Here is a 57671-nt window from a genome sequence, read left to right as displayed (position 1 = left end):
GAGCGGCTGAACCTGGCGATGCGGAAGATGATGCAGAGCGACTTCCCCGCGGCGATCCGGGACGTGGAGAAGCTGCTGGTGGATGAGCCGGGCCATCTGGATGGCCTGCTGACGCTGGGCAACCTCTACTCGCTCACCGGCCGCATCAATGATGCGCGCGACGCCTTCGCGCAGGCGTTGGCGCGGGAGCCACTCTGCGTGGAGGCGCGAGTCTTCGGCGGTGTGGCGGCGCTCCAGGCGGGGCAACTGGCCGAGGCGCGCTCCGAGCTGAGCAAGGCGCTCTTCCTGGAGCCCACGCTGGCCATCGGCCACTACCTGCTGGCGCAGGTGCAGGAGCGCACGAAGGATCGCGAGGGCGCGCGGCGCAGCTACCGCAACGCCATCGCTCAACTGCGTTTCCCCCAGCGGCCGCTGGCGGGGCACTACCCGGACATTCCGGACTCACCGGAGGCGATTGCCCGGGTGGCGCGCTACGCGCTCGCGGCGCTGGAGGAGAATGGACACTAGCTGTCCATCGTGCCCTTGATGTCGGCCAGGCTCTTGCTCGGGTCGAGCACGGAGCCGAACTTCTTCTGCAGGTAGGACTTGGCCTGGCCGCGCAGCAGCATGCCCGGGTCGGTGCCCTCGCCGGAGATGGCCTTGTCGGTGATGACGAAGCTGGCATCGAGGTTGATGCCCATCACCTTGCCGTTGAGCTTCGCACCATCGCCGGACCAGTCCGACTTCACGCCGTACTTGGTGCCCCAGTACTGAAGGAGTTGCTCGACGCGCTTCCTCGCCTCGTCCTTCGGCAGGGTGTGGGAGACCTCGAACTTCATCGTGCCCATACTGGCTCCTGAATCACGGTGTCTGTACCGCCGGTTTAGTGATGAAGAGGCGGGAAGGGAACCGCTGAGTTGCTTCCAGAAGCGCGGAAGTCAACAGCGCGGCTACTTTTTCGGATTCCGGCGGCGAGGGAGCTTCACCGGAGCATCCCCGGGCCGGGCCCATCGCGCCAGGTAGGGGCCCAGGTCGAACTTCTCGGCCGTCCGGAGCGAGCTCATCGGTCGCACCTTGCCCAGCACCTTGCGCTCCTGGAAGGGGCGATCGTGCAGTCCGAGCACCCACATGAAGTTGGCCACGCTGGCCGGATCCCGCCCGTCCAGGGCATAGCGATCGTTGAGGTGCGCCATGCGCTGGAGCGCCTCGGAGGGAGTGGGGCTCCACTCGAGGATCTTCTTGCCCCAGAGCATGCGCAGGTAGTTGTGGATGCGGCCTCGCTCGCGCAGCTCGCGCTGGGAGGCGTTCCAAAGCCCATCCCCCGTGCGAGCCGCGTCCAGATCCTCCAGGGAATAGAGGTGCTCGCGCTTGTCCTTGCGGTGCGTCTCCAGCGAGTCGCGGGCCCAGCGGGGCAGGGACGTCACGGAGAGTTGATGGGGCACTGTCGTGTGGAGGCAGTAGTTGAAGGCCAGCTCGCGCCGCACGAGCAGTTCCTCCAGGAAGGATTGCACGGCCGGGTTCTTCTCGCCTCCGGCCTTCAGCACGAGCCGCGCGGCCTCGCCGGGGAACAGGTGGCCCCAGTGGAAGTAGGGGGACAGGCCGGACTGCTGATCCTTGCCGGGATCGTTGCGCTCGGTGTCGTAGCCCTCCAGGCGCGTCTCGATGAACGCCTTGAGCGCCTTCAGCGCTGCCTTCCGTCCACCGCGAACCTCCGCGACGGGAGGCACCGAGTGGTCGATCGCGAACGTATCAAGCTTCTTGCGCAGGGTCTTGGCGTCCGAGAGGGCGAAGTCCGGAGAGAGCTTCTTCGCGGCGGTGGTGGCCTTCAGGGGGCGTACGCGGTACTCGCGGCCCAGGTACTCCGGCCACAGCTTCCGCAGCTTGGGGCGTAAGGTATACGCGCCGATCTGGGGCTCGGTGATGCGCTGCATGGGCACCACGCACGAGGCGTCCACGGCGAACAGCGGCACGTCCAGTGCCTTGGCAGCGCCGCGCAGGTGGCCGGGGATGATGAAGGCTGGGAAGAGATCCGAGACGATGGCCGCCGCTCGTCGGCCCAGCTCCGCCAGTCGGGGCTTGTGCTCCCGGGGGTTGCGAGGCAGCTCGAGCCAGTAGGGCAGGCCTCGCCGGGAGTATGCGGCAGGCAACTCCGCCATGCCCTCCAGGGCGAAGGCGTGCAGCCGGTCCGATGCATGCGGGTAGTCCGGACGCAGTGCCTGGTAGACGGCGACGGGCAGCTTCAAGTGATTGCCGAGGGCGATGGCCGCATCGAGCGCGGGGTTCTCGTCCACGCGATGGTTCACCATGCACCAATAGAGGATGAAGTCGCGCCCGGAGACGAGGGGTACGTCATTCACCACGAGGACCCGGGCGGAGTCGACGCCCAGCTCGGACCAGGAAAAGCCAGGAGGCATGTTGGCCCTCCGATGCGCGAGGGCTCCGTGCGTCGCGGCACCTCGGGCGCCTCGCATCCGGGCCGCCCTGGAAGTGCGAGCCCCTGACCTGGGGGGTGGGATGACTTCCTGCCGATTCCAGGGGGCTGATAGAGCAAAAAACGGTGCAAGCTTGCCTCGATTGCGTTCTTCTACACGGCCAAGAGGCCGGAGTTTGAGGAGTGCTTGCGTGCCACACCTGAGAACCTGGAGCTTTCTCGCCGTCGCTGTCATCGCCGTCCTGATGCCGGGGGCTGCCCGGGCGCAGTCAGAGCCGCCCCCGCCTCCGCCACCCGCCACCCAGTACTATCCACCTCCGGGGGAGCCCCAGACGGCTCCGCCTGCCCCCGCGCCCACGGATCCACAGCAGGCAGTGCCGCCTCCCTCTTCTTCGGGAACTTCCGCGGGGGCCCAGCAGCAGACCACGACGATCCAGGCCACGCCGGATTCTCAAATGCAGGAGCCGCCCCCGGCTCGCACCAATGATGCTCCGCTGGCGCCTCCCGATCCCGAGTCACTGCGCACGAGGGCTCAGCCGCCGCTGACAGAGGGGTATGTGCCCCAGGCCAATGCGGTGCCTCCGCCCCCACCGAATGATGGAACGATCCTGGATGGCCGGCCTCGGCAGGGTCCCTTCCTGTCAGGCCCGGGCAGCCTGACCTTCGTGCTCCACCACACGATCCTGGGCGCCATGGGAGGCCTGTTCACCCAAGGCTTCGCGCAGGAGTTCAAGATCGACCGGGACTCGCGTGAGGCCATGCTCGCCGGCACGCTCATCGGCGCGGGCCTGGGCTTCGGCGCTTCCGCGTGGTGGCAGTTCAACAACTGGGTGGATCGGCCGCTGAGCTACTTCGCCATCAGCAACTCCCTCGTCGGCGGCATGTTCCTGGGCGGTTTCATGGATCTGCTCGCGGATGACCGAGATGTGTTGGCCTGGTCCTCCTTCGTCGGAGCAGAGCTGGGCGCGTGGCTCACCGCGGTCGTTGGCGGCGGACAGTTGCCGATGAACCACGGTCTGCTCGTCTCCTCGGGAGCCGCGTGGGGGCTCGCCTCCAGCGCGCTGCTGCTGGCCATCATCCACTTCTCGGGGACCGAGATCCGCGGGAAGACCTGGGCCGATACCTTGCTGATAGCCCCCGGCATCGGCGCGGGAGCCCTGGCCATCGCCACGATGCGCTACAACCCGACGTCCGGGCAGATCCTCCGAGCCGATATCTTCGGCTCGGGCGTCGGCGCCGCCGTGCTGCTCCTGTCGGGCCTGGTGCTCGGGGGCTTCGATCAGCCCACGCCCTACGTGCTGTCCTTCCTGGCCTCGGCGGGAGCCATCACCACCGTGAGTCTGCTGTGGGAGGAGAGCGCGGATCGCACGGCCGTCCCATCGGGCGGTGGGAGCTACCGCTCGAAGAAGGCCTACAAGGGCTACTGGTAGGCGCTCGGCAGGAGAGCGGACGAGCGGCCGTGGTGGCAGGGAGGGAAGGGCGACCCCACCTTCTCCCTGTATGGCGCGAGTCCTCCCGTTTCCTGCTCTCCTATCCACCCTGGGGACCCATCTCGAAGCGGACGGGTCCTCCTCGCGAGGGGTTCCTCAACCCTTGCACGTCCGGCCGCTGCTCGAGGCCCCCAACCCGGATGCCGAGCTGGGACGGTGGCGGGCCTCTGGCGCTGTCCTGAGAGATCCCCGCCCCGCGCTCTATGTCGTGGAGCTGCATGGCCCCGCTGGGAAGTTGAGCGGGCCTCCGGTTCGTTTCCTCCTGTGCTCGCTGAGCCCGGACGCCGCGCTGCCGCTCGAGCATGATCCCTACCGCCCCCGATCCTGGTGCGCGGAGCCCGCGGTCACCCTGGCCGCGGACGATCACGGAGTGCTGAGGGGCTTGCTGGCCGAAGCGGCCGAGCGGGCGGCGGTTGTATGGCAGGGGGCGTTCCGGGGCTCGCGCGTGGTGCTGCGACGCGTCGAGCCTTCGGCGCTGTCCAAGCGGATCCAGGCTGTGCTGGATGAGGCGCCTATGCGTCCGCTGGCGGCGCTCGATGAGCAGCACCCGACACTGGCGGCGGTGGTTCCCCTCTCGGATCCGGGGCTCCAACTCGAGCCGATCCACCGGGCTCTCAAGGGCGTGGACACGTTCAAGGAGGACACGTTCCTGACCCTCGTGGCGGCGTACGCGCGCGTCTATGATGTCGACGAGCCGCTGACGACGCCTCGAGGCCTGGCCGCCGCGCGCGAGCGGCTGGCCACGCTCATCTCCGGACACCACGCGGTGCTGTTGGTGATGCCGCAGGGGCGCGGGAAGATCCTCCGTTTCCGGCAGGGGTTGGATCTGGCGCACTTGAAGGCGGCCCCGCGCAACCCCACGCTCCGGAGTTTGGATCTGGCGCTCCTGAACGCGCTGGTGCTGCGGACGGTGCTGGGCATCCAGGATCCGGAGGCTGCTGGGCATCCCCAGGTGTTCCCGGTGCGGGAGATGGAGGATCTGGTGCAGGGCGTCGAGTCGGGGCTCTACCAGGCAGGCTTTGCCCTCAACCCTCCGCCGGTCTGGGAGGTGCGGGCCGTGATGGAGGCGGCCGCGACCCTGCCATCGCGAACACTGCGAGTGGAGCCGCTGCCGCCCGCGGGCCTCCTGTTCCTGGATCCCGAGGCTTAGTTTTACAAGGTGCGGCTCCCGTCTTCTCGATCCCTGCTGGAATGGCCTCGGCACATTCAGCTGGAGCTGCGCCCTGGTGCGGGGGAGACGCTGGATGCCATCTGCGGCGGTGAGGTGCAGGTGCTGCAGCGGAGGCTGGGATACCGCTTCACATTGGATCCGATCCTGCTGGCGCACTTCGCGGTGTACGAGGGCGGAGCGCACCGGGGCCGGTTGATGGATCTGGGGACGGGCAGCGGCATCATCCCGTTGGTGCTCGCGAAGCGGCTGGGGCGCAAGGACATCACGGCGTTGGAGCTACAGCCGGGGCTGTACTCGCTGGCGGAGCGCAACGTGTACCTCAACCGGTGCGAGCAGCAGGTGACGCTGGTGCAGGGGGATCTGCGCCACGTGGGGCAACTGTTCCCCGCGGGGAGCTTCAGCCACGTGCTGTGCAATCCGCCGTACCGCGCGTGCACTTCAGGGCGGAGCAGCCTGACGGTGGAGAAGGCGATCGCGCGGCACGAGGTGGCGTGTTCGCTGCCGGACGTGGCTCGGGCGGCGAGGCATCTGCTGGCGCCTCGGGGAGGCCTGTGCGTGGTGTTCCCGGCGGCGAGGTTCGCGGAGCTGGCGGGGGTGCTCCGAGAGCATCGGCTGGAGCCCAAGACGGCGCGCATGGTGCATCCTCGGGCGGATCGTCCCGCGAAGCTGGTGCTGCTGCACGCGGTGAAAGGCGGGCGCGCGGATCTGACGGTGCTGCCGCCGCTGGTGCTGCACGCGGAAGACGAGCACGCGTTCACCGAAGAGGTGAGCGCGATGGTGGAGTGAGGGCGAGACTCACGGGAAGTGCCTGCGGTACTCCGCCTCCAGGAACTCGGGGGAGAGGGCAGGGGCCGCCAGTTCCTCGGAGGTGACGCACAGCGCTCCGACGATGCTGGCGAGCCGCAGGCATTGCTCCAGGGAGTAGTGCCGGGAGTGGCCGTAGAGGAAGCCCGCGAAGAAGGCGTCGCCCGCGCCATTGGTGTCTCGGATCGTGTAGCCGGGGACGATCGGAGTCTCGAACCAGCGGCCATCCGAGGAAAGGGCCGTGGATCCGTTCCGCCCGTGGGTGCAGACCACGAGCTTCTTCCCCTGTCTCACGAGGTGCTCCATGAACGGCCGATAGTCGCTCATGGAGTCGGAGCTCATGAAGACGCAGTCCGCGGCCTCGACGAAGTCACGGTGGTACTCGTTGCGGCCATCGAAGTCGTGGAGGTCACACCAGAGTTCCTTGCCGGCCCGCTTCACCGCGGGGATCAGCCGGCGCACGTAGTTGTTGATGTTGAGCACCACGTAGTCATGGGCGGGCACGAGCGCTTCGAGCCGGCCCAGATCGACCTGCGGCTCGAAGGTCGCGTAGGCCATGTAGATGGAGATGCGCCCGCCCTCGGAGTCCATGAGGTTCACGTGGCGCTCGGTGCCGCGCGGGTCGATGTCCCGGAGGAAGTGGATGCCCTCCTGATGGAGTCGCTCCTCGATGCGGCGCCCATACGGATCGTCGCCGACGAGGCCGTGCAGGGTGACGTCGAAGCCCAGCTTGCGAAGGTTCAGCGCCTTCCCGGCTCCGGTTGCTCCGATTGTCTCATGGTAGTCGCGGCTGAAGACGGTCTGCGAGCGCGGCTCGGGAAACCGGTCGAGCTGGATCATCGTGTTGAACGCTACTCCTCCGACAACCAGGACTCGCGCCATCTCCGTGCCTCCCGAGGGATCTACCCAGATTGGATGGGATCCTTTGACGCAATACAGTGGGGCCCATCACCTGTGAAGCCGAGATCCTCATGACTGAGAGCAAACACCCGCGCTTCCCCCTGGATGCGAACCTGACGGCCGCCGACCTTCCGAGGTCCGAGCCTGTTCACAGGCTCTTCGAGAAGCAAGCAGAGCGATCACCCCAGTCGATCGCGGTGGAGTCCTCGAAGGGGAGCGTGACCTACGAAGAGCTGTCGAAGCGGGCGCGCGAGCTGGCCGCCATGCTCCGGCGGCAGGGCGTCAGGCAGTTCAGCCGGGTTGGTATCCTCCTCGAGCCATCGATCGAGATGATCATCGCGCTCCTCGGCTGCCTCGAGGTGGGGGCGGCCTACGTCCCACTGGAGCCGCTGCGACCGCTCGACTACACGAAGTTCGTCATCGAGAACTCGGACGTTTCCATCGTCCTCACGTCTTCGTCGTTGGGCGAGCGCCTGCGTGGACTGCCCGTGCGGTGCTTCTCTCCCACGGACTTCGCGCCTGTCCCTTCGTATGAGCGGGAGCCGGAGGCCAGCCTCTCTCCGGATGACGCGGCCTACGTCATCTATACGTCGGGGACGACCGGGAATCCGAAGGGAGTGCTCGTTCCGCACCGGGCGCTGTCGACCTATGCGGCGTGGGCGCGGAAGCTCTACGCGGGGACCGAGGCCGCTGCGTTCCCGCTGTACTCGTCACTGGCGTTCGATCTGACCGTGACGTCGATCTTCGTGCCGCTGATCTCGGGTGGGAAGATTGTCGTGTACCCGGGGGCCTCGGCGGGAGCGGCGTTGATGGAGGCCATCGAGGACAACCGCACGGACATCGTGAAGCTCACGCCGAGCCACCTGTCGCTCCTCGTCACGCGCAAGCATCTAGGCAGCAAGCTCCGGAGGCTCATCGTCGGCGGCGAGAGCCTGGAGACCCGGCTGGCGCTCGAGGCGCTGGAGGCCTTCGGGCCGCAGTTGGAGATCTTCAACGAGTACGGCCCCACGGAGGCGACGGTGGGGTGCATCGCGCACAGGTTCGATCCCCGAGCCGATGTGCAGGACTTCGTCCCCATTGGCCGGCCCGCGGCGAATGCCCAGGCCTACGTGCTGGACGACTACCTGTCGCCCGTAGCCGAGGGCGTGACGGGGGAACTGCACCTGGGAGGAGACTGCCTGGCGCTGGGGTATCTCGGAGACCCAGAGGCCACTCAGGAGCGCTTCATCCCCAGCCCCTTCGTGAAGGGGGAGGTGGTGTACCGGACCGGCGATCTCGCGCGCTGGCTGCCCGGGAACATCCTGCGGTTCGAGGGACGGAATGACAGCCAGATCAAGTTCAACGGGCACCGCGTCGAGCTCGAGGGGATGAAGAGCCTCCTGAACCGGCACCCGGCGGTGCGGGACAGCGTGGTCCTGCTCGGCACCGAGGGAGACTCCAGCGCGCTGATTGCCTATTACGCGGCGGGGCACGCCATCGAGCCATCCGTGCTGCGCAGCTTCATGGGGAAGATGCTGAGCCAGGAGATCATCCCCCAGTATTTCGTCCACGTTCCACATTGGCCGCTTACCCCCAATGGGAAGGTCGACATCCAGGCTCTACCTCGGATTGCGGAGGTGAAAGGACGGATGCGGAGCGCTTCGGCTCCGCCACGGACTTCGACGGAGACGGAGCTCGCGGCGATCTGGCGCAAGTCGCTGGGGCTCGCGGAGATCGGGGTGGACGATGACTTCTTCGAGATCGGGGGCCATTCGCTGTTGGCCAACCAGATGATCCTGCGGATCCGCGAGGTCCTCGGGGTGGATCTGAACATGCGCAGCATCTTCGAGAACCGGACCCTCTCGGCGCTGGCTCGGAGCATCGAGCACACGAGGGCGGGCGCGGAGGTCCGCGTGGCCACGGGTACGAGCACCGAGGGCGAGTCCCTGCCTCGATTCATCTCCGGGAGCGAGACGCTCGGCGACGCGAAGCCCCGGCTCGGAGCGGGCTCGAAGAGGAGCGACGAGGAGAACCTCGTCCTGGCGGAGTCCATGACGACAGTGGACGAGAAGGTCGGCGAGTTCTACAGCCGGTTCCCCTGGCCGTGGAACTCGTCGAAGTTCGATACGCTGCACGATCCCGAGTTCGAGCGGATCATGGTGAGCCAGGAGGTGGGGGACTACGGCCACACGGCGGTGCCTCGGGATGCGTCCATCTGGGTCGCGGGCTGTGGAACCAACCAGGCCTTGCTCACGGCGCTGCTGTTCCCGAAGGCGCGGGTGCTCGGGACAGATCTGTCGACGAAGTCGATCGAGATCTGCGCCGCCAATGCCGCCGAGCTGGGAGTGAAGAACCTCGAGCTCAAGCTGGAGAGCATCAACGACGCGCCGTATGAGGGACAGTTCGACTTCGTCGTGTGTACGGGGGTGATCCACCACACGTACGAGCCGGCGCATGCGCTGGCTCGGTTGTCGCGAGCCCTCAAGCGGGACGGGGTGATGGAGTTGCTCGTCTACAACCGCTTCCACCGGACGATCACGAGCGCCTTCCAGAAGGCGATCCAGGTCATGACGCAGGGGCTCTCGGCGAACGACTACGCGGTGGCGAAGCGGCTGGCGGCGGGGTTCGCGATCGACAACACGATGGCGAGGTTCATCAGCCGGCACCGGGACTGGGAGGAGTCGGACTTCGCGGATCTGCTCATCAACCCGGTGGAGCACAGCTACACGGTGGACTCGCTGGCCGAGATGGCGGCGGGGTGCAACCTGGAGCTGGTGCGTCCCTGCATCAGCCTCTACGCGAAGTATCGCGCCGAGAGCATCTTCTGGGAGATGCCATTCACGGATCCGGACATCCAGCGTGTCTACGACGCCATGCCGGATCTCGATCGGTGGCGGGTGTCGAATCTGCTGATGCACGAGAAGTCACCGATGCTGTGGTTCTACCTGCGGCGGCAGGACGCGGGGGCTCCTCGGAAGACGGAGCAACAGCTGAACGACGAGTTCCTGCGGACGACTTTCGAGCAGGCGGCCACGGCGCAGAAGAGCTACATCCGGGGACAGGATGGGCGCTTCCGGCTCTCCTCGAGGTCGATCGTCCATCCGGCATCGGCCCCGGAGGACTCCGTGAAGGCCATCTACGAGCGCTTCGATCGGAACAGGGTGATGGGTGACGTCTTCGCCGAGCTCGGGATTCCGCCGCTCTTCGGCAACGTCCAGCGTGCTCGCTTGCAGCTCACGACTCCGGCCTTTCCGTACCTCAAGGCCGTATCGTTGCCGTGACCGCAGGCGGATCTTGCGTCAGGGGCGCTCTGCTCGGAGTTCCTGGAGCCAAGGGTGAGGCTTGTCTCCGTCATGGGTCAGGAAATCGAAGCGCCCCGCACGCACCTGCTCCATCAGCGGTTCATCTCGGGCAACGAGGTGAGGTACACCCCATGGGAAGACGGTTCCTGGAAGGCGAGTGGCAGCGTACTCCGGGTCCTCTACCATGAGCTCGAGGTAACGGGAGTAGGTGTCGAAGAAGGAATCGACGCTGGACGCCACGGGTACGCAGGTGAGTACGTCTACAGCCTCGATGTAGATGACGGGCTGGATCCCCTGAGGTGTGGCCAACCTGGGGACCGTAGCGAAGTAGAGGGCGAAACCGGTCTTCCTGCCGAAGATGAGCGAGGAACGGAAAGGCACTGCATCCAGCTCTCTCAACCGCTCGTTCCACGGGACGAGATCCAGCCACTCAGAGCCGGGTTTGTAGAGCGACAGAGGGCCAAACTCGGCTGCACCGAACCGCTGATAAACGGCCGCGAGATGGGGATCGAAGGGCTCTCCGAAGACTGAGTCTCCCGCCTTGGGCGGGGATGCCGGGGGAGGGGGACTTCTTAGAGGAAGAGCATGCTGCTGGCAGACAGCGATGAGCCGATCCAGCCCGGGAAGTGAAGTCGCAGAGTGCATGCGGGGCTTTTCTCAGGGAGCGAGCAATGCCTTGAGACTGGCCACTTCACCGAGTGCCGCTCGCTGAGCGCTGGCAAGAGCAGCGCCATCCGCGGGGTTGTACACCTTGTGGAACCAGCGAGCGTAGTGGTGATTGATGATCTCGACGACCCGAGTCACATCCTCTGGCTTCATTCGTTGCGCGGTTCGGCCCAGAGAGAGCCAGACAGAGTTGACGCTGCGGTGGACGTCCACGTGAAGTCCCACGAGGTTGGCTTTGCCATTGAGGTCCAGCTTCGGGAAGAGGTGGGCATAGCGCATCGGGTAGAGGTGATGTACCTCGTAGGCTCTGAGCCCTTCCTCGCCCAGGAGTTTCGCGAGTTGGGGATTGTACACGCTGAAGTATTCCTCGCGTGCCCAAGCCCAGAGTCTGTTCTTCGCCGTATCGTCCAGCGGCGTCTCCAGAACCTTCTCCATGCGGCCCATGAGGGCTCGGAGTTCCTGCTTCTCTACCTCGGTGAGTGCCTTGAGTCCCTGCGTCTCTGTCTTCATCCACAACCGGACGAGGAGTTCTCGATCTGCAGCGGGTGTTCGTACCAGGAGGTTCCTGAACCAGAGCACCGCACCTCTTCCTCCTCTTGAGAGAAAGGAGATGACGGTCGGGGCTCCTTTACCGACGATCACCCATGCCCCCTTGAGTGCCAGTCCTCCCACGATGCTGTAGGCGATCTGCTCCAGGGTGAAACCTGCCGCCATTACGGCGTATTCGCGCGTCTGCTCCTGGAACTCGTGGATGATGTGCTCGTGAATCGCCCGGTACTCCTGGGAGATGTCTGCCACCTCTGGAGGAGGCGGCAGTGGCTCCAGGACTCGAGCCTCCACGACGCTCCATTGTGGGAATGACTCACCGTATCGATGCTCGCCCCGCAGAGAGATGGACACTGTGCGCTCCCCCAGGCCACGAGTGAATGGAAGCAGGGAAGAGACGATGAGGTGGATCGCGCCCTCGCTCGCGGGCAGCGCAGATCCTGCACCCGATGACTTCAGATCTTTGGGCTCCCAACTCAGGATTCGAGCGTCCTCCATCGATACCTGAGCCAGGAGTGAAGCGTGGCCCCCTCTGGAGACCGACATCAGCCGTACGATGCGACGTGCGACCTCCAGCACTTGCTGGTGCACCTCTTTTGCGCTCCCCCCATGCGCGGAGGGGATCGTTCTGACGTGGAGAGGAGGCTCCTGGCCCCGGGATGCATCGAGGTCGATGTTCCAGCCTGTCTCTTCGCGCTCGAGAACCAAGGTGACTTCGCGAGGTTGGGTACCCAGCAGGGAAGGCAAATCCCGGGAGAGGCGGGGGAGGAATGCACCGCGGCTCGTGGGGACAGACAGTTGCTGACCTTGTTCGGTGCGGCGGAACGACAGGAGCGTCATCGCACCTTGCTGTGACCAGAAGTGGAACTCCCATTCAGAGCCGGTCGTATCTGTCGAGCCTGCCACGCTCCACAAGAGCTCCCACACTCTCTGAGCCTCAATGTCTCGGGCTTGTTCCCACGCTTCGGCGTCGAACTTGCTCCTGGGGGAGATGCTGGACGCGGGTGCGCTATCCGATGATTCATCGGGCATTGCGCCCAATCGAGGTCCGCTGGAGTTCGTCAACGCCCATTGTCCGCTGGGGCGGCTCGTTGCTGATGGTGCGGTACAAGCTGGGAGTAGATAGAGGATCAGTAAGGCGAGTGCTGCGACCCCGAATCGTTTCATCTCCAGCCCTCCGTGGTGATGGCTCTACCACAGGTGAGCCGGGTGCCCCATGGAGGGGGCCAGGCCGTCACAAATTCCGCGAACCCTCGAGGGCTTAGCCTCGACGGTGACGCCCGCGGAAGTGGCGGTCGAGGTGGTTCTCCGCCTGATTCCAGACCTCCTGAGTCCGAGGGGGCAGGGGGCCTCCGTTCTCCGGCTGGTCCTCCTGCATCGCCCGTTGGAGCACGGCGCGGGGTGAACCCGCTCGGGCCGGAGGCAGCAGGGCTTCCACGGCCTGGATGTGCGCGTGCGCCTCGTCCACCACTCGGAGCGCCCCTTCCAGCGACACCTCACCCTCCGCCAGGGCCGTCAGCAGCATGCAGCGGTAGCCGCGGCAGGCCTCGGGGCGCTCGGCGTACACGGTGCAGCACCGGCCTTCCAACGCCGTGCAGTGCTGCTTGAACCCGGGCGACGTCCCATCCGGACGCTTGATCACCGCCAGGCCCAGCCGCTCCATCGGCTCCACCTCGGCGCGGCGCAGCGGGACCGTCGAGAACAGGTTCCCGTCGCAGCACAGCCCGCAGCGCTGGCACAGCGTGGACAGAGACATACAGTCCTCAACCCTCCGGTATCGGCTCCTCATCCTCCGGCTCGGGAGGCTCCGGCTCCGGGGGCAGGGTGAGGGCCCGCTCCTTCACGGCTCGGAGGCTCGCCTTCACAGCATCCATGTTCCTCCCGTCGTACCGCAGCGCGTTCGGATGCCGGAAGTCCTCGTTCCACGGCTGCGCCGGGATGATCACCAGCCCCCTCGGCCGCCAGGTGAGCCAGCGCTCGATGTACTCGGGCCAGTCGTCCACCAGCACCTTCCCGTAGACCAGCCCCTTGTCCATCGTCACCGTCACCTTCACGTCCGGCACGTGCCGCTGGCACCACTGGAGCTTCTCGCTCCACGAGTTCGTCGCCTGCACCGGACCCTTGGTGAGCACGTGGAGTTCGAAGTCCAGCGCGCGCAGCTCCTCCAGCACGTCGAACCCCAGCTTCAGCCGCTCCAGCCCCGCCCACCAGCCGGGTTGCCGCCGGATGAGCTCCACGCGCTCGCGCAGCCAGGGATCCGAGTACTGCTCTCGCATCTTCAGCGGCGGCTCGTGCGGGCTGCGCAACTTCTCCAGATCCCGCGCCATCGCTCCTTCGTAGTCGCAGAGCGTCCCGTCCATGTCGACGAGCGCCACCATCTCCGAGCGCTTCATGGGTTCCCCTCCATTCCCGGCGCGGCCTCCCGGGCCTCCGAAGCTTGCCGCTCGTCCCGGCAGAATGCGAGCCGCTCCCGGAGCACATCGAGCGGCACGGCCAGCTCCATCTTGAATGATGAGCCATCCGGCTGGACCTTCGCGAAGTCCAGCATCTGCGCCATATCCGTGTTGCCGTCCGCCTGCGCCTTGAGGCGAGCCACCGACAGCGCCGCCCCCAGCGACTTGCCCAGATCCTGCACCTTGGAATCGTCCGAGCCCTTGACGTGCGCCACCATCGCCATGTCCGAGCTCGCGTCCATGTGCAGCTCCACCGTGCTCGCCGCCTCCTTCAGACGCTGCGCCAGCTCCGCCTGGTCCGGCGGCAGCATCCGCGCGAGCATCTCCACCGACACCACTCCGTACATCTCTCCGTAGGTGGCATCCTCGGGGATGACGGGCTGCTCATTCGAGCCGCCGCCCTGCACCCGATCGAGCACCTTCTTCACCGCGTCCGGAGAGTCGCCCACCACCAGCATCTGATTATTCCAGGTGCCGACGGCCGAGCTGTTCCGGCCGCGTCGCACGCCTCCGTCTCCCCCGGTCATCAGGACAGCGCCGGGCTCGTACACCCGCGCGCCAGGGCCGTAGTCCAGGGCCACGCGCTCCTGGAGCATGTCCTGGAAGTGCGCCTTGCTGAAGTCCCCGGAGAACACCATCCCCTCGTCCGTGATGACCAGGCGATCCAGATCCTGGAGCGGATCCACGCCGGTGGCCTTGCGGAAGTCCTCCATACTTCGGCCTCCATCACGCAACAGGCAGTCCAGCAGCAGCTCCCCAATGGGTGAGTTGCGCAGCGCATTGGCCTCGATGACCATCGCCGAGTGCCCCGCGCCTCGCGGGAGCGCCGCGAGCACCGGATCCCTCATCCGCGGCTTTTCGCCGGCCACCACTCCCGCGTCCAGCACCGCAGGGACCACCTGGGTCTTCCGCTCGTCGGCCCGCTTCCACTGGCTCCTCTGCATCCGGCTCGGGAAGACGATCTTCTTCGGCTCGGGAGCCGGTTGCTCACCCGAGCCGCTCACCATCAGCCACGCGCCGGCCGCGAGCAGCACCACCGCCAGTGCGAGCCACATGCCACGCCGCCGGTTCATCAGTAGTCCTTTCCGTCGAAGATCCAGAAGCCCACCGCCAGCACGCCCAGTCCAAACACCACCACGCCTCCCACGAGCGCCTGCAGCGAGCTCACCTGCAGTGGCTGCGAGGTGGCCAGATCCGCCCCCGCGTCCGCCAGCGCCGACAGCCGGGGCAGCAACATCGTCACCCCTCGGAAGATCTGCCGGCTCGGGCCCTCCTCGAAGACCCGGGCAATGGAGGTGCGGTAGCCCGCGATGATGCCCGCCACGAAGATGAGGAACCCCGATGCCGCACAGAGCGCCGCACTGCGCACCAGCGTGGCCGTGGTCAGCATCACCGCGTACACCGCCGCGAAGCTGCCGCATGCCAACCCCGCCGCGAACAGCGGGCCCGCCGTCCAGAAGCCCGTCTTCACCCCGAAGATGAGCAGCAGCCCTCCCGCGCCGTAGATCGCTCCGCAGAGCGCCAGCGTCATCACGCCCAGGAACGTGCCCGCCAGCACATGCCAGCGCTGAAGGGGCAGGGCGAGCAGGTGCTCGATGCGGCCCGGAGACAGCAGGCTCGGCGCGAAGTCCGAGCACGCGACGATCCCGAAGAGGATGCCTCCATAGAAGACGACGTACGAGCACGCCTGGAACAGCGGCCGGAGCGCCACGTCCACCGCGCGGATGCTCGTCTGCACCGGCTTGCCGAACAGCCTCGTGGCCGCCAGGGCTCCGTCCAGCACCTCGAGCTTCAGGCTCATCGACAGCACGATCAGGATCAGCGTGATGCCGATCAGGAAGGCCAGGATGAACTTCCGCGACGCCGCCTCGCGCAGCACGTAGCCGGCGATTCCGAAGACGGGCCTCATGCCGCTGCTCCCATGGTGGAGGCCAGCACTGCCTCCAGATCCTGTCCGTCCCGCTTGAGTTCCACCAGCAGCGCCCCTGACGCCCGAGCCTTGTCCAGCGCCGCGTTCAGCGCCGTCGCGTCCGCCGCCTCCACGTGGAAGAGCCCCTCCGGGCCTCCCGCCTGGAAACCCACCGCCGCCAGCGCTCCCGCGTCCGCGCCTGGAGCGAACCTCACCGCCCACCGAGCCCCACCGCGAGACAGTTCCTCCAGCCGGCCTTCCCGCAGCACTCGCCCGTCCGCGAGAATGGCCACGCGATCACACACGCGCTCCGTTTCTGCCAACAGGTGCGAGTTGAGGAACAGTGTGGTGCCGCGCCGCACCTCCTCCTGGAGGATGGTGCGCACCTCCACACGGCCCAGCGGATCGATTCCGTCCGTGGGCTCGTCCAGCACCAGCAGGGCAGGGGACCCGAGCAGCGCCGCCGCCAGTCCCAGCCGCTGGCGCATGCCCTTCGAGTACCCCCCGATCTTCCGGCGCGCCGCGGGCGCGATCCCCACCCGCTCCAGCAGGGCCAGGTTCGCCGCCGCATCCGGTCGATGCCCCTTGAGCTTCGCCACGGTGTGGAGAAAAGCCACGGCAGTCCACGCGTTGGGCAGATGCAGGCGCTCGGGCAGGTAGCCAATCCTCGCGCGGATGCGGGGATCCTCCGGAGAGCCCCCCAGCACCTTCACCGTCCCCCCTGTCGGCTGGACGATTCCGAGGATGGCCTTGATGAACGTCGTCTTCCCCGCGCCGTTGGGGCCAATGAGGCCGAAGGCACTTCCCTCGGGCACGGTGAGATCCACGCCCCGCAGGGCATCTGTCCCCGTCCGCCGGAAGGCGCGCCGGTAGGTCTTGCGGAGCCCGCTGACTTCAATCGCTGACACAGTGCCACTCTAGACGATGAGGCCCGGCGCCGATTGCCCTCCGGTAGAACGGTCAGCCGAGCGGGCCCGTTGTGGCCTGCTTGCGTCGCGGCCTTTCCGCACCTGGGAACCTTGCTTCGCGGCCCGTGGGTTCATTCCAGGAGAGGAAGCTCCACTTTTCGCGGCTTTTCCCCACGCTGACTGCTGGTCCGTCTCCTGCATATGGGGCGGGGCACAGGAGGAGTGAACGCAATGTCGTGGACCGAGATCGTCAAGCAGGAACTGGTGCAGGCCCGTCGTGAGCTGACAGCGGCCGAGGAGGGGTTGAAGGACGGGACTCCCGCGGCGCATGGGCGCTACGTACGAGCCTTCCACGAGGCAGAGCTGGCCGAGCAGCGCGCCAGCCGGGCCTCCCAGCACGCCCAGCGCCACACCTGGCACTGAGGGTGCCACCGCCTGCCTGTCCGCTGGACCGGTAGGGGGCTCGGGTTCACTTTGAGGGCTGAAGGAGAGGCCACTGGCGGTTTATAAGTGCGTCGCCATGGCCTTCCCCACGCACCGTCCTCGCCGCCTGCGCCGCTCCCCTGTCCTCCGGGACATGGTCCGGGAGACGACGCTGGCTCCCTCTGACTTCATCTATCCGCTCTTCGTCGTGGAAGGCCGGGACGTGCGCCGTCCCATCTCCTCGATGCCCGGCATCTTCAACCTCTCCATCGAGCACGCGGTGGCCGAGGCCAAGCAGGCCAAGGCGCTCGGGGTGCCCTCCGTCATCCTCTTCGGCATTCCGGACCACAAGGACGCCCGCGGCACCCAGGGCTATGCGCGAGACGGCATCGTCCAGCGCGCCATCCGCTCCATCAAGGACGCCGTCCCAGAGCTGCAGATCATCGCGGACGTGTGCCTGTGCGAGTACACCGATCACGGCCACTGCGGCGTCCTCGAGGGCGGGCACGTGGCCAATGACGCCACCCTGCCGCTGCTCGCCCAGATGGCCGTCACCTGCGCCCAGGCCGGCGCGGACATCATCGCTCCCTCGGACATGATGGATGGCCGGGTCACCGCCATCCGCAAGGCCCTGGACGAGTCCCGGCTGGTGGACACGCCCATCCTCTCCTATTCGTCCAAGTACGCCTCCGGCTTCTACGGCCCGTTCCGAGAGGCTGCCCAGAGCGCGCCCCAGTTCGGCGACCGCCGCGGCTACCAGATGGATCCCGGCAATGCCCTCGAGGCGCTCCGGGAGACGGCCCTAGACGTGGAGGAGGGCGCCGACATGCTCATGGTCAAGCCCGCCCTCTCGTACCTGGACATCATCCGCCGGGTGAAGGAGCGCTTCGAGCTGCCCCTGGTCGCCTACAACGTGTCCGGCGAGTACGCCATGGTGAAGGCTGCGGCTCAAAACAACTGGATTGATGGAGATCGCGTGATGATGGAAGTCCTCACCTCCATCAAGCGCGCCGGGGCGGACCTCATCATCACCTACCACGCCCTGGAGGCCTCCAAACTCCTGTAGCCGAGACGCTGCTCTCTAGCGGCATGCTGTGTCTACAAGACCCAATCTATAGGTTACGGCCAGCCCATGGCATTCATCAAACGTAAGATCGACCAGCGCAACCTTGTTCGGGAACTCGCGAACAATAAGGTGGACGCGCTTGAGCTCATTCGCGAGGCACTGTCAAACGCACGTGACCATGGTGCCTCCTCCGTTTGGATTCGCACGACGCGGGGCGCCCCTCCCACGCTTCCGCTTGACGTTGTGATCCTCAACGATGGCGAGGGGATGACCGAGGCTCAGCTTGAAGCTTTCTGGGGGGTCTCCACGTCCGTAAAACCGCCAGGCGGCTCCGCTATTGGCTACAAGGGGCATGGCACAAAACTTTATTTCGCAGCCCGTCGTTTGAGCGTCGCCTCTCGAGTTCAAGGCGCTGCCGACTGGACTCTCACTACACTAGACAACCCCTTGGAATCGGACTCGACGCAAGTAGAGCAGATTCCCCTGCCTGCTCAGCACCTCCTTTACAAGGAGCTTGAGCAGGTAGGACTCCTCTCGCACAAAGGTGTTGCCGTCCTCGTGGAAGGTTGCCAGTTCCCGGATGCGGCTGCACGCTTTATGTCCCGTCGAGCGATCGAGACCTATTGCGATTGGTTTACCGTGATTGGCGACATTCGCTCGGGCGTGTTTCGCTCTAGGAGCGAGTTTCATGACACCGTTCACAACAAGAAGGATCTTCCTCGCTTGCGTCAGCATGAATCACCCCTGATTCCTCTGACGGTTAATCTGCGGGTGAATGGTGAGGATGCCTACAGGCCCTTGGGGTTTGGACCTATCAAGCCCGCAGCTGACTTCATGTTGGCGTGGAAAGAGGACAAGGAACGTTGGGCTAAGGAGAGCCCTGGTCTGGCAGCTTTTGGGCACCGCTTCGCGGACCACCACGAGGCGGAGCGAGGCGCAGTACGTGTTCGGGATGATTTGACGGCTTTATGCCTTACGCCTGTCGAGCACTTCATGGATGACTCTCCGTACGCGCTTGTGATTCGCGTGGAGGGACAGCGGCGGCAACTTAATTCCTATCTGGAGGGATCGCGCCAGCCGGTGGGCGGGGAGTATGACTTCGATGAGCGGTTTGGTCTCTGGCTGTGCAAAGATTTCGTACCTATCGTTCAGCGCAATGATCTTCTTCAGACCGCACTGACTCGGGCGACAGAGAAGGTTAAGAAACGGTTGCGTTTTGACTTGAGTCGCACGCGTTTCTGGCAGGTGTTCGTGAATCATCAAGCGCTTGTGCTCACGGCAAACCGCAACGGTATGGCGAACGTTCGCGAGCACGAGGAAAAGATTGTCTCGCTTGTTGCTGACCGGATCGCCGAGGCGCTCAAGGAGGACGCGTTCCGGGAGTGGATCGAGAACCTTCAGGCTGCCGTCGTTCATGGAAGGCGTTCGAAGGAGATCGAAGCCATGAATGACCGGGTGGATGCCGTCACGCAGTGGTTCAAGAAGAGCGGGAGCGACGTCGATCCAGCGCAGGTCAAGGTGCTGGAGCTCCTCGATGAAGAGGCATCTCTCCGCCTTCCCAAGCCAACAAACGAGCAGGAAGTCTTTCTCCTCTACATGGTGCTGACAGGGCGTTACCGTGTTCCTCTGCGTGTCATCGAGTACGAGACGCGGCTAGGGGTCGATGCGATCGCACAAGTGGTAGATACCAAGCTTTTTGATTCGCCTAAGGCCAATGCGCGCGTGGAGTTCAAGCTCTCGATGCAGGGTAACCGAGCGGTGAATCACTTCTTTGATGCAATTGACGCCTTCATTTGTTGGAGCGTGTCCAGTACCGGGGAGTTGCCGGAGGCTGGGGATGCTCCACGCTCGGGTACGCTGCGCAAGCGTGCTAAGCCCCTGCTAGACTCGGGGCTCGACGCGTATGAAGTGGAATACGATGATCCCAAGGGGCAGAAGCGCAAGCTGCCGGTACTTGTTCTCGACCGACTCTTCGCAAGTCAGAAGAAAGCTACGAAGAAAGAGAAGTAACAGGGCGGCCCCTTGTGCCCGAAGGTTGCATGCGGTCCGGGTAGGCTCCTGTAGCCGACAGGCCCAGGCGCGAAGTGTTTCGGGCCGCTTGATCCACACCCCGGACTGCGCGCAGAGTGCGCGATACAGCAATGCCCACGAAGAAGAAGCGCCCCAAACGCAAGGCGGCAAAACCCCCGCCTGAACGCGTCCGTCGAGCCGGAAAGCGCCCGGGATCGGGACACCCCCCGGTCATCCGAGCGCCCGGCCCTCTCCAGTACAAGGTCGTCGAGCTCTCCACCGTGGATGAGGGCTCGCTCGAGCGCACCCTCAACGAGTGGGTTCCCAAGGGTTGGAACCTGGACGGAGTGCAGTTCGCCATGCGCGAGGCCTCCAAGCGCCCGGCCATGGCCTTCGTCTTCTTCACCCGCGAGGGTACGGCCGCGGAGCATGATCTCGAGGAGGCCCGCGGCCGGCTGATGCGGCTGTCCGAGACGGGCTCGCCCACGGCGGAGTTGATGGCGGACCACGCCCACGCCCACGAGAAGCGGACCGGCCCCGGTCAGCGGCCTCCCATCAGCGCCTACGAGCGGCTGGCCCAACTGGCCGGCATGGACGAGCCCGAGGCCCTCGAAAAGGGCCTGACGCTGGAGCCCGAGGAGTGAGCTCCGGTCCCCAACGCGCCTGGATGGCGACCCCTCGGACCGAGCGCGTGCTGCGCCTGGTTCACGAGGGCGATGTCATGCCCGGCTCTCCGTACCCCAAGGCCTCGCTGCTGCTGCGCCTGGGCGCGCGGCTGGTGGACGTGGCCGTGGCCTGGGGCCTGTGGGTCGTCTGTGGAGCCGCTGGCTCCGTGGTGGCGCTGCTCTTCCTGCTCCTGGCTGACGGCATGCTCCTGGGGCAGAGCGTGGGCAAGCGCATCTTCGGCGTGAAGGTCATGCACCTGCCCACGCGCTCGGCGGCGCGCCACCGGGACAGCGCCCTGCGCAACGCGCCCCTGGCGCTGATCGTCCTGCTGGGAATGATGCCCGAGGGCCTGGGCCTGGTGGCCGGCGCCGCGGGGCTGCTCGTCATCGGAGGGCTGGAGGGGTGGCGGGTCCTGAAGGATCCGCTCGGCTGGAGGCTCGGGGATATGTGGGCCCAGACGCAGGTGGTGGACGGGAAGGTTGTGGCGGGCGCGACGGTTGCCGCCCGCACCCCGGTGGCGCATGAGCGCGCCCCGGGGCGATTGATGTCCGCGGCCAAGGAGCGCCGCGACCGCTCGCTGATGAAAGCGAGAAGGGGGAAGTCGTGCGTATCGCGTTGACGTACAACCTCAGGCTCTCCGACTCGGAAGAGGAGGCGGAGTTCGACACCCAGGAGACGGTCAATGCCCTGGCTGGCGCCATCGAGCGGCTCGGCCACCGGCTGGAGCGCTTCGAGGTGAGTGGCCCGGCATCGCGCACCGTGGCCCGCCTGGAGGCCTACAGCCCGGATATCATCTTCAACACCGCCGAGGGACGCCGCGGCCGCTTCCGCGAGGCCTTCTATCCGGCCCTCTTCGACGAGTTGGGCTTCCCGTACACCGGCAGCGATGCGTACGCGCTGGCCGTCACCCTGGACAAGCAGCTCACCAAGCTGATCCTCGCCAAGCACGGCATCCGCACTCCGGGCTGGCAGTATGTGGAGAAGCTCAGTGAGCTGACGGCGGAGAACCTGCGCTTCCCCGTCATCGTCAAGCCGAACTTCGAGGGCTCCTCCAAGGGCATCACCCAGGACTCCATCGCGGAGACGCTGGACGAGGTGCGCACCAAGGTGGCCCAGGCTCTGGCCAAGTACCCGGCCGGCGTGCTCGTGGAGGAGTACATCGGTGGGCGCGATCTCACGGTGCCGTTCCTGGCCGCCGTGGACAACGATTACGACGGCGTGCTCACGCCCGTGGAATACGTCATCGATCCGGCCGTCACCGCGGGCCGGAAGTACCCCATCTACGACTACGACCTGAAGGTGAAGAACTACAAGGCCGTCAGCGTGCGTGCCCCCGCGAACATCGCGCCGAAGACGGCGGAGGACGTGCGGGAGATGGCGCAGACGATCTTCCGGGTGCTGGACTGCCGGGATCTGGGCCGGATCGACTTCCGCCTCAGCGACGCGGGCGTGCCGTACTTCCTGGAGATCAACGCGCTGCCCAGCCTCGAGCCGGGCGCCGGCATCTATGCCTCCGCCGCGTTGGACGGCCTGCACCTGGACGGGGTGATCGGCAGCATCATCCAGAGCGCGGCCAAGCGGTACAAGATCAAGGACTCGGCGCGGCGCCAGGGCAAGCCGACGCGCAAGACGGGCCCGCTGCGCGTGGGCTTCACCTACAACGTCAAGCGCGTGAAGCCCACGGTGGATGCCTCGGAGGACAGCGAGGCCGAGTACGACTCGCCGGCCACGCTCCAGGCCATCCGCGAGGCCATCGCCTCCTGGGGCCACGAGGTGATCGATCTCGAGGCGAACCAGGAACTGCCCAACGTGCTGGCCAGCACGCCAGTGGACCTGGTGTTCAACATCGCCGAGGGCTTCAAGGGCCGTAACCGCGAGAGCCAGGTTCCGGCCATGCTGGAGCTGCTGGACATCCCGTACACGGGCAGCGATCCGGCGACGCTGTCGCTCGCGCTGGACAAGGCCCTGGCGAAGAAGATCGTCCGTCAGGCCGGCATCCACACGCCGACGTTCCAGCTCATGATCACGGGCAAGGAGCGCCTCAACAAGGACTTCACCAACTTCCCGCTGATGGTGAAGCCGGTGGCCGAGGGCTCCTCCAAGGGCGTGTTGAGCAAGAGCGTCTGCCACAGCGAGGCGGAGCTGCGCGAGGTGGTGAAGGAGATCGTCGGCAAGTACCAGCAGCCGGCGCTGATCGAGGAGTACATCGGCGGGCGCGAGTTCACCGTGGGTCTGCTCGGCGAGCGCCGCCCGCGCGTGCTGCCGCCCATGGAGATCGTCTTCCTCGACAAGGAGGACAAGAACCCCATCTACAGCTTCCAGCACAAGCTCGACTGGAACGATCGCATCCGGTACGACGCGCCAGCGAAGATCGAGCCGGCGCTCCTGGAGAAGCTGCGCGCGGCGGCGCGAGGCTCGTTCATGGCGCTGGGTTGCCGGGACGTGGCGCGCATCGACTTCCGCATGGATGACAGGGGGCGCATCTACTTCATCGAGTGCAACCCGCTGCCGGGCCTCACGCCGGGCTGGAGCGATCTGGTGCTCATCGCCCAGGGCGCGGGCATGGACTACCGCACGCTCATCGGCGAGATCATGGCCCCGGCCATTCGCCGCTACAAGGAGCGCGAGGCCCGCCGCGCCGCGGACGAGCACGCGTACTCCAAGGCGATGCTGGAGAAGCCGCCGGGGGAGAAGCCCACGAACGAGGACAAGCCCGCCGGTACCAACGGCAACGGCACCCACGCCGGCACGGAGCCGCCGCCGCGCCTGGACATCAAGGCCTGAGCCTCAGGGCACGTCCCGGCCCTCGCCGAAGCCGAGCACCCAGAACTCCGGCTTCGCGTCGGTCCGGGTCTCCAGGGCCTTCTTCAGCTCGGTGACGGGCTCCTCCTGCCCGTCATCCCCCAGGTTGAAGGTGCCGTAGTGCATGGGCACGCTCACCTTCGCCTCGAGATCCACGCTGGCCTGCACCGCCTCCTTGGGCGAGACGTGGATCACCTCCATGAAGGCCTCGGGCTTGTAGGCTCCAATGGGCAACACCGCGAGCCTCACCGGGCCGAAGTGCTCGCGCACCTGGCGGAACTGCTTGCCGTAGCCCGTGTCTCCCGCGAAGAACGTCACCCCGGACGGACCCTGCAGCACGTAGCTCGTCCACAGCGTCCCGTCCCGATCCGACAGCCCCCGGTTCGAGAAGTGCTGGGACGGCGTGCTCACCAGCTTCACCTCGGGCGCGAGCTGCACCTCCTGCCACCAGTCCAGCTCCGTCACCCGCGACAGGCCCTTGGACTCCAGGAAGGCCTTGTTCCCCAGCCCCGCGAAGACGCGCACGTTCGGGAACGCGTCCTGCAACCGCTTCAGCGTCGGCACATCCATGTGATCGTAGTGGTTGTGGCTGAGGATCACCGCGTCGATGGGCGGCAGATCCTCGAAGCGGATCCCCGGCGGACGCACGCGCTTGGGGCCCGCGAAGGACACCGGGCTGCACCGGTCCGACCAGATGGGATCCGTCAGCACGTTCACCCCGTCCACCTGCAACAGCGTGGTGGCGTGGTTGATGAACGTGACGCGCACGGCACCTCGGGCCACGTGCCGGGGTGGGGGAGGCCCCGGAGGCGAGTCCGTCCACTCCGTCCACGGGCCTCGCTCCCGGTTCATCTGCCACTGGAAGAACGTCATCCGCGCCTTCCGCGGCTCCTGGTTGTGGAACTGCTCCCCGTCGAAGTGATCCGACTTCGGACCTCGGTAGGTAGGCGCGGAGAACGCATGACAGCCCACACCGGCGACCGTGGTCCCCAGCAGCAGGAACGCTCCCAGGACCGTCAGCAGGGCGCGGCGCAGGCGGGACTTGGGCATGGAAGGGCAATCTCCGGGGCGTTTGGATGCGCTGCGTCAACACCCTGGGTCCTACCCCAAGGGGGGGCAGCAGCGAGGAAGTGGCTGCGATGATATGAACCTGCCCAGCAGGAAAGCGAGCAGCCATTCCATCTCACTGCCGGGGTGCATCCTCCGGCTCATGCATGGGTGAGCAGTCCATGTCCGGACGCCAGGTTGGTGGCAGGTACGTCCTGGAGCGCAAGATCGCCGGCGGTGGCATGGGCGCCATCTGGGCGGCGCGCGATCCGCAGCTCGGTCGGGCGGTGGCCATCAAGCTCACCACGTCCCATCGTCTCTCCTCCGATGCGGCGCGGCGCCAGTTCGAGAAGGAGGCCAAGGCCATTGCCCAGTTCCACCACCCGAACGTCGTGCAGATCCACGACTTCGGCCTGGATGGAGACGAGCCCTACATCGTCATGGAGCTGCTCGAGGGAGAGGACCTCGAGTCCCGCCTCAAGCGCCGCGAGCGGCTGCCGCCCGCCCACGTGTCCCAGCTGCTCACCCAGGTGGCCCGCGCCCTGGCCGCCGCGCACACGGCCAACATCGTCCACCGCGATCTCAAGCCGGCCAACCTCTTCATCGCCCGCATCGACGGCCAGGAGGTGCTGAAGATCCTCGACTTCGGGCTGGTGCGGCTCAAGTCGCGCTCCCCGGACATCACCCCCGAGTCCATGGACGGCATGGTGGGGACGCTGCGCTACATGAGCCCCGAGCAGATCCGCGGGGATCACGAGCTCGATCACCGCAGCGATCTCTGGTCCATCGCGGTGGTCATCTTCCGGGCCCTCACCGGCAAGTTCCCCTTCACCCTGGACTCCGTCGGCCCGCTGCTCAACGGCACCTTCTTCCCGCCGGACACGCTGGCCTCCTCCCTGGTGCCCGATCTGGGCCCGGAGGTGGATCGCTTCTTCTCGCGGGCCCTGCACCCGGATCCCGCCCAGCGCTTCCAGTCCGCCCAGGAGATGGCCGCCGTCTTCGCCTCCATCGTCACGGCCGGCCGGCGCCAGGCGGCGAAGATCCTCGTCGTGGATGACGAGCCGGATGTGGAGATGCTCCTGCGCCAGGCCTTCCGCCGGCAGATCCGCGATTCCGTCTACGAGCTGTCCTTCGCCTCGGACGGAGAGGATGCGCTGGAGAAGGTGCGCCAGAACCCCGACCTGGACGTCATCCTCACCGACATCAACATGCCGCGCATGGACGGGCTCGAGTTCCTGAGCCGGGTGGGCGAGGTGAACCCCCTGGTCAAGGTGATCATCGTCTCCGCCTACAGCGACATGACGAACATCCGCACCGCGATGAATCGCGGGGCCTACGACTTCCTCACCAAGCCGCTCGACTTCCAGGATCTGGAGGCCACGCTCAGCAAGACGCTCAAGCACGTGGCCGAGGCGCGTCAGATGATGCGCTCCATCGAGGAGAACGCGCTGCTGCGCATGTTCGTGCAGAGCACCGTGCTGGAGCGCCTGCGCCCGCTGACGCAGGGCCCGGATTCGCTGGCCGGCGAGAAGACAGAGGCCACCGTCGTCTTCGTCCGCCTCCAGGACTTCACGCCGGTGGTCCGCCAGATCCCTCCCGAGGCCGTCATCCAGCGGCTCAACGAGCACTTCCAGGTCTTCCTCCCCGAGTTGACCTCTCGCAACGGAGCGGTGGATCGCTTCCTGGGAGACGCCGTGCGGGTGGTGTTCCGCTCCACGGATCACCTGCGACAGGCGATGGAGGCGTGTCTGGCCGCTCGCGAGCAACTGCGCAGCCTGGCGGCCTCCCGAGGCGGGGCGTCTCCGGCCCTCCATGGCCTCTGCATCGGGCTGGACTCGGGAGACGTGGTCCTGGGCGGGCTTGGCAGCCCGGAGCTGGGCCGCCTGGACTACACGATGCTCGGCGAGGCGGTGGACAACTCCGCGCGGCTGGCGAGTGTGGCCAGCCCTGGTGAGATCCTCGTCACCGATCGCCTGCGGCAGCGCGTCTCGCTGGAGTTCGAGTGCCTCAACGCCGGAGCGCGCATCCTGCCCGGCTCGAACGTGCCCTCTCCCGTGCATGACGTCCTGGGACGGCGGGGCACGGCGTTTTCCCCCACGAGTGGCTCGGACGTGACACAGACCCAGGACGGAGCGACACCTCCGTACAGGGGCGCGCGTGCCGCCGGGAGCGGGCGCTAGGTCCGAGAGTCCGTGAATTTCGCGGATCTTGTGTGAGCGGATCCACCATCGGATCCGACCAACGCCCTATCAGGTGCCCTGCGGAGCAACGTTAGACTGCGCCGACGCACTCCAGCGCGGTCGAGAGAGGTTTCCCCATGCAGACGAGCACGCCAGGCCCATCCCTGTTCGAAGCCTATCCCCCCTCCGAGCAGTACGAGCTCTCCTCAGGCGTGGTCTGCGACATCCCCTACGTGTGCCGCTCGGTGGATTTCCTGGTGCTGCACGGCACCGCGGAGCTCGAGGTCGTCCGCAAGCTGCTGGCGGGCCAGCGCTACCAGGCGGTGTCCGTGGGAGGAGGGAAGGTGGCCGCGGCCCTGTGGCTGGCGGACTACCACGACACCTCGTGCGGCCCCTACAAGGAGTTCATCCTCAGCTTCCCCGCGTCGTTGAAGTCCCTGGAGTCCGTGGCCCACTCGCCCATGGAATTGCTCATGGCGAGCGCGCTGCCGGAGGGGACGATCTTCTGCCAGAAGCTGATCCTCAACCAGCAGGTACCCATCGACTACGGCCGCGAGGTGCATGGGCACGCCAAGCACCCCACGCCGCAGCCGGTGGACATCTCCTTCTCGACGTCCGGGTGCCGCTTCAACGTGTCCTGCGACGGCAAGCGCGTCGCCTTCGGGCAGGTCCGCCTCCCCGAGGAGCCGGCGGCGGTGCAGCGGGCCTCGTTCGGGTTCGTCACCGCGAAGGAGGTCTTCCAGACACGCAACGTCATGCACTTCGAGTTCGAGGCGCGCTTCCGCCTCTTCGGGGACGGGGACGAGTTCTCCCTGTCCAGTGACAGCGCGTTGGGCAAGGATCTGTCGGACATGCGTTTCACGCCGCAGGTCGTGCAATACCTGCCGAAGGCCCGTTTCGTGATGCCCAAGCCGCTCAACTGGCGGGGGCCCAAGGAGCAGCGATGAGTTCGCGGGGGAAGCAGTACATCGACAGCGCCTCTCTCCAGGTCTTCCCCCCGCCGAGCCTCTGCCAGGACGTCACGCAGTACATCTTCTTCCTGAAGGGGCGGCAGTCGAAGCTGCAGGCCCTGTGTGACAAGTTCCTCAACGAGCCCTCTGGCGGCGCGGTGGACTACCGCCCGCGGTTGCCGTTCGTGATGCTGACGTTCCAGACGGTGGGCCGGCTCACCTCGGGCGCCGAGGGCTTCAAGGACTGGGGGCACACCTCCGAGCAGGAGGCCACCTTCTGGGTCGCGGTGAGCGACTACAAGAAGCACGGCCCGGACGAGCTCTGCAAGAAGGTGGAGCTCTTCGTCCCCTATATCTACTCGGACAATCCGTGGGCGGTGGCGGGCGGCAGGGAGATCTACGGCTTCCCCAAGCAGGCCTCCACCGTTCTGCTGCCGAACTCCCTGCGAGGCGCGGGCGCGTTCGAGATCCACACGCTGGCGTACCGCACCTTCAGCCCGGACACGCAGGCGCAGATGGCGCGGGTGCTCTCCGTGGAGCGCGCGGATGGGGGCACCTTCGCGCGAGACGAGCTGGCCGTGGCCCTGGGCGAGGAGCTGCTGGAGAAGCTCGGGGTGCTGCGGGACGAGTTGGGACAGTTGCTGGACTTCAACTTCGAGATTGGCTCGCGGGTCATCGACTTCCTGTTCCGGCCGACCCTGCCCATGGTGTTCCTCAAGCAGCTGCGCGGCGTGGGGACGACGACGGGCGCCTGCTATCAGGCCATCGTGGGCGCTGAGGCGGACCAGATCCGCCTCCACAGCCTGCGCCTGCTGCTGCGGCGCTTCCGCCTGAGGCTGGAGTCCCTGGCCTCGCAGCCCCTGGCGGAGACCCTGGGATTGGAGCTCGACTCGCGGGGGCAGATGATGATCCCCGGAGGCCTGCAGGTCCGATTCGATTTCCGCCTCAACGAAGGTCACCTCATCTGGAGCGGTTCATGAAGAAGAAGGTGGCGGTACTTGGTGGTGGAGCCGGCGCGCTCACCACCGCGTACTACCTGTCTCGGACTCCGGAGTTGCGAGAGGAGTACGACGTCACGGTCTATCAGGTGGGCTGGCGGCTCGGCGGCAAGGGGGCCAGCGGGCGAGGACCGAACGGCCGCATCGAGGAGCATGGGCTCCACATCTTCTGGGGCTTCTATGAGAACGCGTTCGCGCTGATGCGCGAGTGCTACAAGCTCATGGACCGGCCCCTGACGATGCCGCTGGCCACCTTCGAGGAGGCCTTCCGTCCCCGGGATCTCGTCGCCATGGAGGACTTCGTCCAGGGCACCTGGCAGCGGTGGGTGATCCCCTTTCCCTCGAACACCCGGCGGCCGGGAGAGGGCCTGGAGGAGACGGCTGCGTGGCAGGTGATCGCGGGGCTGCTCGACGTGGCGCGGCAGATCTTCGACAGGCTGAAGGGAGGGCTCTCGCTGTCGGCGGAGCGGGGGCCTGCCCTCATCATCGAAGAGGTGGTACTGGCGGTCGGGACACGGATGATCCAGCAGGCCTATGAGCTCGCCTCGAACGCGGCGCAGACGCAGGCCGCTGCCCTCGAGTCCCTGGGAGGGAAGATCCTCGAGCTGATGCGCGAGTTCCTTCGCTGGCTCTGGGCGCAGATCTCGCACCTGATCGAGTCGAACTTCCTGCTCTACCAGCTCACGGTGGGGCTCGACTTCCTGATGGCGAACCTGATCGGCATCGTCGAGGACGGCGTGCTGGTGAAGGGGTTCAACTCCATCGACGGGGTGGACTACCGCGAGTGGCTGAGGAAGCACGGCGCCACGGAGCTGACGCTGCGCTCGGCGCTGCCGCGCGTCATCTACGACGCGGCCATGTCCATGGTGGACGGAGATCCGGATCGGCAGTCCATCGCGGCAGGCAGTGCGCTGCGAGCGATGCTGCGCATCGGGTTCTCGTACCAGGGGCACGTGGCCTACGAGTTCGCGGCCTCCATGGGCGACACCATCTTCGTGCCGCTCTACGAGGCCTGCCTGAGGAACGGCGTCCACTTCAAGTTCTTCCACCGTGTCGAGGAGGTCATCGCCACGCGCACGCCGGGCAGCAGGCCCCGCGTCACCCGGCTGCGCATCAGCCGCCAGGTGGATCTGAAGGATCCAGAGGCGGGGTACGATCCGCTCATCACCGTGAAGAACCTGCCGTGCTGGCCGGACAAGCCGCTCTACGAACAGCTCGTCCAGGGCGAGCAGTTGCTGCGGGAGAACATCGACCTGGAGTCCTTCTACACGCCCTGGAAGAACGTGGCTGAGCAGGTGCTCGAGGAGGGCAAGGACTTCGATCAGGTGGTGTTCGGCATCCCCGTGGCGTCGGTGCGCTACCTGTGCCCGACGCTCATGGCGCTGAACCCGGCCTGGGGGCGGATGGTGGACGAGGTGCCCTCCATCCAGACCCAGGCCTTCCAGTTGTGGCTCTCGAAGGACCAGCGGGCGCTCGGGTGGACCGTGGGAAGCCCGATGCTGACGTGTTTCGTGGAGCCCATCGACACGTGGGCGGACATGACGAGCCTGCTGCCTCGGGAGGGCTGGGCCCAGCCCAACGCTCCGCTCACCGTCGCGTACTTCTGCGGCCCGATGCCTGGACCCGCGATCCCGCCTCCGCCTACCGAGCATGACTTTCCGGCTCAGCAGAAGGAGCTGGCGCTGCAGAACGCGCTCAGCTTCCTGCGCAACGATCTGGGGGTGCTCTGGCCGAAGTGCACGCAGTCGAAGAACCCGCCCGTGTTCGACTGGACGCTGCTGGTGCCGTCGAACGAGGGGGTAGGGGAGGCGCGCTTCACGACACAGTACTGGCGGGCCAACGTGGACCCGAGCGAGCGCTACACCCTGGCGCTGCCGGGCACCGCGAAGGCGCGCATCCGGCCGGACAACACCGGGTTCGAGAACCTCACGATCTGTGGGGACTGGGTGGACAACGGCTTCTACATCGGAGCGGCCGAAGGCGCCGTCATCTCCGGCATGTTGGCCTTCCGCGCCCTCACGGGTCGGAAGCTGCACATCTCCGGCGAGGCGTTCTGGTACCGCTGAAACACGAGATCATCGATGAGCACGGCACAGCATTCGCGCAGGCGGAAGCGCAGGATCGTCATCCTCGGAGGCGGCGTGGGCGCCATGACGGCCGCCTTCGGGCTGACCAGCTATCCCGGCTGGCAGGACCAGTACGAGGTAGCCCTCTACAGCCTGGGATGGCGGCTGGGAGGCAAGGGCGCCAGCGGCCGCAACAAGGACTCCTCCCAGCGCATCGAGGAGCACGGCCTCCACGTCTGGATGGGGCACTACGAGAACGCCTTCCGGGTGATGCGGCAGGCGTACCAGGAGCTGGGGCGGCCTCGTGGGGCGCCGCTGGCCACGATCGATGAGGCCTTCAAGAAGCAGTCCTTGATCTCGCTCTTCGAGCGCACTCCCACGGACTGGGTGAAGTGGGACTTCCAGTTCCCCACCAACCTCGAGGAGCCCGGGGTGGCTCGGGATCTCCCGAACCTTGTCACCCTCCTGGAGCGCGGGCTGAAGGCGCTGCTCGATCTCTTGTTCGAGGCACCGGGAGCCGGGCTCGCAGCGGCAACGCCCGCGCCCGACAGTCTGCCGGCCAAGGTCGAGGGTGTGCTCCGGTCGCTGGGGCTCTCGCTCATCCCGAGGATCGGTGTGCCTGGGATCGGGCGTGTGCTCCAACTGGCGCAGCAGCTGGCCTCGCGGCTGCCGCACTCGCCGGGCGAGCAGGACCCGACGCAGCTGGATGCGCTGCTCTGGCTGGTGGAGGAGTCGTTTGCACGGCTGCAGGCGCGCTTCACCCGGAACATGGAGAACAGCGCGGTTCGCAAGCTCTGGGGCGTGCTGGAGCTAGGGCTCGTCATGACCCGAGGCGTGCTGCGGGATGGCGTGCTGAGCAAGGGCTTCAACGCCATCGACGGCGAGGACTTCCGGGCTTGGCTGGCACGCCATGGAGCCAGTGACTTCACGCTCTACCGTGCTCCCATCGTGAAGGGCATGTACCAACTGCTCTTCGCGTACATCCAGGGGGACCCGAACCGGCAGCAGCTCGCGGCGGGCGTGGCATCGCGGTTCATGCTGCGCATGGCGCTCGGCTACAAGGGCTCCGTCTTCTACAAGATGCGCGCGGGCATGGGCGACGTCATCTTCACTCCGTTGTACGAGGTGCTGAAGCGGCGCGGCGTCCAGTTCCACCTCTTCCACAAGGTTCGCCAGCTCCGGACGGATCTGCTGACGCGGAACGTGGAGCGCGTGGAGATGACGCAGCAGGTGCAGCTGAAGGATCCCGCGAAGGGGTACCAGCCCCTGGTCGATGTGCTCGGGCTGCCGTGCTGGCCCGATCGGCCGCTCTACGATCAGATCGTCGATGGCCAGGAGCTGGAGGACTCGCGCATCAACCTGGAGTCGTACTGGGCTCGGCCCTGGAAGGGCGAGCGTCCCGTCACGCTGGAGCGAGGCAAGGACTACGATCTGCTGGTGATGGGGATCTCGCTTGGGGCCTTCCCATATGTCTGCGAGGATCTCATTGCCCGGAGCCCGCGCTGGCAGCGGATGATGGAGGCGCTGCAGACCAACCAGACCCTGGGGGTGCAGCTCTGGCTCTCCAAGAGCCTGGAGGAGCTCGGCTGGCGGCCCTCGCCCACGGTGATGACGGGCTATGCCGAGCCGCTCAACACCTACGCGGACATGGCCCAGGTCATCCCCCGGGAGACGTGGCCGCCCGGAATGGTCAAGGACATCGCCTACTTCACGGCGCCCCTGCTCGACGCGACGGTGATTCCTCCCTTCACCGATCATGACTTCCCCAAGAGGGAGCACGAGCGGTTGAAGCAGCTGTCCCTCCGCTGGTTCCGCGAATGGACGGGAGCGCTGTGGCCAGATGCGACGCGCTACAACCCCACGGGCCTGGACTGGGAGTTGCTCACGGCACCGCGCAATGCCCAGGGCGTGGTGCGCTTCGACAGCCAGTACTGGCGAGCGAACATCGATCCCAGTGAGCGCTACGTGCTGTCCCCGCCAGGCTCGACGGCGGCGCGGCTCGGCTCGCACGAGTCGGGCTTCCCCAACCTCTACCTCGCGGGCGACTGGACGCTGACGGGGCTCAACGCCGGGTGCGTGGAGGCGGCGACCATGTCGGGGCTCCAGGCCTCCCAGGCCATCTCGGGCTACCCGGAGCACATCTCGGGCGAGAGCGATTTCTGATCGGACCGGGCCCCGGACCTCGGGGCTCAGGTGCCGGGCCGGGGCTCCAGCGGGAGGCGGAAGCGGAAGGTGGAGCCCGCTCCGGGCGTGCTCTCCACCTCGATCTGGCCTCCGTGGGCCTCGATGATGCGGCGGCTCACGGCCAGACCGAGACCCACGCCCGGGATGGTATCCCGGGTGGCGGCGCTGCGTCGAAAGGGCTCGAAGATGCTCTCCCGTTCCGATTCAGGGATGCCCACCCCCGAGTCCGTCACCGCCACCCAGGCGCTGTCTCCCTCCGTGGACAGCGCGACGCGCACCTGTCCTCCTTCGGGGGAGTACTTGATGGCGTTGTTCACCAGGTTGTTGAGCACCTGGGAGATGCGGGTGCTGTCGTAGCGCACGAGCACCGGCTCCTCCGGCACCTGGAGCACCAGCGTGTGGTGGGATGAAGTCTCCTCGTGCAGCGCGATGCCCTCTTGGAGCAGTCCTCGCAGGTCATGCTCCTCCATGCGCAGCTCGAGCTTGCCGGCCTCGATCCGGGCGGTGTCGAGCAGATCCTCCACCATTCGCTCGATGCGCTCGACCTGGCGGATGACGATGACGAAGCGCTCTCGCAGTTTGTCCTCGGGAGGCAGCGGGCGGTCCTGGCGCACGGTCGCCGCGCTCAGCTTGAGGGCGCTCAGCGGGTTGCGCAGATCGTGGGCCACGCCCGCGATGAAGCCGAGCTGCACCTCGCGGTGGTGTGCGAGCCGCCGGGCCATGTCGTTGAACTCGCGTGCGATCTCTCGCAGCTCCAGGGCACCGGTCTCAGGCACCGCGATGTCACGGGCGCCCGGGCGGAAGTCCACCAGGGCATCGCGGATGGACAGCAGGGGTTGGTACGCATAGCGGCGGATGCTCCAGAGGACTACGCCGAGCCCGAGGAACAGCGCCGTAACGAGGATGAGGCCCAGCCGGTTGGCCAGCTCATCCCACTGGCGAGTCTCCTCCGCCACGCGTCGGGCGTCATCGATGTTGATTTTGACGAGGCGCTTGGAGTTGTCCAGGGCCTTATCCAGCGACTGGAGGCTCTCCGCGATGCTCGTCCGCCCCTGGGACCTCAGCCGCTGCTCGATCGCCAGGTACTCCGTGGAGTTTCGGGTGAGCTCCTGGAGGATGGAGGCCTCCTCGGAACTTCCGATGAATTTCCTGGCCTCGGTGAGCCAGTGCTGGAGATTCTTCTCCGCATCGCTCATGACGGTGGCGTGGATCGCGTCTCCGGTGAGCTCGAGAAGCTGCTGTTCGTGGCTGTGGAGCAGGAGCGCGATCTCGATCTCTTCCGCCGCGCGCACGCTCTCCACCGTCTGCCCGAGCTGCAGGCTGTCACGCTCCATCCGCTTGGTGATGGTGACCAGGGCGGTGGAGATCGCGAGGGCGAGGAGCAGGATGGCTCCCGCCACACCCGTGAGCAGACTTCGAAGGCTCAATGTGACTCTCACGGGGGCTCACACTAGCCCATCTCCTCCGCTCAGACGGGAGGACTCGCTCGCTGCGCGCCTCCCGGCAGCACGACAATGAACTCTGCGTACTTTCCTTCCTCGGACTCCACCGAGAGCCTTCCACCCAGCGACACCACGACGATCTCGTGGCTGATGGAGAGCCCCAGCCCCGTGCCCTCTCCGGCGGGCTTGGTGGTGAAGAAGGGAGTGAAGAGTTTCTTCTGGAGCGGAGCAGGGATTCCTTTGCCGTTGTCCCGGACGCGGATCTCCACCTCGCTACCCGTCCACCGGGTGGACACCTTCACCCGGGCCTCCTCGGTGCTCCCGGGCAGCAGGGCCTTCTCGCTCGCCGAATAGCAGGCGTTGTCCACCAGGTTGAGGAGCACGCGGCGGATGTCGTCGGTGACCAGGGGGACATCGGGCACCGTGGCGTCGAAGGCCGTCTCGATGATCACGTTGCGCCGCGAGCTCTTCGCCTTCAGCCCGTGGTGCACCAGGCGCACCGCCTCCTCCACGAGCTGGTTGACGTTGGTGGCGCGCTTGTCGCCCCGCTTGTTGCGTGCGTGCTGCAGCATCCCGTCGATGATGCTGACGGCGCGCTGCCCGTGCTCGCGGATCTTCCGCGTGTTCATCTCCAGCTCGTCCAGGATGTCGGCCATCTCCTGCTCCTGATCGGGGGGCAGGGGCTTGACACCGGGCTTCATCCCTCGCAGCTCGCGCACCCGGTCATTCGAGAGCGCGGCGAAGTTGCTCACGAAGTTGAGCGGGTTCTTCAGCTCGTGGGCGATGCCGGCGGTGAGCGCTCCCAGCGAGGCCAGCTTCTCCTGGGTGATGATCTGCGCCTGCATGGCCTTGAGGGTCTCCAGCGCTCGCTGGAGCTCCGCGTTCTTGCTGTGCAGCTCCGCGGTGCGGTCCGCCACCCGATCCTCCAGGGTGTGGCTGTAGTCCTCGAGCCGCCGGTAGAGCTCCGCGTTCTCGATGGAGATGGCCGCCTGGGCCGTCAGCATCCCCAGCATCTTGAGCCGGCTGTGGTTGAAGGCGCCCGGGGTGAGGTTGTTCTCCAGGTAGAACAGCCCGAGCACCTGTCCGCGGTGCCGGATGGGCGCGCAGAGCACCGAGCGGATCTGGTGGGCGGAGACGTACGAGTCGTTGCGCCATGGATCCATGGAGGACGCGTCGTCCAGCATCAGGTGCGTTCCCGTCTGCAGCACCTGGGCGACGATGGAGTGGCAGAGCGCCTGGCTCCTGCCCAGGGGCAGGGCCTGGAGGGGATCGGAGTCCCGATGGCCGACCTCGCCCGTGGCCTCGACGAAGAACTCCTGGCCTCGGCGCAGCACCAGGGCGCCGCGCTGGGCCCCCGCGCTCTCCATGACGACATGGATGAGGTTGCCCACGAGCTGGGGGAACAGGATCTCGCTGGAGATGGCCTGGGAAGCCTTCATCGCCGAGGTGATGTCGAACGATTCGGCGACGGAATCCGCGGTGGACGGGTGCGTGGAGCCCGTGCGCTCCGTCTGCAGCGGCGAGTGCGTCGACGGCGAGCCGGGCCGGGGTTTGCCGTCCCAGTGCCGCAGGGCGCTGCCGTGGGAGAGCAGCAGGTTGGACTGCTCGACGGCCAGGAGGCGGGCCTTGGTGGTAGCGCCCCAGCGCTCGTAGGCGTAGAGGGCCTCGAGCAGGTACGCCGAGGAGAGGATCCGGCGGCCCCGCGACGCGAGGAAGCGGAAGGCCTGCTCGCAAGCGACGGCCTCCACCCCGACGAAGCCGCTGCTGCGCGCCGCGGCGATCGCTCGCTCGTACTCGGCGATGGCCTCCGGCTCCTGGCCCTTCACACGGGAGAGCTCCGCGCTCACCAGCAGGTGGTAGGGGCCGAAGTTCTCCGGCGACCGTCGTGCGTACTTCTCCAGGGCGGCGCGGTGCTGCTCGATGATCTGGAGCAGCTCCTTCTGCCGAGCCTCGTGCGCCTCTGCGTAGACGGAGGCCGCGCTCAGCGAGTGGTAGAAGGCGTGGGTGGCCACGTGGAAGAGCCCGGAGATGAAGGGCAGGAGCGGCACCACCTCCTGGGCCTTCTCCAGCGCCTCCGCTGGCTGCCGCATCAGGAAGTGCCGTTCGGCCGCGGCCAGCTTCAGATAGGCCAGGGCGGTGTTTCCCGTTCCGTTGGGAGGCTGCTGGGGGGCTGACTCCTCCACGCCCGTGAGCGCCAGCAGCGTCCGGTGCATGCCCATGAACATCTGCAGCGAGTCGGGATCGCGCTTCGTCTCGAGGAAGTCGATGAAGCGGCGGTTCTCCGCCAGGATCTCCGGCAGGGGATCTCCCACCGCCACGCGGCGCCACAGCCGCACGATCAGGCAGTGCCCGGCGTAGATCCAGTCACCGCTCTCCATCAGCCCCTTGTAGGCCTCGGTGAGCTCCGCGACGCCGGTGCGTGCGCTCTGGGTCCAGTGATCGATCAACCCGGCCCGCAGGTAGCGGACGCGGGAGTGCAGCATGGGATCGCGGAAGCGCGCGGACAGCTCCACCGCGAGCTGGCCGAACTCCCGGCCCTTCGCGGGATCATCCAGCGCCGAGGCCAGGAGGACTCCATAGATGACGTAGCCGAAGGCCGAGAAGCGGCTGTTGCCGTGCTCCAGCGAGAGCCGGACGATCCGCAGCACGAGCAGCGCGAAGAGGCCCTGGTCCGCCATGTACGCGGAGGCCGCGATGCTGGCCAGCAGGTGGATGGAGAGCTCCGCGTCGGGATCGCGCATCCGCGGCAGATCCAGCAGGTCCATCGGATGACGGTTGTCGAGCCACTCCGCGACGGCACCCAGCTCCGCGCCGAGCGCTGCTTGATCCACGACGGCCGGGATCATCACCCCGAGGATGCGCAGGCCTTCGAGCCCGAGACGGATCGCCTCGGAGTGCTGGCTGTTGAGCGAGGTGAGCGTCGCCTGCATGGCCAGGACACTGGCCCGCTGGGCCGGAGAGCGCGCCAGGGTGATCAGGGTGGAGAAGCCCGCGGCCGCCGCATCGAACTCGACGGCCAGGTAGCTGGATTCGGCCAGCTCCAACTGCAGGGTGAAGGTCCGGTCATACTCCGTCTCCCAGGCGGACGGGCCCAGCAGCGCGCGGCCGGTGCGGAAGAGCTCGCAAGCGCTGCGGTACGCGCCCGAGGCCTTCGCCCGGCGCCCCGTCTTCAGGTGGAGATCGGCCAGTTCGAGCCGCAGCGAGAGCGGAGCGATCCGCTCCGGGTCGTACGCCAGGTGCGGCAGAATCGCGAAGGCGCGCTCATCCAGCCGCCCCGCGGCGCGGGCATCCTCGAGCAGCCGCAGGCCCACGCGGATGTGGTACTCGGCGCGCGCGCCCGTGGGCAGCAGCGAATAGGCCGCCTGCCGGACGCGATCGTGCAGGAAGCGGAAGGGCACCTCGAGATCCGAGGGCAGCGGCTGGCCGCTGTGCGGATCGAGCAGCACATAGTCCTTGCTGAGCGGAAGGACGAAGCCGCGCTCGATCGCGCTCCATAGCCGCCGGGCCGTCTCCAGGGCGGGAGTGCCGTGGACCACGACCAGATCGCCGAAGCTGAACACCACGCCCAGGCAAGCCGCGAGCTGGAGGACCTCCCCGGTCTCCGCGGGCAGGCGCCGCAACTCCTCGGCCATCAGCCCGGCCACATCGCTGGGGATCTCCCGCGCCTCGATCTGGCCCAGATCCCACTCCCACCGGCCTGCGCGCGTGTCATAGCGGACCAGCCCCTGATCGTGCAGGAAGCGGAGGAACTCGCGGACGGAGAACGGGTTGCCGCCTGTCCGCGAGTGGATGAGCTGGCCGAACTCGAGGGCCCGGCCGCTGTCCACGCCGGTGGCCTCGCGGACCATTCGCGCCACCTCCTCGGGGCCCAGCGGCGCGAGGTGGATCTCGCGGATGGGCGTCTGGGTGGCGCGCAGCTCGGCGAGCGCGAGGGCCAGTGGGTGGGAGGTGGTGACCTCGGTGTCGCGGTAGGAGCCAACGGGCAGCAGGTGGAGGCAGTCCGGCTCGCGCGCGAGCGACTGCAGGAGCGTGAGCGTGGCGACGTCCGCCCACTGCAGATCATCCAGGAAGATCACCAGGGGACGATCCGCCGTGGCGAAGGACTGGAGCGCCCGGGCGAGCACGCGGTTGAGGCGGTTCCGGGACTCGGCGGCGGGCAGGGGAGCGGATGGGGGTTGGTCGCCCAGCAGCGCCCGGGTCTCCGGCACTCCCTCCACGAGTACGGAGGTGTTCACGCCGAGCGCCTCGTCCAGGCGCTGACGTGCCAGCTCCGTCTGCAGCTCACCCTCGGCCAGCGTCTGGCGCACGAGCTGGCGCAGGATCTGCTGCACGGCATCGAAGGGCACGCCTCGGAGCAGCTGATCGCACTTGCCCGAGGCGAAGCGGCCCTTGCTGGCCGCCGTCACGCGGTGGAGCTCGTTGACGAGCGCCGTCTTCCCGATGCCCGCCGAGCCGGAGATGACCAGCAGCTCGGCTCGGCCCTTCACGGCCTTCGCATGGGCGGCGACCAGCTGCTCGATGTCCTCGGCGCGTCCGTAGAGTCCCTGGGGCAGCCGGAACTGGACGGTGCGATCCATGCCGCCGGGCTGGAAGTTCGTGAAGGACTCATGTGCCCGAAGCCGCCGCTGACATTCCTCCAGATCGGAGATGAGGCCCCAGGCGCTCTGGTAGCGGGCGGCGGGATCCTTGGCGAGCAGCTTGAGCACGATGGCGGCGATCGGCTCGGGGATGCTCGCGTTCAACCGCAGGGGTGAGGGCGGCACTTGCGCCACATGGGCATGGAGCAGCTCGAGCGGAGTCTCGGCCTCGAAGGGCCGACGGTTCGTCAGCAGCTCGAAGAAGCTGGCGCCCAGGGCATAGAAGTCCGCGCGATAGTCCACGCCCCGGTTCATGCGCCCCGTCTGCTCCGGCGCCATGTAGGCCAGCGTTCCGGTGAGGAAGGTCGGGCTCTCGGGGGTGACGGTTTCGAGCTCGATGGCCACCGAGATGGAGAAGTCGGTGATCTTCAGCATCCCCGTGTCGGGGTTGACGATGATGTTCTGCGGCTTGATGTCCTTGTGGATCACTCCCTGGCGGTGGATGTGCCCCAGCGCCGAGGTGATGCGAGCGGCGTACGTCAGGAACGTGTCCACGTCCAAGGGCCCGCGCTCGTCCAGCAGGTGGCGCAGGGAACGGCCGCCGAAGTCCTCCAGCACCAGGGCCACCCGATCGCTGAGATCCTCGATGCCGAGCACTTGGATGATGCCTTCCCCTTGCACGCGGGTGGCGATGGCGTACTCGCGGTGGATCTCCAGCGTGCGGCGCCGGTCGAGGTAGTCGCTGCCGGGCAGCTTGAGGATGACGGGGCACCCGTCCTGCTCGCGAGTGGCCCGGATGAGCATCGAACGGGGGCTCTCGTGGAGGGTCTCGTGGAAGGTGTATCCCGCACGCTGCGGCATGGCTGGTGGCTCCCCTGCTTCCTCGGGCGATCGCGCTGGGCTCCAGCCTACTACCGAGACACAGGGGAAGGCGGGCCGCCCGCCCGGGGGGCATTGGACCAAGAGGCAGGTCACCGCCTACCCAGGACGGTGGTTTGCTGGGCTGAAAGAGTCCAAGGCGGCTAGACTCCGTCGGCTGTGTCCGAGGAACACGAGGGAGCCAAGGCTCCCGTAGGGAACAACGATACCGTGCTGGCTTCGCCGGGCGCTCCGAGGGTGGCGGCCGTGGAGGGCGAGGGTGTATTCGCCGGGCGCTACATGTTGCTCGGGAAGATCGGGCGCGGCGGGATGGGCACGGTGTATCGGGCGCGCGACACGCTGGTGGGTGATCTGGTCGCGCTGAAGATGCTCGAACTGGAGGATGGGCAGCGGGCCGATCTGCTCGAGCGCTTCCGCCGGGAAGTCCGCCTGGCCCGTCGCATCTCCCACCCCCACGTGGCGCGCACGCACGATCTGGGCGAGCACGCGGGGCACCTCTTCCTGACCATGGAGTACGTGGAGGGGGAGGATCTGCAGTCGATGCTGGGGCGGGAGCGGGCGCTCGGAGCGGTGCGTGCGGCTCGCATCGCACTGGCGGTGTGTGAGGGGCTGGTGGCGGCCCATGCGGCCGGGGTGGTGCACCGGGATTTGAAGCCGGCGAATGTGCTGGTGGAGAAGGGCGGCCGGGTGGTGCTCACCGACTTCGGCATCGCCCGAGCCATGGCGGGAGAGGTGGCCTCGCGCACGCAGGGCATGGTGGGCACGCCCATGTACATGTCCCCCGAGCAGATCTCGGGTGGCGAGGTGGAGGCTCGCTCGGATCTGTACGCGGTGGGGCTGCTGCTCTACGAGATGCTGACCGGTGAGGCGCCCTTCTCCGGGGACTCTCCCATGGCGGTGGCCTTCGCGCGGCTGAGGCAGCCTCCTCCGGATCCGGCGGGGCGCCCGGGCGTGCCGGATGCGCTGGCCCATCTGGTCCGGCAGTGCCTGGAGCGTGAGCCCGCGGAGCGGCCTGTCGGGGCACATGATGTCGCGACGGTGCTGAGGACGTGGCTGCTCTCCGTGGGCGAGCCGGTGGATGCGCCCCTCGCCACGACCACCCCCATCCCTGGAGCGAACACCGGAGTCGGCATGACGCCACACCCGGGCAGCAACGCGCCTGGAGGGCTCTCCCCGACGGACCCCAGCCTGTCGCGTCCGACGCCGCGGACGATGAGCCGGCCGGGAGCGCTGGGGTTGGCGGTCCTGCCGCTGAGGTTCATCGGTCCCAAGGAGCAGGATTACGTGGCGGACGCGGTGGCCGAGGGGCTCATCGATGTCCTGTCCCGCACCCGAGGCGTGCAGGTGCAGAGCAGCGGGGCGACGGCGCGCTTCCGCAGTGAGCGAGATCCCCGGGTGGTGGGGCGTGAGCTGGGCGTGGGGCTCGTGGTGGATGGGACGGTGCAGAGCCTGGGCGCGCTGGTGCGTGTCTCGCTGCGCCTGGTGGAGGTGTCCTCGGGCGTGCAGCTCTGGAGCGGCCGCTTCGAGGACTCGGGCGAGGATGCGTTCACGCTCCAGGATCGGCTGGGCCGGAGGATGACGGAAGCGCTGCGGGGCGAGCTGCTCGTCGCCGCGTACCGCGAGCACGCGACGCCGGATGTGCTGTCGACCTACCGGCAGGCGATGCTGCTGGTGAACTCGGCGCCGCGGGTGACGCCCGAGGAGGTGCTCGCGCCCTTGGAGGAGTGCATCGCTCGGGCGCCGGGCTTCCTGCCCGCCGTGGCGCTGCACGCGCTGGCGACCATGCGGACGTGGTTCATGCGTGCCTCGGATCGGCAGCAGGATTGGTTGACTGCGGCTCAGCTCAGCCTCGATCGCGCCGTGCAGCAGGCGCCGGAGCTGGTGGATACGCTGCTGGCCAGGGCCATGCGGGCCACCCAGGAGGGCCAGTGGCGGGCGGCGGTGGTGGCGCTCCGGTCCGCGCTGGACGCCGCGCCGACCTGTGCCGGGGCGCTGCAATACCTCGGGAGCCTTCAGTGCGAGGCGGGCCGGGCCGACGAGGGATTGGTGCGGCTGCGCACGGCTTTCGAGCTGGATCCCAACATGTCCAGCGCCCTGTATGAGATGGCGCGCTGCAGCGCGCTCCGAGGGCGCATGGATGAGTACCGGCAGACCCTCGAGCAACTGGCCCGCTTCCCGTTCCTGAGACTGCCGTCGCTCCTGCTGCGCATGCGCGTGGCCGCATGGAAGAACGATTGCGAGGAGCTGGTGAGGTGCCGGGTCGAGCTGCGCGGCGAGCCCACTCCGCTCGCGCTCAACTCGGACACCTATGCGGCCGCGATCCTGGGTGAAGCGGGCGCGGAGCCCGTGACGCAGGCCTTCGATGCGATGCTCGGATCGAAGGTCAGCCCGAGGTTCGCGTCGCTGCTCTGCCAGCTCGCGACGGAGGTGCTGTGCCTGACTGGCCATCCGCAGCTCGCGATGAAGTACTTCCAGCAGGCGGCGACCTCGGCGCTCATTGATCTGGAGTGGATTGATAGCTGCCCGGCGCTCGTGTCGCTGCGGACGTTCCCCGGCTTCATGGAAGAGCGTCTCAAGGTCCGCACGCGTGTCGAGTCCATCTGGGCCGTCTGAATGGGATGGATCCTGCTGTGGATGCTGTCCGTCACGGAGGAGCCACCTCCCGGGCTGGCGTGCCTGGCGAAGTGGTACCCGGTGGAAGCCGTGAAGGTGGACGGCCAGTGGAGCGCGCGGCTGCCCGGGGGCAAGACGTACCCGTTCGATGACGGGCGCGAGAAGACGTTCGAGGAGAAGCTCGACGCTCCAGATCTGGAGGACACGTTCTCCATCCCCTACGTCGCGGGCCCCATCGCCCCGGTGACGCGCGAGAACGAGGATCCCGGGCGCTTCCGCTTCGAACCCCTGTTCCATGCGGCCTACGGGGCCTCGGAGGCTCAGGTGGACGTGGTGGGCATCGTGTTCCTGGGCCAGAAGCTCAAGGTCCACCGCAAGGCAGCGCCCCTCTACGCACGCGTGGAGAAGCGGCTCCAGGCGGCGCTGGAGAAGGATCCGGCGCTGAGGCCCTTCCTGACGAAGGTGGGAGGCACCTTCACCTGGCGGAAGATCGCGAACACGAACCGCCAGAGCGCGCACTCCTACGGAGTGTCCATCGATCTGAACGTGGCGCGCTCACACTACTGGGAGTGGGCCAAGCCGAAGGCGCCGGTGCGCTGGCAGAACCGCATCCCCCAGGTCATCGTGGATGCGTTCGAGGCAGAGGGCTTCATCTGGGGCGGTCGCTGGTACCACTACGACACGATGCACTTTGAGTACCGCCCCGAGCTTCTCGATCCCGCGTGCCGGGCCGCACCAGCGGCTCACTGAGCGGTGAGGCCGCCGTCCAGCACGACTTCCGAGCCCGTCATCAGCGAGGACTCATCCGACGCCAGATAGACGATGGCGTAAGCCACCTCGTCCGGCTGGCCGAGCCGGCCCAGCGGAATGCCTCGGGCCATCCGCTCCCGGGCCTTGGCGGCATCTCCGGTGGAACTCGCGAGCGCATCCACCATGGGCGTTTCCACGAACACGGGATGGACGGAGTTGCAGCGGATGCCGTAGCCCTTCTGCGCACAGTGGAGCGCCACGGACTTGGAGAGCAGGCGCACGCCGCCCTTGCTGGAGGAGTACGCGGGGAAGCTGGCCACGCCCACCAGTCCGGCCACGGAGCTCAGGTTGATGATGGAGCCCTTGGCGCCACACTGCCGCATGGCGCGGATGCCGTGCTTGCAGCCCAGGAATACGCCGTCCAGGTTCACCGCGTGGACGAAGCGCCACTCCTTGAGGCTGATCGTCTCGATGTCCTTCGTGATGCCGATGCCCGCGTTGTTCACCACCACGTCCAGCCGGCCGAAGGCCGCCAGCACCTCGTCCACCACGGAGCTCCATTCATCCTCGTTGGTGACGTCCAGGCGCCAGAATCGCGTGGCTTCACCCAGCTCCTTCGCCAGCGCCTGGCCGCCTGCCTCGTTCCGATCCGTGATGGCCACCCGCGCACCTTCGCGCACGAGCATCCGTACCGAAGCCGCGCCGAGCCCCGACGCGGCGCCCGTGACCAGCACCACCTTGCCTTCCACTCTTCCTGGCATCGCGTTCCTCTTTCTCTTCGGCCGTCAGGCCTTCACCGGAGTCAGTAACACCTTGCCATCGCGCCCGCCCTCGAGCGACCGAGCCAACGCCTCGCGGACGTTCTCGAGCGGGAAGGTGGCATCCACCGCCGCGCGCAGGGTGCCCTCCGCGACCTGCTTCGCCAGCTTCGCCATGAGCGCCGCCTGAGCCTCTCGCGGCGCGGTCCTCATCCAGAGCGCCAGCCAGAAGCCGCGCAGCGTCACGTTGCGGAAGATCAGGGCGGCGGGGGAGATGAGGGGCGCCTTGCCGCTCATGATTCCGTAGTTCACCACCGTGCCGCCCTCGGAGATCGCATCGGCCAGCCGCAGCGTCCCCGAGCCTCCCACCGCGTCGATGCCCAGCTTCACCGGAGCGCCGCCCGTGGCCTCGCGCACCCGCTGGTCCAGGTCGTCTCCGTCCTCCAGCACGACATCCGCGCCGAGCGCCTTCAGCTCGTCCGCGAGCCCCGCGCGCCGGACGACGTTGATCGTCTTGATGCCCTCGAGCTTCGCCAGGGAGATGAGGTAGCGCCCCACCGCGGAGTTGGCCGCGTTCTGGATCACCCACTCACCGCTCTTGGGTTGGACGAACTCGTGCAGCATCAGCTCCGCGGTGGGCGGGTTGATGGAGAGCATCGCCATCTGGAGCAGATCCGCGCCGGGAGGTACGGGAAGCAGACGCTGGGCCTTGGCCTTCAGGTGCGTGCGCCAGGTGCCGCTGCCCATGGGCAGGAAGACGATGTCGCCGGGCTTCACGGGCGCCGTGCCTTCGACGCGTACCACGCGGCCCACGCCCTCGTTGCCCGGCACCGCCGGCAGCTTCGGCAGGATGCCGTAGATCCCCGTGAGCGTCGCCGTGTCCGAGGGGTTGATGGGGGTGGCCAGTACCTCGATGAGCGCCTCTCCCGGTGCGAGCGGTCCGGGATCCTTGTCCACCACCTGGATGACTTCCGTGGGAGCCCCGAATGCCGCGAACTGTGCTGCCTTCATGTCCGACCTCCTGCTCGAAAGCCGGGGCAGACTACCGCTTTCCGCTCACCCGTCCACCCAGTCTTGCATGGCGCGTGCTGAGGCGAAGGTGTTCCAGGGCAGCTCCTTCACCGAGGTCCCCACCAGCACTCCTCCACCGCGCACGGAGGGAAGGGAGGAACAGAAGCCGACACGGCGGAGGTTCTTCTCGAAGCGGCGGTGGAGCTCCACCAGCACCTCGATCTCGCGAGTGCTCCAGCCCGTCATCTCGGACAGATCATACGCGATGCCCCAGGGGCCCTGCTGGCGGAGCACCTGCTCCAGTGCGAGCAGCGAGCGCTTGAGCCACTCCGCGTCTCCGCGCGCCCGGACCTTGACGCAGATTGTCCGCCCCTTCACCTCGAGCAGCAGGGGGCCCGAGGCCGGGCTCGCGGTCGTCGAGGCAGGTGAGGCAGGTGTCCACGGGGTGGTACCGGGCAGCCGCTCCAGCTCATCGGCGAAGTCGAGCATCCGCTTGAAGCGCCGATCGGGCTCCTCGGCGAGGCTCTGCGAGAACAGGGAGAAGAGCTTCGTGTCTCGCACGGGCACCTTGGACGCGGCGGCGCTCCAGGGTTTGGGTGGACGCTCGCGGTAGAGCAACTCGTAGAGCACGGTGGCGAGTGCGTAGAGATCCACTCGGCCATCGGTGGAGGCGGCGCGCGTCCGCTGCTCGGGTGCGGTGTAGGGGCCGGGACTGACGGCCTCGTCCTCCCGCAGCCGCGCCAGCCCGAAGTCGGTCACCTTCGCCATGCCGGAGGAGGTCAGCAGGATGTTCTCCGGCTTCAGCCCTCGGTGCTGCAGCCCGTGCAGGTGCACGTGGTGAAGCGCCTTGGACACCTCGAGCACCACTCTCATCGCGGCCGAGGCATCTGGCAACTCCGGGGCACGCTTCTGGAGCGAGCCTCCAGAGACGTACTCCGTCGCCAGATAGAACAGCTCTCCGGTGCGTCCTCGATCGATCAGCTCCGCGATGTGAGGATGACGAAGCCCCATGAGGGGCGCCGTCTCCTTTTCGAAGCGAGCGAGGAAGCCCGGCTGTGACGAGAGCCGGGGAGCGAGGAGCTTCAGCGCCACCGCGCGTCCCGTCTTCGTCCGAGCGTGCCACGTCTGCCCCGAGGGACCCGCCCCGAGGAACTCGAGGACGGTGAAGCCTTCCAACTGCGGAGGAGTGGGAGTGGCGCTTTGCGCGCGGGCTTCTGCTGTGCTGCCGAACTGCCCGTTCACGCGCTGACCCTCCGGCTAGCGCTCACGAGCGAATTGTGCGCTCACGCCTCCCGTTCGCGTCTATCGGCCGAATGGCCGATGACTCGTGTAGACCCCTGCACCGGCGGGCAGGCGGCACGCCGAGCAGGGAGAGCCGGGGAAAGCGAGGGATTCGGCGGGCTACCGCTTGCCCTTGTGCCAGGCCTCGAGCTCCGCTCGCTTGCGCGCTCCCTCTTCATCGAGGTGCTTCTGCCAGGCCTTGCGGTGAGGCCGGAGTGCGTCGGCGATCGCGCGAGCCACCACGAGGTTGCGGTACCACTTGGCATCCGAGGGGACGATGTGCCACGGAGCCGTCTCCGTGGCGGTGCGCGAGAGGGCCTCCTCGTAGGCGTCTGTGTACTCGTCCCAGAGCTCGCGCTCCTCCCAGTCGCCCGCGTTGAGCTTCCAGGCGGTGCGGGGATCCTCCTCACGCTTGAGCAGGCGCTTCTTCTGCTCGCCACGGCTGATGTGGAGGAAGAACTTGAGGACGATCGTCCCGTGCTCGGAGAGCAGCTCCTCGAAGTCGCGGATGTGCCCGTAGCGCTCCTTCCAGAGCGACTTCGGCACGAGATCGTGGACGCGGACGACGAGCACGTCCTCGTAATGCGAGCGGTTGAAGATGGCGAACTCGCCCTTGCGAGGCGCGTGGCGGTGGACGCGCCACAGGAAGTCGTGCTCCAGCTCCTCTGGCGTCGGCACGCCGAACGAGGTGACGTGGACGCCGCGAGGATTGAGGTTGCCCACCACGTGTTTGATGGCCCCGTCCTTGCCGGCACTGTCCCGGCCCTGGAGGATGACGAGCACGGAGTGTTGGCGCGCGCCCCAGAGCAGATCCTGGAGATCGAAGAGCTCCTGGCCCAGGCGCTCGAACTCCTCGCGGGAGTTCTCCTCGGTGACTCCCTTGGGGGGCTTTTCGGAGATGGCGTCGAGCTTGATCTTCGCTCCAGGCTTGTCGAACACGGTGGCGTCCACGGATTTCTCCTCTGCGATGAGTGGCTGAGACCGGTCAGCGCGGGCAGCCCAGCGCCGCCTGGAGCACAATAGCGCTCGTGAGGGTCCGGCTGATGTGGGGCGTATCGGATCCTGGCTTCGGCTGCGGGCGCGAGGACCAGGCCCCCTCGGCTCCTCGGGATGATTCGAGGAACGCGAGCGCTCGTGCGGCGAGGCTTGTCTCGGCCGGCTCCGCACCTTCTTCGTGAGCGCCCGAGAAGATGAGGAGCGCGAGGGCCGTGCTGAGTGCGTCGCTGGGACCCGTGCCGATGTTCCAACCGCCGTCGTCTCGCTGGGAGTCCCGGATGAACGCGCGCAGGCGTCTCAGGGCAGGCGAGGCGGGACGGGCTGAGGACATCAATCGCAGGGTGGCGTGGGCTCGTGAATACGGTCCGGAGCGCGAGAGCTCCTGCCAGAAGGACGCGGGCTCCAACTGGTGCTCCAACTGCTCGGCGCAGTGCTGGAGCGGATCCTCGTAGCGCGCCGGATCGAGGAGCCAGAGCGTGTGGAGCGGAGCCGCCTGCTCGGCCCCCGTGAGTCCCGCGGAGGAGGCCGCGAGCGCTTCTTCGAGCGTTGTGCCCAGGGCCTGTTCGGCCTGTTGGCGGTGGCCGGTGCGCAGCAGGGCCCGCGCGAGCTGCGTGAGGGTGTCTGCGTCTGGGCGCTGTCCCTGGACGGGGCCGCGGCGGCCCAGCAGATCACGCGCCTCGTAGTCGAGCAGCGCGCGCAGGCGTCCTCCCAGCACGGCGTCCACGTCGCACAGCGCGTCGAGCACCAGGGCGCGATCCCTGCCGGGCTCCTGCGTGGCCGCTCGCATCTCTCCGAAGCCCAGGTGCCACTGGCGGATGAGGAAGCGCAGCGCCTCCCAGGCCACACGCTGCCAGCGCCCCACGGGCTCGGGCAGCTCCAACTCGACAGGGGGCAGCTCTCGCAGGCGCGCGGGCTGCTCCGCCGAGAGCCGCTGGATGTGCTCCTGCACGGCGAGGCACCGGCGCCGCAGCGCATCCGTCAGCGAGTACCAGGGCAGTTGGAGTCCGGGCAGGGCCTCGCGGAGGCGCTCCGCCGTATCCAGGGCCGAGAGGGCCAGGCCGACGACATGGGCGGCATGGCCTCCCTGGTAGAGCTCGCGGCCGAGCCGGTCCAGAGCGTGCTCCAACGCGTCGCCGTGGAGGAGCGGGCGCTCGGGGAGGACGCGGGCCAGCAGCAGGGACGGGGTGCTCTGGTACGCGTCCTCGCGCCAGTCCAACAGGTCGTCACACATTTGTGACGCGAAGTGGAAGGCGTCGATGGCCTCCAGCAGGGGCGAGAGCAGGCGCTCATCCCCGGCGAGTTCGACGAGCCCCGCGGCGACGGTGCGGGCGACACCGTTCTTGCCGAGGATGATGCGGCGCGCGACCTCTTCGGTGTACTCGCGCCAGGGGCGCTGGCCGCGGGCGAAGCGCCGCTCCTCGACGTGGGCGTGGGCGTACTCGGCCAGGTCCGTGCGCAGCCGCTTCCAGAAGGGCGCATGGGCGGGGATGGAGGGGGCGAGCAGGTGGCACGCCTCGAACTGCATGGCCATGAGGCGCATGGCGGCCTCACCGGCGCGGGGCGGGGTGATGTCCCCATCCGCCAACTTGTCGTGCTGGAGGATGGCGCCATTCATGAGCTGGGTGAAGGCGGCCAGGGGGCGGATGGCTCTGGCAGACAGGTGAGGAAAGGCCGGGAGGAAGAAGTAGGGCAGGTCGAGGTAGTTCGAGATTCCTTCCGGGCGCAGATCGATGTCCGCGGGCCAGTGAGCCCGCAGGGCCTCCACGAGGGCCGATGAGGCTTCGATCTCCTGCCGGATGCTCGGGGAAAGACCAGTCAGGGGCATGGGCGCGTTACCGGGGGGAAAACGCCGGAACGGTACCCCAAAGCTCACGTCGACGGAGGTTCCAGGAGTGAGGCCTCTGCCTTTCGTTGAGAGCTGGATGATGGGCTGCGGCTATGCTGACGCTCCCGGGAACGCCACGGGGAACAGGGGAGGGCGCAGATGACGCAAGAGGCCGAGCCGACAGTGCCCAACACGGGCCGGATGTTCGATTACTGGCTGGGAGGCAAGCATTACTACCCGGTGGACGTGGCGGCGGCGAAAGCCTTCGAGGCTGTCTTCGACGACTTCCCCCGGGTGTTTCGTGCGCTGAGAGACTTCATCGGCCGGGCTTCTCACTTCATCCAGTCGCAGGGGGTGGATCATCAGGCAGCTACCTGGCGTTCGACTGCGACAGCCCCAAGGCGCTGGATCACCCGGAGCCGGTCGCCGTCTGGCGCAACCCGGGCAAGCCGCCCGTGATCCCCGCGTACATGAATGGTGGTGTCGCGTGGAAGCCCTGACGCAAAGAGCCCGCATCGTGCTCTGGGCTCTCATGATCGGTGTCCTGTCCGCATGCGGCGCTGACGACTCCGAGATGAGGCTGGAGCTGCGGAATCATGCAGGGGCGACGTATGACTTTCTCATCAGCGACGTGCAGTTTCCCGAGCTCTCGGATTACGACGTCATCTCGCTGACCAGCTACTCCGCCCGTGTCGACGACGACAAGATGAAGCCTGTCGTGATCTCGATCCCCCAGGGCTTCAAGGGCGTCGAGAGACTCTCGAGCGTCAGCTTCTATGTCACCGTTTCGAGCGTCGCGGGTGACGACTCCCCCCGCGGCTTTCCCATCACCATGGCTGTGGACGGCGACGGCACGCCCTGGCTCGACTATGTCGTGAGGGATGGCGACTTCAGCTTGAGCCAGGGGCGCGATTGAGCGGGGCGGTACTCCCCGCCATCACTTGTAGAAGTTGATGGGCAGGATGGCTCTCACCCACAGCTCGGTGCGGACATCCGCGTCCAGGAAGATCTCCGCATCGTGGACGGGGGACGTGACCGAGTACTTGTTCAGATCCGCTCGGTCATGATGGATCGTGACGACCCCTTCGGTGGCGTTGGTGAGGATGTCGAGCACCTTCTGCTCGTTCAGGGCGGTCGAGTTGAAGAGGAACGCGCCACTGTTGTCGAATTGGACCTTGCGGGTGCGCGCCATCTCTCGGATGGTGCGCACCAGTTCATGCTTGGAAGTGATGATCATTGCCGTGCTCTCCTTGGGAAACGTGCGTTACCGCGCCGTGCACGGTGCCCTGGAGGGCAGAGCCTGTATGTGCCACTGGAGGGGCAGGGGGGCGCTCGGGTGCGGATGAACTCACTGAACGAAGTGAGTCACCGCCACGGGCGCCCATCGGCCCGTAGTCGTCCCATCTCCGAGCGCCCCATCGCTGTTGCTCCCCCAAGCCCACAGGGTGCCGTCTTTCTGTAGGGCCACGGAGTGAGCGTGACCCGTGCTGATGGCGGAGATCGGAGGGATTCCGAGCACCTTCACGGGAATCAACCGGGTGGCGGCCGTCCCATCTCCGAGCTGGCCACTGGCGTTGTAGCCCCAAGTCCATACCGCACCATCCGCCTTCAACGCCACCGAGTGCGACGCTCCCGCGCTCACGGCGATCACATCGGTGAGGACCGACACCTTCACCGGCGTCAGCCGGCGGGTGGTGGTCCCATCTCCGAGTTGGCCACTGGAGTTGTCACCCCATGTCCACAGAGTGCCATCCGCCTTCAACGCCACGGAGTGGGATTGACCCGCGCTGACTGCAATGATGTCGCTGAGGCTCGCCACCTTCACGGGAATCACCTGCTGGGTGGTGGTCCCATCCCCGAGCTGGCCGTTGACGTTGGAGCCCCACGCCCACACCGTGCCGTCGACCTTCAAGGCCAGCGAGTGGGGCCCACCCGCGCTGACTGCGATGACGTCGCTGAGGCCCACGACCTGCACCGGAGTCAACCGGGTGCTGGTGGTCCCATCCCCGAGCTGGCCATACGCATTGGAACCCCACGCCCACACCGTGCCGTCAGCCTTCACCGCCAGCGAGTGGTTATCGTCCGCGGCAATGGCGATCACGCCGCCGAGGCCAGACACCTGCACAGGCGTCCGTCGCAGCGTGGTGGTTCCGTCCCCCAGGCGGCCGTCGCTGTTGGAGCCCCAGGTCCAGACGGTCCCATCCTCCTTCAGCGCCAGGGCGTGCAGGAGGCCCGCGCGGGCATCGATGACTCCGTTGAGGTTCGACACCGGCTGATCCGGCACGGGACGGGAAGCGGATCCTCCGTTGCCGAGTTCGCCCTCGACGTTGCGACCCCAGGCATACGTGAGGCCCTCCTGCTTCAGGGCCATTGTGAAGCCAGAGCCTCCTGTCACGGCTCTGAGGCCATTGGTCACCACCGGCACGGGGGCAGTGCGATTGGCGGTGCTGCCATCGGCGACCTGCCCTGTGTAATTGGCTCCCCAGGCATAGAGGGTGCCATCCGCCTTCACGGCCACCATGTGGTCCTGCCCCATGTCGAGGTCACTCACCTCTGTGAGGCCGCTCAACGGCATGGGCGTGAGTCGGTTCTCCGTCGTTCCGTCTCCCAACTGGCCATAGAAGTTGACTCCCCAAACCCACGCAGTGCCATCCTGCTCCAGGGCACCCGAGATGTAGCTACCGGTGGCGATGCGGGTGATGCTGCTGAGCCCCGGCACCTGTAACGGCCGGAGTCTGTTGTTCGTCGTCCCGTCACCCAATTCCCCTCGGCTGTTGTCGCCCCAGGCGAAGACAGTGCCGTCCTCCTTCAGCGCCAGCGTGTGGTAGAAGCCCGCGGACACGGCAACGACATCGCCGAGCCCCGAGACCTGCATGGGAAGCGAGCGGTTGGTGGTCGTGCCGTCTCCGAGTGCCCCCCAGAAATTGAGCCCCCACGTATAGACGGTGTTGTCTATCTTCAGAGCCACCGAGTGGTGTGCGCCCGCGGAGATGGAGCTGATGCCGCTCAGCCCCACCACCTGAACCGGCGTGTTGCGCTGGATCGCCGTCCCGTCCCCAAGCTGCCCCCAGCCGTTGTAGCCCCACGCCCACAAGGTACCGTCCTTCTTCAAGGCCAGTGTGTGGGATCCGCCCGCGGACACCGCTGCGACGTCGCTCAGGCCCACCACCTTCACGGGCAACATCCGCATCGTGGTCGTCCCATCGCCCAGCTCACCAGAGCTGTTGTTACCCCACGTCCACACGGTGCCATCCAGCTTCAACGCCACCGAGTGCTTGTTGCCAGCGGATACGGCGACGACGTCGTTCAGCCCTCTCACCCGCTGGGGAGTATTGGAGCGGATCCGATTTCCGCTTCCCAGTTGGCCCGCCTCATTGCTGCCCCACGTCCATACGGTGCCGTCCGTCTTCAACTCCATCGAGTGCTTGCTGCCCACCGCGAGGCCACCCGGGCAGTCCTGCGGAACGTTTTGAGACAACGACTTGGAGAAGGCGAAGCACGTGGTGCGGGTGCCATTGCTGTCAATCACCATGGGGTAGGCCGTCACCGTCACCGCGTGCCCCCCACAGCTCATCCCCTGCTGGCTGTAGAACCACTCGCCCGTGATGCCCAGGCGCTCTTCCGCCACCTGCAGCGTGCCTTCCACCCGGTACTCCAGCCGCACGCCGGCTGCCAGACCCGACACCGCATACGTACCGGCGCCCGAGAGTTCTCCCTCGAACGAGCTGATCCCTTCCAGCGTCAGCTCGCTCACATCCAATCCCGAGCACAGCGCCTGCTCCTGGGTGCCCAACACCTGCTCGGCGCCGGGCCCTTGCTCCTCCAGGGGCGCTCCACAGGCCAGCCACACCACTCCCGCGAAGAGCGCAACTCTCCACGGATGCCTGCGCTTCATGTCCTGCCTCATGGTCGATTCCTCGGGCGCACGGGCGCTCATGCGCGCCAGTCAGCAATTGTGCGCGCGAGGCCATCTGCATTCGGCACGCCAGCCGACACCGGAATCTCACTCTCCCATGGGCTTCAACGATTCATGGGACTTGCCAGGCGGGTGCGCTGCGCTCCGCTTGCTCACCTGGTAACGCGGGTGACCAGGAGCAGGAGCCTCCTGGTCACTGCTGTTACCCCAGGATTGCGGGGCGCCACAGCCTTCCCAGCGCCCGGTTCTCGAACGGCTCAGCGTGGACCGCCGAGGGTTCGGACGAAGAAGAGGTGGATGTCATCGAAGTAGTAGCGGTCCGCGGGCGGCAGGGGACCGTGGGGCTGTCCCGGCATGATGAGCATCTCGAAGTGCTTGCCTGCGCGGATCAGCGCGTCGGCCATGCGCATCGTCGTGGAGAGGGACGCGTTCACGTCGCTGGAGCCATGCATCATCTTGAGCGACCCTCGAAGGTTCCCGGCCAGGGCCATGTTGGACCCGGCCTGGTAGCCGGCGGGATTCCCGCTGGGGAGGCCGAGGTAGGGCTCGTTGATGATCGCCTCCTCCTCCAGCGCGCCTGGGGCTCCCGCGTAGCCGGCCTTGAAGAACTCCGGAGCCGTCAGCATGCCGCGCAGGGCGAAGTAGCCGCCCCACGAGTGGCCGTAGATTCCGACACGCTCCATGTCCATCCAGGGACGGGTGGCGGCGACCTGCTTGAGGCCCGCGACGTAGTCGGGAATCTCGGTCTGGCCGACCCGGCCATAGGTCGCGTCCTGAAAGGTTTTGCTCCGGCCCGGAGTGCCCCGGGGATCGAGCAGCATGACGATGAAGCCCATCTGCGCGGTGCCGTTGGCTTGGAGCGACGCGGCGGTGCCGATGAAGCTCCAGGGCACCATTGTGATGAATTGTCCCGCGTAGATATAGGCGATGACCGGATAGTGCTTGCCCGGGTCGAAATCGCGCGGCTTGTAGAGCACGCCGTGCAGGGGGGTGGTGCCATCGGCAGCCAGGACGGTGAGTGCCTCCGGAGGCTTGTAGCCCAGCTCATCGAGGGCGCTCGCATCAGCCGTCGCGAGACGCAAGCGTGTCTTGCCGTCCGTGGACACCATGTCCCGCAGCCGCGGCTGCGTCCGAGAGGACCATGAGTCCAGGTAGTAGTTGCCGGAAGGGGAGAAGATGATCCGGTGCATGCCTGAGCCTGACGACATCCGCTTCAGCGCGCCGCCTTTGAGGTTTCCCCGATAGAGCAACTGCTCGTACGGCGCGGCGCTGTCTGCGGAGGCCAGCAGGAAGAGCGCATCGCCTTTCGGCGCGAGGCCCACCACCTGATGGATGGGAAAGGTGCCCCGGGTGACCTGGCGCACGAGCTTGCCTGCGAAGTCGTACAGATAGACGTGCCGCCATCCGTCGCGCTCGGACAACCAGAGGAAGCCGCTGTCGTCCGGCAGCGGTGTGACCTGGCGTGCCCAGCCGTCCTCAGCGAAGTCCAGCCCGGCCACGAAGCTCTCCGGCCGCTCCTCGCGCAGCACCCGCCGGCGCTTCCCCGAGCCAGGCTCTATCGCGGAGAGGTCCAGTCGCTTGCCATCGCGCGACATGTGAAGGACCAGCGCCTCACCGCTGCCGGGGCGCCAGCCGGCGAACCAGTCATAGGTCTCTCCTTCCGCGGGAGGGACGCGCGTCACGCGACCGGTGCTCGGTTCGACCACGTAGAGCTCCGACCGTCCCAGCGGCGTGCCCGCCTTGACGTAGGGGGCCAGGGTCACTCGCTCCAGGGCGCTCGAGTAGTCCACGACCGGAATCTTGTGAACGCCGCGCATATCGTTGCGCCAGACCATCAGGAAGCGGCTGTCGGGAGACCAGGCTCTCTCGGGAACCTGCCAGTCGTAGTTCTCCTCGCCGCTGCGCTCGAGCCGCGTGTTTCCATCGCGCCCCAGCACGGCGAAGCCTCCCTCGCGCTGCACCGCGAGGGCTTGACCGTCGGGAGCGAGGAGGTTGCCTCGGGCCAGGGCCAGGGCGGCCAGATCGGTCGGAGCCAGCGCCGTGACGTGGCCATCCGACAGGCCCAGGCCGAAGAAACGGTCCTCGATCCGGAAGACGATCCCCTGCTGGTCCGGAGCGATGGCGAAGCCCAGCTGGTCCGGCAGCTGAACCGGCTTCCCCACCAGCTGCGAGAGCTGGGTCCGCAGCTCGGCGCTGGAGAGCAGCGGCTTCATGGCTCCCGTCCGAGCATGGACCAGCACCCAGGTGCCTGCGTCCGTCCCCAGCACCGACCAGAAGATCAGGCGGTCTCCCTCGCGGAGCCATTGCGGAGGGATCAGGCTGTCTCGAATGAGTTCCGGGAGCCGCCTGTACCGATCGGAGAGGTCCAGCCGCGCCTGCAACTGCGTGTCGGGCGTGGCGGACGCTGGAGCACCGGGCTCGACCGCCAGCGTGGGAGTGCCCGCGAGGGTGGCGATCAGGATGCCGAGGCGGAACAGGAGGCGTTGCATGACCGCAAGGTAGGAAAGGGGATCGTGCACCACCAATATATCTTTCACTCCGGATCCAGACGGATATCGTCTGGATATGGAATTCCGCCAGCTCCAGCTTTTCGTCGCGGTAGCGGAGGAGCTGCACTTCGGCCGGGCTGCTGCCCGGGTAGGGATGGCCCAGCCGCCGTTCAGCCAGCAGATCCGCAAGCTCGAGGCCGAGCTGGGGGTGGAGCTGCTCACCCGGACAAGTCGCCGCGTGGCCCTGACCTCCGCGGGGAGCCGCTTCCTCGAAGACGCCCGGGAGCTGCTGGCGAGGCGTGTGGAGGTGATGTCCACGGTCCGGCGAGCGGCCCAGGGAGAAACGGGACCCCTGAGGGTTGGCTTCAGTGCGTCGTCGGCCCTCGGGCTCCTCCCTCGCATCGTGCTGCGGTTCCGGTCACGGTTTCCGGGGGTGAAGCTCGAGCTCGATGACCGCGAGAAGCTGGACGTCGGCGTAGCGCTCAGCACCGGCGATCTGGATCTCGCCATCGTCCGGGGCCCGTTTCTGCATGACGGAGTGACGGTCGAGCAGTTGCTCCGGGAACCTTTCGTGCTGGCGCTTCCGGCACGGCACCCGAGAGCGCGTCAGAAGGTCGTCGCGCTGGCCTCGCTGGCGAGCGAACCCTTCATCCTCTTTCCTCGGCACGCGGCTCCAGGCCTGCACGACACGATCACCAGCATGTGTCTCGGCGCGGGCTTCTCGCCGCTCATCCACCAGGAAGCCAGCTCCTGGCCCTCGGTTGTCGGCATGGTGGAAGCGGGCCTCGGAATCACCATCGCGCCCATGTCGGCCCAGGCCCTGCGACCGAAGGGCGTGGTGTTCAGGGCGCTGAGCGGCGCCTCCGGATGGGCGGAGCTGGCGGTCGCCTTTCGAGGTCCGCAGCTCATGCCCGCAGCGGCGAACTTCCGCGCGATCGCGCACGAAACCGTCACCCTTGCCAGGGAGGGAGCACACTCCCTCTAACGCATGTGTCTGCTCAATATAGGCCGGTGCCAGCTGTTCATTGAGAATTGTCGCACCAACGCACCATTTCCTCTCATTCCGGGATTGACACTATGATGACACGAGTCGGTGCACTGTTCGTAGTTGCCGTGGTAGCTGCCATTGGCTGGGTGTGGTGGCAGGAACGCTGCCAGCGTCTCTGCGATGAGGCGGATCAGAATGCCACGAGCCTCTTGAGACAACACCAGGCTCTGTCGGCACTCGCCCTCATTGACGCAGTGGATTCCCGCTGCCGCTGTGAGCGTTTTACCTCTGGAGACGAACCGCCGGAGGTCGCCACGGCAAGAGCCTGCATCCGCCAACTCTTTAGAGAAGGGAAGCGCGCCGACTTGGAGCGTCTCCTATCCGAAGCACGAGGCCCCATCCTCAAGGGGTTCATAGGATATGTCCCAGAGTGAGCCTGCCCCGGGCGTGTGTCTGCTGGAGATGAAAGGCTTCTGCGCCAGCTCGGCGTGCGGCTCATGGGCTCCTCGTCAGCGTCCCTCACCTCCCGCTTTGCTCCCGCCCGCTACGCCCAAGAGGGCTTCTGTCCTTCCTCAGCGCGGCCAGAGCGAGTTCGGGGAGCACCGCGGCCACGGCGGCCTGGGCGAGCTCGGGCAATGCCAGCAAACACCACCGCGGTATCGACATGCGATTATCCTCCCATGACCCACCCGATGACGAAGCTACCGAAGGGTCCCCCCAGCGCCATCCTGCAGCAGCTGCGGTACATGCGGGATCCCTTCAAGCTGTTCCGCGACTGCCGCGACCGCTACGGCGACCCGTTCTACCTCCCCGGACTGGAGTGCGGATATGTGGTGACCGGCGAGCCGGAGGGGCTCCGCACCATCTTCGGTGCGGACCCCGGCATCTACGATCCCCTCAAGGCCGAGCTGATGGCGCCGCTCATCGGCGAGAACTCCATCCTCATCCAGACCGGCGATCGCCACCGCGCCATGCGCAAGCTCCAGGCGCCCCCCTTCCACGGCGCGCGGATGAAGGCGTACGGCGCCCTCATCCGAGACCTCACGCTGGCGCGGCTCAACGCGCTCCCGCGCGGGCAGCCGTTCTCCGCCCACCACCTCACCCAATCCCTCTCGCTGGACGTGATCATCCAGGCCGTCTTCGGCGTCACCGACCGGTCGTGGATGGACCGCTTCAGCGCCGCCATGACGGCGTTCGTCGGCGCCATGCACCGCTC

At 67.1% G+C, this 57671-nt stretch carries 43 protein-coding genes (1 of these 43 running past the window's edge); 23 read left to right on the top strand and 20 right to left on the bottom strand.

All coding sequences use genetic code 11. The annotated features are described in order from the left end of the window. On the top strand, window positions 1-507 hold the 3' portion of the coding sequence (locus KY501_RS50420) for a protein-glutamate O-methyltransferase (protein ID WP_224372735.1). Its footprint begins 1215 nt before the window's first position; only the last 507 of its 1722 coding nucleotides appear in the window; its start codon lies beyond the left edge, outside the window; it ends in the stop codon at window positions 505-507. Here the strand turns inward: KY501_RS50420 and KY501_RS50415 are convergent. Both KY501_RS50415 and KY501_RS50410 read right to left on the bottom strand, forming a co-directional pair. Continuing rightward, a complete protein-coding gene (locus KY501_RS50415) occupies window positions 504-827 on the bottom strand; it encodes a polyhydroxyalkanoic acid system family protein (RefSeq protein ID WP_224372733.1) in 324 nt (107 codons plus the stop codon). The two genes, KY501_RS50420 and KY501_RS50415, sit on opposite strands and share 4 nt — an antisense overlap. A gap of 102 nt (window positions 828-929) precedes the next feature. After that, window positions 930-2393: a deoxyribodipyrimidine photo-lyase gene (locus KY501_RS50410; protein WP_224372731.1), complete on the bottom strand. Its 1464-nt coding sequence runs from the start codon at window positions 2391-2393 to the stop codon at window positions 930-932. A gap of 208 nt (window positions 2394-2601) precedes the next feature. On the opposite strand from KY501_RS50410, the gene KY501_RS50405 reads away from it, so the two are divergent. The 3 genes from KY501_RS50405 to KY501_RS50395 all read left to right on the top strand — a co-directional run bounded on the left by KY501_RS50405 (window position 2602) and on the right by KY501_RS50395 (window position 5857). Further along, window positions 2602-3840, top strand: coding sequence for a hypothetical protein (locus tag KY501_RS50405; RefSeq protein ID WP_224372730.1), 1239 nt, complete (start codon window positions 2602-2604; stop codon window positions 3838-3840). Between the two features lie 70 nt (window positions 3841-3910). Next, the gene (locus KY501_RS50400) at window positions 3911-5050 is read left to right on the top strand and encodes a DUF1015 family protein (RefSeq protein WP_224372728.1); all 1140 of its coding nucleotides are present in this window, start codon (window positions 3911-3913) and stop codon (window positions 5048-5050) included. A gap of 9 nt (window positions 5051-5059) precedes the next feature. Next, complete coding sequence (locus tag KY501_RS50395; RefSeq protein ID WP_224372726.1) at window positions 5060-5857, top strand: tRNA1(Val) (adenine(37)-N6)-methyltransferase; 798 nt, start codon at window positions 5060-5062, stop codon at window positions 5855-5857. A 9-nt stretch (window positions 5858-5866) separates the two neighbouring features. On the opposite strand, the gene KY501_RS50390 is transcribed toward KY501_RS50395, so the two are convergent. Further along, window positions 5867-6757, bottom strand: a complete 891-nt coding sequence (locus tag KY501_RS50390) for a carbohydrate kinase family protein (protein WP_224372725.1) — start codon at window positions 6755-6757, stop codon at window positions 5867-5869. An 89-nt stretch (window positions 6758-6846) separates the two neighbouring features. On the opposite strand from KY501_RS50390, the gene KY501_RS50385 reads away from it, so the two are divergent. Continuing rightward, entirely contained in the window at window positions 6847-10035 is a 3189-nt protein-coding gene (locus tag KY501_RS50385; protein WP_224372723.1) for an amino acid adenylation domain-containing protein, read from the top strand. 54 nt (window positions 10036-10089) lie between these two features. Next, window positions 10090-10587 carry a hypothetical protein gene (locus tag KY501_RS50380; RefSeq protein WP_224372721.1) on the top strand — a complete coding sequence of 166 codons (498 nt, stop codon included), beginning with the start codon at window positions 10090-10092 and terminating at the stop codon, window positions 10585-10587. A gap of 126 nt (window positions 10588-10713) precedes the next feature. Here KY501_RS50380 and KY501_RS50375 read toward each other — a convergent pair whose 3' ends face one another. From KY501_RS50375 to KY501_RS50350, 6 genes are all read right to left on the bottom strand, one after another. Then, window positions 10714-11562, bottom strand: coding sequence for a hypothetical protein (locus KY501_RS50375; protein WP_224372719.1), 849 nt, complete (start codon window positions 11560-11562; stop codon window positions 10714-10716). Between the two features lie 967 nt (window positions 11563-12529). Beyond that, the gene (locus KY501_RS50370) at window positions 12530-13024 is read right to left on the bottom strand and encodes a YkgJ family cysteine cluster protein (protein WP_224372718.1); all 495 of its coding nucleotides are present in this window, start codon (window positions 13022-13024) and stop codon (window positions 12530-12532) included. Between the two features lie 7 nt (window positions 13025-13031). Next, window positions 13032-13661, bottom strand: coding sequence for a 5' nucleotidase, NT5C type (locus KY501_RS50365; protein WP_224372716.1), 630 nt, complete (start codon window positions 13659-13661; stop codon window positions 13032-13034). Next, the gene (locus KY501_RS50360; RefSeq protein ID WP_224372714.1) at window positions 13658-14794 is read right to left on the bottom strand and encodes a hypothetical protein; all 1137 of its coding nucleotides are present in this window, start codon (window positions 14792-14794) and stop codon (window positions 13658-13660) included. Before KY501_RS50360 ends, KY501_RS50365 begins: the two co-directional genes overlap by 4 nt. Continuing rightward, the gene (locus tag KY501_RS50355) at window positions 14794-15630 is read right to left on the bottom strand and encodes a hypothetical protein (protein WP_224372712.1); all 837 of its coding nucleotides are present in this window, start codon (window positions 15628-15630) and stop codon (window positions 14794-14796) included. Before KY501_RS50355 ends, KY501_RS50360 begins: the two co-directional genes overlap by 1 nt. Beyond that, window positions 15627-16538 (bottom strand): ABC transporter ATP-binding protein, encoded by a 912-nt coding sequence (locus KY501_RS50350; protein WP_224372710.1) that lies wholly within the window; start codon window positions 16536-16538, stop codon window positions 15627-15629. The genes KY501_RS50355 and KY501_RS50350 overlap by 4 nt, the downstream gene beginning before the upstream one ends. 231 nt (window positions 16539-16769) lie before the next feature. Here KY501_RS50350 and KY501_RS50345 point away from each other — a divergent pair, with 231 nt between their 5' ends. From KY501_RS50345 to KY501_RS50320, 6 genes are all read left to right on the top strand, one after another. Next, a complete protein-coding gene (locus tag KY501_RS50345) occupies window positions 16770-16961 on the top strand; it encodes a hypothetical protein (RefSeq protein WP_224372709.1) in 192 nt (63 codons plus the stop codon). A gap of 97 nt (window positions 16962-17058) precedes the next feature. Next, a complete protein-coding gene (hemB, locus tag KY501_RS50340; protein WP_224372708.1) occupies window positions 17059-18027 on the top strand; it encodes a porphobilinogen synthase in 969 nt (322 codons plus the stop codon). Window positions 18028-18093: 66 nt separating this feature from the next. Beyond that, window positions 18094-20037 carry an ATP-binding protein gene (locus tag KY501_RS50335; protein ID WP_224372707.1) on the top strand — a complete coding sequence of 648 codons (1944 nt, stop codon included), beginning with the start codon at window positions 18094-18096 and terminating at the stop codon, window positions 20035-20037. Between the two features lie 131 nt (window positions 20038-20168). Further along, window positions 20169-20681, top strand: coding sequence for a type IV pili motility protein SglS (sglS, locus tag KY501_RS50330; RefSeq protein ID WP_224372706.1), 513 nt, complete (start codon window positions 20169-20171; stop codon window positions 20679-20681). Window positions 20682-20704: 23 nt separating this feature from the next. Further along, complete coding sequence (locus tag KY501_RS50325; protein WP_224372705.1) at window positions 20705-21322, top strand: RDD family protein; 618 nt, start codon at window positions 20705-20707, stop codon at window positions 21320-21322. Next, the gene (locus tag KY501_RS50320) at window positions 21307-23487 is read left to right on the top strand and encodes a D-alanine--D-alanine ligase family protein (protein WP_224372704.1); all 2181 of its coding nucleotides are present in this window, start codon (window positions 21307-21309) and stop codon (window positions 23485-23487) included. The genes KY501_RS50325 and KY501_RS50320 overlap by 16 nt, the downstream gene beginning before the upstream one ends. 3 nt (window positions 23488-23490) lie before the next feature. On the opposite strand, the gene KY501_RS50315 is transcribed toward KY501_RS50320, so the two are convergent. Beyond that, a complete protein-coding gene (locus tag KY501_RS50315; RefSeq protein WP_224372703.1) occupies window positions 23491-24555 on the bottom strand; it encodes an MBL fold metallo-hydrolase in 1065 nt (354 codons plus the stop codon). A 179-nt stretch (window positions 24556-24734) separates the two neighbouring features. On the opposite strand from KY501_RS50315, the gene KY501_RS50310 reads away from it, so the two are divergent. The 5 genes from KY501_RS50310 to KY501_RS50290 all read left to right on the top strand — a co-directional run bounded on the left by KY501_RS50310 (window position 24735) and on the right by KY501_RS50290 (window position 32909). After that, a complete protein-coding gene (locus tag KY501_RS50310; protein ID WP_224372702.1) occupies window positions 24735-26732 on the top strand; it encodes a protein kinase domain-containing protein in 1998 nt (665 codons plus the stop codon). Window positions 26733-26869: 137 nt separating this feature from the next. Then, window positions 26870-27679 (top strand): acetoacetate decarboxylase family protein, encoded by an 810-nt coding sequence (locus tag KY501_RS50305; RefSeq protein WP_224372701.1) that lies wholly within the window; start codon window positions 26870-26872, stop codon window positions 27677-27679. Next, on the top strand, window positions 27676-28662 hold the full coding sequence (locus tag KY501_RS50300; RefSeq protein ID WP_224372700.1) for an acetoacetate decarboxylase family protein: 987 nt from the start codon (window positions 27676-27678) through the stop codon (window positions 28660-28662). Before KY501_RS50305 ends, KY501_RS50300 begins: the two co-directional genes overlap by 4 nt. Beyond that, the gene (locus KY501_RS50295; protein WP_224372699.1) at window positions 28659-30746 is read left to right on the top strand and encodes an NAD(P)-binding protein; all 2088 of its coding nucleotides are present in this window, start codon (window positions 28659-28661) and stop codon (window positions 30744-30746) included. The genes KY501_RS50300 and KY501_RS50295 overlap by 4 nt, the downstream gene beginning before the upstream one ends. A gap of 15 nt (window positions 30747-30761) precedes the next feature. Continuing rightward, window positions 30762-32909, top strand: a complete 2148-nt coding sequence (locus KY501_RS50290; protein ID WP_224372698.1) for an FAD-dependent oxidoreductase — start codon at window positions 30762-30764, stop codon at window positions 32907-32909. A 26-nt stretch (window positions 32910-32935) separates the two neighbouring features. Here KY501_RS50290 and KY501_RS50285 read toward each other — a convergent pair whose 3' ends face one another. Then, window positions 32936-34357, bottom strand: coding sequence for a sensor histidine kinase (locus KY501_RS50285; RefSeq protein WP_224372697.1), 1422 nt, complete (start codon window positions 34355-34357; stop codon window positions 32936-32938). A gap of 41 nt (window positions 34358-34398) precedes the next feature. Further along, a complete protein-coding gene (locus KY501_RS50280; protein ID WP_224372696.1) occupies window positions 34399-39810 on the bottom strand; it encodes a trifunctional serine/threonine-protein kinase/ATP-binding protein/sensor histidine kinase in 5412 nt (1803 codons plus the stop codon). A 177-nt stretch (window positions 39811-39987) separates the two neighbouring features. On the opposite strand from KY501_RS50280, the gene KY501_RS50275 reads away from it, so the two are divergent. Both KY501_RS50275 and KY501_RS50270 read left to right on the top strand, forming a co-directional pair. Next, a complete protein-coding gene (locus tag KY501_RS50275) occupies window positions 39988-42441 on the top strand; it encodes a protein kinase domain-containing protein (RefSeq protein ID WP_224372695.1) in 2454 nt (817 codons plus the stop codon). Further along, complete coding sequence (locus KY501_RS50270; RefSeq protein WP_224372694.1) at window positions 42442-43191, top strand: M15 family metallopeptidase; 750 nt, start codon at window positions 42442-42444, stop codon at window positions 43189-43191. On the opposite strand, the gene KY501_RS50265 is transcribed toward KY501_RS50270, so the two are convergent. The 5 genes from KY501_RS50265 to KY501_RS50245 all read right to left on the bottom strand — a co-directional run bounded on the left by KY501_RS50265 (window position 43185) and on the right by KY501_RS50245 (window position 49062). Beyond that, window positions 43185-43952 carry a glucose 1-dehydrogenase gene (locus KY501_RS50265; protein ID WP_224372693.1) on the bottom strand — a complete coding sequence of 256 codons (768 nt, stop codon included), beginning with the start codon at window positions 43950-43952 and terminating at the stop codon, window positions 43185-43187. The genes KY501_RS50270 and KY501_RS50265 overlap by 7 nt on opposite strands. Window positions 43953-43976: 24 nt before the next feature. Continuing rightward, window positions 43977-44960 (bottom strand): zinc-dependent alcohol dehydrogenase family protein, encoded by a 984-nt coding sequence (locus KY501_RS50260; protein ID WP_224372692.1) that lies wholly within the window; start codon window positions 44958-44960, stop codon window positions 43977-43979. Window positions 44961-45005: 45 nt separating this feature from the next. Continuing rightward, window positions 45006-46202 carry a serine/threonine-protein kinase gene (locus KY501_RS50255; RefSeq protein WP_224372691.1) on the bottom strand — a complete coding sequence of 399 codons (1197 nt, stop codon included), beginning with the start codon at window positions 46200-46202 and terminating at the stop codon, window positions 45006-45008. A gap of 159 nt (window positions 46203-46361) precedes the next feature. Continuing rightward, window positions 46362-47192: a PPK2 family polyphosphate kinase gene (locus KY501_RS50250; RefSeq protein WP_224372690.1), complete on the bottom strand. Its 831-nt coding sequence runs from the start codon at window positions 47190-47192 to the stop codon at window positions 46362-46364. A gap of 34 nt (window positions 47193-47226) precedes the next feature. Further along, complete coding sequence (locus KY501_RS50245; RefSeq protein ID WP_224372689.1) at window positions 47227-49062, bottom strand: class 1 isoprenoid biosynthesis enzyme; 1836 nt, start codon at window positions 49060-49062, stop codon at window positions 47227-47229. A gap of 159 nt (window positions 49063-49221) precedes the next feature. On the opposite strand from KY501_RS50245, the gene KY501_RS50240 reads away from it, so the two are divergent. Continuing rightward, complete coding sequence (locus KY501_RS50240; protein ID WP_224372688.1) at window positions 49222-49521, top strand: SAM-dependent methyltransferase; 300 nt, start codon at window positions 49222-49224, stop codon at window positions 49519-49521. Between the two features lie 58 nt (window positions 49522-49579). After that, window positions 49580-49978 carry a hypothetical protein gene (locus tag KY501_RS50235; RefSeq protein ID WP_224372687.1) on the top strand — a complete coding sequence of 133 codons (399 nt, stop codon included), beginning with the start codon at window positions 49580-49582 and terminating at the stop codon, window positions 49976-49978. A gap of 21 nt (window positions 49979-49999) precedes the next feature. Here the strand turns inward: KY501_RS50235 and KY501_RS50230 are convergent, their stop codons facing one another. The 3 genes from KY501_RS50230 to KY501_RS50220 all read right to left on the bottom strand — a co-directional run bounded on the left by KY501_RS50230 (window position 50000) and on the right by KY501_RS50220 (window position 55467). Then, a complete protein-coding gene (locus KY501_RS50230) occupies window positions 50000-50299 on the bottom strand; it encodes a hypothetical protein (protein ID WP_224372686.1) in 300 nt (99 codons plus the stop codon). 111 nt (window positions 50300-50410) lie between these two features. Then, window positions 50411-52957: an RCC1 domain-containing protein gene (locus KY501_RS50225; protein ID WP_224372685.1), complete on the bottom strand. Its 2547-nt coding sequence runs from the start codon at window positions 52955-52957 to the stop codon at window positions 50411-50413. Window positions 52958-53235: 278 nt separating this feature from the next. Next, window positions 53236-55467, bottom strand: a complete 2232-nt coding sequence (locus KY501_RS50220; RefSeq protein ID WP_224372683.1) for a S9 family peptidase — start codon at window positions 55465-55467, stop codon at window positions 53236-53238. 76 nt (window positions 55468-55543) lie between these two features. On the opposite strand from KY501_RS50220, the gene KY501_RS50215 reads away from it, so the two are divergent. Then, window positions 55544-56452 carry a LysR family transcriptional regulator gene (locus KY501_RS50215; RefSeq protein ID WP_224372682.1) on the top strand — a complete coding sequence of 303 codons (909 nt, stop codon included), beginning with the start codon at window positions 55544-55546 and terminating at the stop codon, window positions 56450-56452. 695 nt (window positions 56453-57147) lie between these two features. After that, window positions 57148-57671: cytochrome P450 (locus tag KY501_RS50210; protein ID WP_224372680.1), on the top strand; the 524-nt coding region annotated here is incomplete at its 3' end.

This window comes from Hyalangium versicolor (genome assembly GCF_020103695.1).
GTDB lineage: Bacteria > Myxococcota > Myxococcia > Myxococcales > Myxococcaceae > Hyalangium > Hyalangium versicolor.
This window is presented reverse-complemented; position numbering and strand designations above follow the sequence as displayed.

Excerpts from the sequence above, each read along its gene's own strand:
- KY501_RS50415 (WP_224372733.1), bottom strand. The coding sequence starts at position 827 with ATGGGCACGATGAAGTTCGAGGTCTCCCACACCCTGCCGAAGGACGAG.
- KY501_RS50410 (WP_224372731.1), bottom strand. The coding sequence starts at position 2,393 with ATGCCTCCTGGCTTTTCCTGGTCCGAGCTGGGCGTCGACTCCGCCCGG.
- KY501_RS50400 (WP_224372728.1), top strand. The coding sequence starts at position 3,911 with ATGGCGCGAGTCCTCCCGTTTCCTGCTCTCCTATCCACCCTGGGGACC.
- KY501_RS50390 (WP_224372725.1), bottom strand. The coding sequence starts at position 6,757 with ATGGCGCGAGTCCTGGTTGTCGGAGGAGTAGCGTTCAACACGATGATC.
- KY501_RS50385 (WP_224372723.1), top strand. The coding sequence starts at position 6,847 with ATGACTGAGAGCAAACACCCGCGCTTCCCCCTGGATGCGAACCTGACG.
- KY501_RS50370 (WP_224372718.1), bottom strand. The coding sequence starts at position 13,024 with ATGTCTCTGTCCACGCTGTGCCAGCGCTGCGGGCTGTGCTGCGACGGG.
- KY501_RS50365 (WP_224372716.1), bottom strand. The coding sequence starts at position 13,661 with ATGAAGCGCTCGGAGATGGTGGCGCTCGTCGACATGGACGGGACGCTC.
- KY501_RS50360 (WP_224372714.1), bottom strand. The coding sequence starts at position 14,794 with ATGAACCGGCGGCGTGGCATGTGGCTCGCACTGGCGGTGGTGCTGCTC.
- KY501_RS50355 (WP_224372712.1), bottom strand. The coding sequence starts at position 15,630 with ATGAGGCCCGTCTTCGGAATCGCCGGCTACGTGCTGCGCGAGGCGGCG.
- KY501_RS50345 (WP_224372709.1), top strand. The coding sequence starts at position 16,770 with ATGTCGTGGACCGAGATCGTCAAGCAGGAACTGGTGCAGGCCCGTCGT.
- hemB (WP_224372708.1), top strand. The coding sequence starts at position 17,059 with ATGGCCTTCCCCACGCACCGTCCTCGCCGCCTGCGCCGCTCCCCTGTC.
- KY501_RS50335 (WP_224372707.1), top strand. The coding sequence starts at position 18,094 with ATGGCATTCATCAAACGTAAGATCGACCAGCGCAACCTTGTTCGGGAA.
- sglS (WP_224372706.1), top strand. The coding sequence starts at position 20,169 with ATGCCCACGAAGAAGAAGCGCCCCAAACGCAAGGCGGCAAAACCCCCG.
- KY501_RS50325 (WP_224372705.1), top strand. The coding sequence starts at position 20,705 with ATGGCGACCCCTCGGACCGAGCGCGTGCTGCGCCTGGTTCACGAGGGC.
- KY501_RS50315 (WP_224372703.1), bottom strand. The coding sequence starts at position 24,555 with ATGCCCAAGTCCCGCCTGCGCCGCGCCCTGCTGACGGTCCTGGGAGCG.
- KY501_RS50310 (WP_224372702.1), top strand. The coding sequence starts at position 24,735 with ATGTCCGGACGCCAGGTTGGTGGCAGGTACGTCCTGGAGCGCAAGATC.
- KY501_RS50305 (WP_224372701.1), top strand. The coding sequence starts at position 26,870 with ATGCAGACGAGCACGCCAGGCCCATCCCTGTTCGAAGCCTATCCCCCC.
- KY501_RS50300 (WP_224372700.1), top strand. The coding sequence starts at position 27,676 with ATGAGTTCGCGGGGGAAGCAGTACATCGACAGCGCCTCTCTCCAGGTC.
- KY501_RS50295 (WP_224372699.1), top strand. The coding sequence starts at position 28,659 with ATGAAGAAGAAGGTGGCGGTACTTGGTGGTGGAGCCGGCGCGCTCACC.
- KY501_RS50290 (WP_224372698.1), top strand. The coding sequence starts at position 30,762 with ATGAGCACGGCACAGCATTCGCGCAGGCGGAAGCGCAGGATCGTCATC.
- KY501_RS50280 (WP_224372696.1), bottom strand. The coding sequence starts at position 39,810 with ATGCCGCAGCGTGCGGGATACACCTTCCACGAGACCCTCCACGAGAGC.
- KY501_RS50270 (WP_224372694.1), top strand. The coding sequence starts at position 42,442 with ATGGGATGGATCCTGCTGTGGATGCTGTCCGTCACGGAGGAGCCACCT.
- KY501_RS50265 (WP_224372693.1), bottom strand. The coding sequence starts at position 43,952 with ATGCCAGGAAGAGTGGAAGGCAAGGTGGTGCTGGTCACGGGCGCCGCG.
- KY501_RS50260 (WP_224372692.1), bottom strand. The coding sequence starts at position 44,960 with ATGAAGGCAGCACAGTTCGCGGCATTCGGGGCTCCCACGGAAGTCATC.
- KY501_RS50245 (WP_224372689.1), bottom strand. The coding sequence starts at position 49,062 with ATGCCCCTGACTGGTCTTTCCCCGAGCATCCGGCAGGAGATCGAAGCC.
- KY501_RS50240 (WP_224372688.1), top strand. The coding sequence starts at position 49,222 with ATGACGCAAGAGGCCGAGCCGACAGTGCCCAACACGGGCCGGATGTTC.
- KY501_RS50230 (WP_224372686.1), bottom strand. The coding sequence starts at position 50,299 with ATGATCATCACTTCCAAGCATGAACTGGTGCGCACCATCCGAGAGATG.
- KY501_RS50225 (WP_224372685.1), bottom strand. The coding sequence starts at position 52,957 with ATGAAGCGCAGGCATCCGTGGAGAGTTGCGCTCTTCGCGGGAGTGGTG.
- KY501_RS50220 (WP_224372683.1), bottom strand. The coding sequence starts at position 55,467 with ATGCAACGCCTCCTGTTCCGCCTCGGCATCCTGATCGCCACCCTCGCG.
- KY501_RS50215 (WP_224372682.1), top strand. The coding sequence starts at position 55,544 with ATGGAATTCCGCCAGCTCCAGCTTTTCGTCGCGGTAGCGGAGGAGCTG.